This is a genomic window from Sphingobium sp. SJ10-10 (assembly GCF_036038995.2).
Classification (GTDB): domain Bacteria; phylum Pseudomonadota; class Alphaproteobacteria; order Sphingomonadales; family Sphingomonadaceae; genus Sphingobium.
The window spans coordinates 3,008,387-3,061,799 of the sequence record NZ_CP158132.1 but is presented as its reverse complement, the minus strand read 5'-3'; the positions used below and the strand labels follow the sequence as shown (position 1 = coordinate 3,061,799).

At 62.1% G+C, this 53,413-nt stretch carries 63 protein-coding genes and 3 pseudogenes (2 of these 66 cut by a window edge); 29 read left to right on the top strand and 37 right to left on the bottom strand.

Annotated elements, in window-relative coordinates; all coding sequences use genetic code 11:
• Positions 1-40 carry the 3' end of a DUF3297 family protein gene (locus VVT58_RS14955; RefSeq protein ID WP_066560244.1) on the top strand. 236 nt of this gene lie to the left of the window's left edge, so 40 of the gene's 276 nt are visible here — the last part of the coding sequence; its start codon lies off the left edge, out of view; it ends in the stop codon at positions 38-40.
• Between the two features lie 179 nt (positions 41-219).
• Here the strand turns inward: VVT58_RS14955 and VVT58_RS14950 are convergent, their stop codons facing one another.
• From VVT58_RS14950 to VVT58_RS14935, 4 genes are all read right to left on the bottom strand, one after another.
• Positions 220-891 (bottom strand): CHAP domain-containing protein, encoded by a 672-nt coding sequence (locus VVT58_RS14950; RefSeq protein ID WP_327752564.1) that lies wholly within the window; start codon positions 889-891, stop codon positions 220-222.
• Between the two features lie 83 nt (positions 892-974).
• Positions 975-1,505 (bottom strand): CHAP domain-containing protein, encoded by a 531-nt coding sequence (locus VVT58_RS14945; RefSeq protein WP_327752563.1) that lies wholly within the window; start codon positions 1,503-1,505, stop codon positions 975-977.
• 109 nt (positions 1,506-1,614) lie between these two features.
• Entirely contained in the window at positions 1,615-2,685 is a 1,071-nt protein-coding gene (gene recF / locus VVT58_RS14940; protein WP_327752562.1) for a DNA replication/repair protein RecF, read from the bottom strand.
• A 40-nt stretch (positions 2,686-2,725) separates the two neighbouring features.
• Positions 2,726-3,250 (bottom strand): hypothetical protein, encoded by a 525-nt coding sequence (locus VVT58_RS14935; RefSeq protein ID WP_327752561.1) that lies wholly within the window; start codon positions 3,248-3,250, stop codon positions 2,726-2,728.
• A gap of 54 nt (positions 3,251-3,304) precedes the next feature.
• Between VVT58_RS14935 and VVT58_RS14930 the strand changes: the two genes are divergently transcribed.
• Together VVT58_RS14930 and VVT58_RS14925 are read left to right on the top strand one after the other, a co-directional pair.
• Positions 3,305-3,685: a VOC family protein gene (locus VVT58_RS14930; RefSeq protein WP_327752560.1), complete on the top strand. Its 381-nt coding sequence runs from the start codon at positions 3,305-3,307 to the stop codon at positions 3,683-3,685.
• Between the two features lie 11 nt (positions 3,686-3,696).
• Complete coding sequence (locus tag VVT58_RS14925) at positions 3,697-4,233, top strand: peroxiredoxin (RefSeq protein WP_405053709.1); 537 nt, start codon at positions 3,697-3,699, stop codon at positions 4,231-4,233.
• Positions 4,234-4,266: 33 nt separating this feature from the next.
• Here VVT58_RS14925 and VVT58_RS14920 read toward each other — a convergent pair whose 3' ends face one another.
• Positions 4,267-5,157, bottom strand: coding sequence for a dienelactone hydrolase family protein (locus VVT58_RS14920; protein WP_327752578.1), 891 nt, complete (start codon positions 5,155-5,157; stop codon positions 4,267-4,269).
• A 73-nt stretch (positions 5,158-5,230) separates the two neighbouring features.
• The gene (locus VVT58_RS14915; RefSeq protein ID WP_327752577.1) at positions 5,231-5,617 is read right to left on the bottom strand and encodes a gamma-glutamylcyclotransferase family protein; all 387 of its coding nucleotides are present in this window, start codon (positions 5,615-5,617) and stop codon (positions 5,231-5,233) included.
• A gap of 325 nt (positions 5,618-5,942) precedes the next feature.
• On the opposite strand from VVT58_RS14915, the gene VVT58_RS14910 reads away from it, so the two are divergent.
• Positions 5,943-6,128, top strand: a complete 186-nt coding sequence (locus VVT58_RS14910; RefSeq protein WP_066560285.1) for a PspC domain-containing protein — start codon at positions 5,943-5,945, stop codon at positions 6,126-6,128.
• Between the two features lie 314 nt (positions 6,129-6,442).
• Here VVT58_RS14910 and VVT58_RS14905 read toward each other — a convergent pair whose 3' ends face one another.
• A complete protein-coding gene (locus tag VVT58_RS14905) occupies positions 6,443-7,183 on the bottom strand; it encodes a DUF72 domain-containing protein (protein ID WP_327752559.1) in 741 nt (246 codons plus the stop codon).
• Positions 7,184-7,317: 134 nt separating this feature from the next.
• Positions 7,318-7,983: a peptidylprolyl isomerase gene (locus VVT58_RS14900; RefSeq protein ID WP_066560289.1), complete on the bottom strand. Its 666-nt coding sequence runs from the start codon at positions 7,981-7,983 to the stop codon at positions 7,318-7,320.
• A gap of 301 nt (positions 7,984-8,284) precedes the next feature.
• Here VVT58_RS14900 and VVT58_RS14895 point away from each other — a divergent pair, with 301 nt between their 5' ends.
• Entirely contained in the window at positions 8,285-9,517 is a 1,233-nt protein-coding gene (locus VVT58_RS14895) for a site-specific integrase (RefSeq protein WP_066560291.1), read from the top strand.
• On the opposite strand, the gene VVT58_RS14890 is transcribed toward VVT58_RS14895, so the two are convergent.
• Complete coding sequence (locus tag VVT58_RS14890; RefSeq protein ID WP_066560295.1) at positions 9,495-9,686, bottom strand: helix-turn-helix domain-containing protein; 192 nt, start codon at positions 9,684-9,686, stop codon at positions 9,495-9,497. The genes VVT58_RS14895 and VVT58_RS14890 overlap by 23 nt on opposite strands.
• Positions 9,683-9,898: an AlpA family transcriptional regulator gene (locus VVT58_RS14885; RefSeq protein WP_066560297.1), complete on the bottom strand. Its 216-nt coding sequence runs from the start codon at positions 9,896-9,898 to the stop codon at positions 9,683-9,685. Before VVT58_RS14885 ends, VVT58_RS14890 begins: the two co-directional genes overlap by 4 nt.
• Positions 9,899-10,338: 440 nt before the next feature.
• Between VVT58_RS14885 and VVT58_RS14880 the strand changes: the two genes are divergently transcribed.
• Positions 10,339-10,773 carry a type II toxin-antitoxin system RelE/ParE family toxin gene (locus VVT58_RS14880; protein WP_405053744.1) on the top strand — a complete coding sequence of 145 codons (435 nt, stop codon included), beginning with the start codon at positions 10,339-10,341 and terminating at the stop codon, positions 10,771-10,773.
• Positions 10,751-11,083 (top strand): DNA-binding transcriptional regulator, encoded by a 333-nt coding sequence (locus tag VVT58_RS14875; RefSeq protein ID WP_197672728.1) that lies wholly within the window; start codon positions 10,751-10,753, stop codon positions 11,081-11,083. Before VVT58_RS14880 ends, VVT58_RS14875 begins: the two co-directional genes overlap by 23 nt.
• 305 nt (positions 11,084-11,388) lie before the next feature.
• Here VVT58_RS14875 and VVT58_RS14870 read toward each other — a convergent pair whose 3' ends face one another.
• Positions 11,389-13,482, bottom strand: a complete 2,094-nt coding sequence (locus tag VVT58_RS14870) for a TonB-dependent siderophore receptor (RefSeq protein WP_066560308.1) — start codon at positions 13,480-13,482, stop codon at positions 11,389-11,391.
• A gap of 180 nt (positions 13,483-13,662) precedes the next feature.
• Here VVT58_RS14870 and VVT58_RS14865 point away from each other — a divergent pair, with 180 nt between their 5' ends.
• Positions 13,663-14,073 carry a glycine zipper 2TM domain-containing protein gene (locus VVT58_RS14865; RefSeq protein WP_066560310.1) on the top strand — a complete coding sequence of 137 codons (411 nt, stop codon included), beginning with the start codon at positions 13,663-13,665 and terminating at the stop codon, positions 14,071-14,073.
• A gap of 201 nt (positions 14,074-14,274) precedes the next feature.
• On the top strand, positions 14,275-14,643 hold the full coding sequence (locus VVT58_RS14860) for a hypothetical protein (RefSeq protein ID WP_066560312.1): 369 nt from the start codon (positions 14,275-14,277) through the stop codon (positions 14,641-14,643).
• 38 nt (positions 14,644-14,681) lie between these two features.
• Here the strand turns inward: VVT58_RS14860 and VVT58_RS14855 are convergent, their stop codons facing one another.
• The gene (locus VVT58_RS14855; protein WP_237229841.1) at positions 14,682-16,094 is read right to left on the bottom strand and encodes a HAMP domain-containing sensor histidine kinase; all 1,413 of its coding nucleotides are present in this window, start codon (positions 16,092-16,094) and stop codon (positions 14,682-14,684) included.
• Positions 16,084-16,764, bottom strand: a complete 681-nt coding sequence (locus VVT58_RS14850) for a response regulator transcription factor (protein ID WP_066560321.1) — start codon at positions 16,762-16,764, stop codon at positions 16,084-16,086. Before VVT58_RS14850 ends, VVT58_RS14855 begins: the two co-directional genes overlap by 11 nt.
• Positions 16,765-16,932: 168 nt before the next feature.
• Here VVT58_RS14850 and VVT58_RS14845 point away from each other — a divergent pair, with 168 nt between their 5' ends.
• From VVT58_RS14845 to VVT58_RS14830, 4 genes are all read left to right on the top strand, one after another.
• Positions 16,933-17,820, top strand: a complete 888-nt coding sequence (locus tag VVT58_RS14845) for a DUF6662 family protein (protein WP_327752558.1) — start codon at positions 16,933-16,935, stop codon at positions 17,818-17,820.
• The gene (locus VVT58_RS14840) at positions 17,820-18,347 is read left to right on the top strand and encodes an FMN-binding protein (protein WP_169576596.1); all 528 of its coding nucleotides are present in this window, start codon (positions 17,820-17,822) and stop codon (positions 18,345-18,347) included. Before VVT58_RS14845 ends, VVT58_RS14840 begins: the two co-directional genes overlap by 1 nt.
• Positions 18,289-19,176: an FAD:protein FMN transferase gene (locus VVT58_RS14835; protein ID WP_327752557.1), complete on the top strand. Its 888-nt coding sequence runs from the start codon at positions 18,289-18,291 to the stop codon at positions 19,174-19,176. The genes VVT58_RS14840 and VVT58_RS14835 overlap by 59 nt, the downstream gene beginning before the upstream one ends.
• Positions 19,177-19,351: 175 nt before the next feature.
• Positions 19,352-19,894, top strand: a complete 543-nt coding sequence (locus VVT58_RS14830) for a hypothetical protein (protein WP_327752556.1) — start codon at positions 19,352-19,354, stop codon at positions 19,892-19,894.
• 284 nt (positions 19,895-20,178) lie between these two features.
• On the opposite strand, the gene VVT58_RS14825 is transcribed toward VVT58_RS14830, so the two are convergent.
• A complete protein-coding gene (locus tag VVT58_RS14825; protein ID WP_237229842.1) occupies positions 20,179-20,385 on the bottom strand; it encodes a hypothetical protein in 207 nt (68 codons plus the stop codon).
• Between the two features lie 174 nt (positions 20,386-20,559).
• On the opposite strand from VVT58_RS14825, the gene VVT58_RS14820 reads away from it, so the two are divergent.
• The 3 genes from VVT58_RS14820 to VVT58_RS14810 are packed head-to-tail and all read left to right on the top strand — an operon-like array spanning position 20,560 to position 22,659.
• Complete coding sequence (locus tag VVT58_RS14820; protein WP_237229843.1) at positions 20,560-21,159, top strand: hypothetical protein; 600 nt, start codon at positions 20,560-20,562, stop codon at positions 21,157-21,159.
• Entirely contained in the window at positions 21,156-22,088 is a 933-nt protein-coding gene (locus VVT58_RS14815) for a HEPN domain-containing protein (protein ID WP_066560333.1), read from the top strand. The genes VVT58_RS14820 and VVT58_RS14815 overlap by 4 nt, the downstream gene beginning before the upstream one ends.
• Positions 22,072-22,659, top strand: coding sequence for a sigma factor-like helix-turn-helix DNA-binding protein (locus VVT58_RS14810; RefSeq protein ID WP_066560334.1), 588 nt, complete (start codon positions 22,072-22,074; stop codon positions 22,657-22,659). The genes VVT58_RS14815 and VVT58_RS14810 overlap by 17 nt, the downstream gene beginning before the upstream one ends.
• Here VVT58_RS14810 and VVT58_RS14805 read toward each other — a convergent pair.
• The gene (locus VVT58_RS14805; RefSeq protein ID WP_066560338.1) at positions 22,652-22,885 is read right to left on the bottom strand and encodes a conjugal transfer protein TraD; all 234 of its coding nucleotides are present in this window, start codon (positions 22,883-22,885) and stop codon (positions 22,652-22,654) included. The two genes, VVT58_RS14810 and VVT58_RS14805, sit on opposite strands and share 8 nt — an antisense overlap.
• Before the next feature lie 22 nt (positions 22,886-22,907).
• Entirely contained in the window at positions 22,908-23,213 is a 306-nt protein-coding gene (locus VVT58_RS14800; protein WP_066560342.1) for a conjugal transfer protein TraD, read from the bottom strand.
• 173 nt (positions 23,214-23,386) lie between these two features.
• On the opposite strand from VVT58_RS14800, the gene traA reads away from it, so the two are divergent.
• Complete coding sequence (traA, locus tag VVT58_RS14795; protein ID WP_066560345.1) at positions 23,387-26,392, top strand: Ti-type conjugative transfer relaxase TraA; 3,006 nt, start codon at positions 23,387-23,389, stop codon at positions 26,390-26,392.
• 18 nt (positions 26,393-26,410) lie between these two features.
• Positions 26,411-27,163: a DUF6118 family protein gene (locus VVT58_RS14790; RefSeq protein WP_066560353.1), complete on the top strand. Its 753-nt coding sequence runs from the start codon at positions 26,411-26,413 to the stop codon at positions 27,161-27,163.
• Between the two features lie 386 nt (positions 27,164-27,549).
• Here VVT58_RS14790 and VVT58_RS14785 read toward each other — a convergent pair whose 3' ends face one another.
• The gene (locus VVT58_RS14785) at positions 27,550-28,650 is read right to left on the bottom strand and encodes a transcriptional regulator (RefSeq protein ID WP_082748701.1); all 1,101 of its coding nucleotides are present in this window, start codon (positions 28,648-28,650) and stop codon (positions 27,550-27,552) included.
• A gap of 76 nt (positions 28,651-28,726) precedes the next feature.
• Between VVT58_RS14785 and VVT58_RS14780 the strand changes: the two genes are divergently transcribed.
• The gene (locus VVT58_RS14780; RefSeq protein ID WP_066560359.1) at positions 28,727-29,278 is read left to right on the top strand and encodes a hypothetical protein; all 552 of its coding nucleotides are present in this window, start codon (positions 28,727-28,729) and stop codon (positions 29,276-29,278) included.
• Between the two features lie 151 nt (positions 29,279-29,429).
• Here the strand turns inward: VVT58_RS14780 and VVT58_RS14775 are convergent, their stop codons facing one another.
• The 3 genes from VVT58_RS14775 to VVT58_RS14765 are packed head-to-tail and all read right to left on the bottom strand — an operon-like array spanning position 29,430 to position 31,514.
• On the bottom strand, positions 29,430-30,329 hold the full coding sequence (locus VVT58_RS14775; protein ID WP_257721800.1) for a sigma-70 family RNA polymerase sigma factor: 900 nt from the start codon (positions 30,327-30,329) through the stop codon (positions 29,430-29,432).
• On the bottom strand, positions 30,316-30,756 hold the full coding sequence (locus VVT58_RS14770) for a hypothetical protein (RefSeq protein WP_066560366.1): 441 nt from the start codon (positions 30,754-30,756) through the stop codon (positions 30,316-30,318). The genes VVT58_RS14775 and VVT58_RS14770 overlap by 14 nt, the downstream gene beginning before the upstream one ends.
• Positions 30,753-31,514 (bottom strand): SDR family oxidoreductase, encoded by a 762-nt coding sequence (locus tag VVT58_RS14765; protein WP_066562008.1) that lies wholly within the window; start codon positions 31,512-31,514, stop codon positions 30,753-30,755. The genes VVT58_RS14770 and VVT58_RS14765 overlap by 4 nt, the downstream gene beginning before the upstream one ends.
• A 173-nt stretch (positions 31,515-31,687) precedes the next feature.
• Between VVT58_RS14765 and VVT58_RS14760 the strand changes: the two genes are divergently transcribed.
• Positions 31,688-32,143 carry a carboxymuconolactone decarboxylase family protein gene (locus VVT58_RS14760; protein WP_237229844.1) on the top strand — a complete coding sequence of 152 codons (456 nt, stop codon included), beginning with the start codon at positions 31,688-31,690 and terminating at the stop codon, positions 32,141-32,143.
• A gap of 173 nt (positions 32,144-32,316) precedes the next feature.
• On the opposite strand, the pseudogene VVT58_RS14755 reads toward VVT58_RS14760, so the two are convergent.
• Positions 32,317-32,547: pseudogene (locus VVT58_RS14755) on the bottom strand (transposase domain-containing protein); the annotation flags it as partial.
• 309 nt (positions 32,548-32,856) lie between these two features.
• Here VVT58_RS14755 and VVT58_RS14750 point away from each other — a divergent pair.
• Both VVT58_RS14750 and VVT58_RS14745 read left to right on the top strand, forming a co-directional pair.
• Positions 32,857-33,039, top strand: a complete 183-nt coding sequence (locus VVT58_RS14750) for a hypothetical protein (RefSeq protein ID WP_087576147.1) — start codon at positions 32,857-32,859, stop codon at positions 33,037-33,039.
• Complete coding sequence (locus tag VVT58_RS14745; RefSeq protein WP_327752201.1) at positions 33,026-35,095, top strand: recombinase family protein; 2,070 nt, start codon at positions 33,026-33,028, stop codon at positions 35,093-35,095. The genes VVT58_RS14750 and VVT58_RS14745 overlap by 14 nt, the downstream gene beginning before the upstream one ends.
• A gap of 24 nt (positions 35,096-35,119) precedes the next feature.
• Here VVT58_RS14745 and VVT58_RS14740 read toward each other — a convergent pair.
• Positions 35,120-35,464, bottom strand: a pseudogene (locus tag VVT58_RS14740) (transposase); the annotation flags it as partial.
• Between the two features lie 787 nt (positions 35,465-36,251).
• Here VVT58_RS14740 and VVT58_RS14735 point away from each other — a divergent pair.
• The 3 genes and pseudogenes from VVT58_RS14735 to VVT58_RS14725 all read left to right on the top strand — a co-directional run.
• Positions 36,252-37,490: a site-specific integrase gene (locus tag VVT58_RS14735; protein ID WP_327754311.1), complete on the top strand. Its 1,239-nt coding sequence runs from the start codon at positions 36,252-36,254 to the stop codon at positions 37,488-37,490.
• Positions 37,487-38,458 (top strand): tyrosine-type recombinase/integrase, encoded by a 972-nt coding sequence (locus tag VVT58_RS14730; protein ID WP_066563387.1) that lies wholly within the window; start codon positions 37,487-37,489, stop codon positions 38,456-38,458. Before VVT58_RS14735 ends, VVT58_RS14730 begins: the two co-directional genes overlap by 4 nt.
• Positions 38,455-39,294: pseudogene (locus VVT58_RS14725) on the top strand (tyrosine-type recombinase/integrase); the annotation flags it as partial. The gene VVT58_RS14730 and the pseudogene VVT58_RS14725, both read left to right, overlap by 4 nt.
• On the opposite strand, the gene tnpC reads toward VVT58_RS14725, so the two are convergent.
• From tnpC to groES, 6 genes are all read right to left on the bottom strand, one after another.
• The gene (gene tnpC, locus VVT58_RS14720) at positions 39,227-40,549 is read right to left on the bottom strand and encodes an IS66 family transposase (RefSeq protein ID WP_351999999.1); all 1,323 of its coding nucleotides are present in this window, start codon (positions 40,547-40,549) and stop codon (positions 39,227-39,229) included. The pseudogene VVT58_RS14725 and the gene tnpC overlap by 68 nt on opposite strands.
• Positions 40,550-40,609: 60 nt before the next feature.
• Positions 40,610-40,957 (bottom strand): IS66 family insertion sequence element accessory protein TnpB, encoded by a 348-nt coding sequence (tnpB, locus tag VVT58_RS14715; protein WP_009823147.1) that lies wholly within the window; start codon positions 40,955-40,957, stop codon positions 40,610-40,612.
• A complete protein-coding gene (gene tnpA / locus VVT58_RS14710; protein ID WP_327752215.1) occupies positions 40,954-41,337 on the bottom strand; it encodes an IS66-like element accessory protein TnpA in 384 nt (127 codons plus the stop codon). The genes tnpB and tnpA overlap by 4 nt, the downstream gene beginning before the upstream one ends.
• A gap of 414 nt (positions 41,338-41,751) precedes the next feature.
• The gene (locus VVT58_RS14705; protein WP_066560368.1) at positions 41,752-41,937 is read right to left on the bottom strand and encodes a YdcH family protein; all 186 of its coding nucleotides are present in this window, start codon (positions 41,935-41,937) and stop codon (positions 41,752-41,754) included.
• Between the two features lie 56 nt (positions 41,938-41,993).
• Positions 41,994-43,619, bottom strand: coding sequence for a chaperonin GroEL (gene groL / locus VVT58_RS14700; RefSeq protein ID WP_066560370.1), 1,626 nt, complete (start codon positions 43,617-43,619; stop codon positions 41,994-41,996).
• 55 nt (positions 43,620-43,674) lie between these two features.
• Complete coding sequence (gene groES / locus VVT58_RS14695) at positions 43,675-43,989, bottom strand: co-chaperone GroES (protein WP_066560374.1); 315 nt, start codon at positions 43,987-43,989, stop codon at positions 43,675-43,677.
• A gap of 272 nt (positions 43,990-44,261) precedes the next feature.
• Between groES and VVT58_RS14690 the strand changes: the two genes are divergently transcribed.
• The 3 genes from VVT58_RS14690 to VVT58_RS14680 are packed head-to-tail and all read left to right on the top strand — an operon-like array spanning position 44,262 to position 45,177.
• Positions 44,262-44,498, top strand: a complete 237-nt coding sequence (locus tag VVT58_RS14690) for a hypothetical protein (RefSeq protein ID WP_066560376.1) — start codon at positions 44,262-44,264, stop codon at positions 44,496-44,498.
• Entirely contained in the window at positions 44,495-44,764 is a 270-nt protein-coding gene (locus VVT58_RS14685; protein WP_066560378.1) for an usg protein, read from the top strand. The genes VVT58_RS14690 and VVT58_RS14685 overlap by 4 nt, the downstream gene beginning before the upstream one ends.
• Positions 44,761-45,177, top strand: a complete 417-nt coding sequence (locus tag VVT58_RS14680; RefSeq protein ID WP_066560380.1) for a hypothetical protein — start codon at positions 44,761-44,763, stop codon at positions 45,175-45,177. Before VVT58_RS14685 ends, VVT58_RS14680 begins: the two co-directional genes overlap by 4 nt.
• Before the next feature lie 13 nt (positions 45,178-45,190).
• On the opposite strand, the gene VVT58_RS14675 is transcribed toward VVT58_RS14680, so the two are convergent.
• From VVT58_RS14675 to VVT58_RS14665, 3 genes are all read right to left on the bottom strand, one after another.
• On the bottom strand, positions 45,191-45,673 hold the full coding sequence (locus VVT58_RS14675; RefSeq protein WP_066560382.1) for an NADH dehydrogenase ubiquinone Fe-S protein 4: 483 nt from the start codon (positions 45,671-45,673) through the stop codon (positions 45,191-45,193).
• Complete coding sequence (locus VVT58_RS14670; protein ID WP_066560384.1) at positions 45,657-46,172, bottom strand: Hsp20/alpha crystallin family protein; 516 nt, start codon at positions 46,170-46,172, stop codon at positions 45,657-45,659. Before VVT58_RS14670 ends, VVT58_RS14675 begins: the two co-directional genes overlap by 17 nt.
• 99 nt (positions 46,173-46,271) lie before the next feature.
• Entirely contained in the window at positions 46,272-46,745 is a 474-nt protein-coding gene (locus VVT58_RS14665; protein ID WP_066562012.1) for an Hsp20 family protein, read from the bottom strand.
• A 260-nt stretch (positions 46,746-47,005) separates the two neighbouring features.
• Between VVT58_RS14665 and VVT58_RS14660 the strand changes: the two genes are divergently transcribed.
• Positions 47,006-47,236 (top strand): hypothetical protein, encoded by a 231-nt coding sequence (locus tag VVT58_RS14660; RefSeq protein ID WP_066560386.1) that lies wholly within the window; start codon positions 47,006-47,008, stop codon positions 47,234-47,236.
• A gap of 643 nt (positions 47,237-47,879) precedes the next feature.
• Here the strand turns inward: VVT58_RS14660 and virB11 are convergent.
• The 6 genes from virB11 to VVT58_RS14630 all read right to left on the bottom strand — a co-directional run.
• Positions 47,880-48,860 (bottom strand): P-type DNA transfer ATPase VirB11, encoded by a 981-nt coding sequence (gene virB11 / locus VVT58_RS14655; protein ID WP_327752213.1) that lies wholly within the window; start codon positions 48,858-48,860, stop codon positions 47,880-47,882.
• Positions 48,857-49,936, bottom strand: coding sequence for a TrbI/VirB10 family protein (locus VVT58_RS14650; protein ID WP_327752212.1), 1,080 nt, complete (start codon positions 49,934-49,936; stop codon positions 48,857-48,859). The genes virB11 and VVT58_RS14650 overlap by 4 nt, the downstream gene beginning before the upstream one ends.
• Entirely contained in the window at positions 49,933-50,370 is a 438-nt protein-coding gene (locus tag VVT58_RS14645) for a TrbG/VirB9 family P-type conjugative transfer protein (protein WP_327752211.1), read from the bottom strand. The genes VVT58_RS14650 and VVT58_RS14645 overlap by 4 nt, the downstream gene beginning before the upstream one ends.
• On the bottom strand, positions 50,367-51,137 hold the full coding sequence (locus VVT58_RS14640; protein WP_327752210.1) for a VirB8/TrbF family protein: 771 nt from the start codon (positions 51,135-51,137) through the stop codon (positions 50,367-50,369). The genes VVT58_RS14645 and VVT58_RS14640 overlap by 4 nt, the downstream gene beginning before the upstream one ends.
• Positions 51,134-52,198 carry a type IV secretion system protein gene (locus VVT58_RS14635; RefSeq protein ID WP_351999997.1) on the bottom strand — a complete coding sequence of 355 codons (1,065 nt, stop codon included), beginning with the start codon at positions 52,196-52,198 and terminating at the stop codon, positions 51,134-51,136. Before VVT58_RS14635 ends, VVT58_RS14640 begins: the two co-directional genes overlap by 4 nt.
• A gap of 136 nt (positions 52,199-52,334) precedes the next feature.
• On the bottom strand, positions 52,335-53,413 hold the end of the coding sequence (locus VVT58_RS14630) for a VirB4 family type IV secretion/conjugal transfer ATPase (RefSeq protein WP_327752208.1). Its footprint extends 1,294 nt past the window's final position; 1,079 of the gene's 2,373 nt are visible here — the last part of the coding sequence; the start codon falls outside the window, past its right edge; it ends in the stop codon at positions 52,335-52,337.

Genomic DNA, 53,413 nt, shown 5'->3' with positions numbered 1-53,413 from the left:
TGCCGAGGGCGCTGAGGAAGCGGCGGACAAGGCGGAATAAGTTTTCGTCTGAGGTGAACAAAGAAGAGCGCTGCCTCCTGGGTGAGGCAGCGCCTTTTTTTTTAAGCCGTGTTCCTGCGAAGGCAGGAACCCAGTCCTACCCTTTCCTGGAATCGCAACATTTTGAACTGGATTCCTGCCTTCGCAGGAACAGGTTGATTTCAAGAGATTCGTCACACCTCACCGCAACGCCGCGTCGCGCTTCACGTCCGCGATGATATCGCGCAGCGAACGGGCCGAGGGCGTCGCATCGGCATAGCGGATAGCGCGCAGGTCCAGCGCCAGGCGCGGCTGGCTGGCAAGAGATTTACGCGACGGAGCGGCATCCTGCGCCGGATCGTCCTTGGCGATCGTCATGCTGGCGAAGCGCAGGCTGTCGCCCAGCGCCGGATCAGGCCGGAACTCGCGCAATTGCGGCTTGTCGGGATAGATGAAGCCGAAGGTCGGATTGCTGCGCGCACCCATCTGGTTGGTCGGACTGTGCCAGACGCGCACCTCGCTCCAGTCGCCTTCCTCCGATACGTCGATCGCCAGCACATCTTCCTCGATCGCGCCCGGCACGGACCAGTTGGCATGCCGGATCAGCACGCGCCGGTCGTCCAGCACCCTGCTGACCACGGCGACATGGCCCAGCACCATCGGCCCCATGGGACGAAAGGCCAGCACCGCGCCCTTGCGGGGCATATGGCCGCGCCTATAGTGATTTTCCGCCTGATCCCACCAGGTCAACGCGTCGCCATAAATCTGCACGCCGGACACGATGCGCGCATAGGACACGCATTGCAGCACCGTCGCGCCCAGCACAGGCGTCGTCGTCAGACTGGCCAGCAGCAAGGCCGCCCAGCGCATCATTCCCAATTTCATGCGACCCCAGTCCCAGAATCGCCCCACCGCGGATCAGACTAGGCGGCAGCCCTTAGGAACTGGTTAAAATGTCAGAAAGCACCGCGGGCAGAGTCGCTGCCGGTAGTCGCGCGATCGGCCATGGCGATCTGCACGGGGGCATCGCTCGCCTTGTCGGCATAGATGAAACCCTTGGCGGCATTGGGACGCAGGCCCAGACCGCCGGTCGGGCCGTACCAGACGCGCACGTCGGTCCAGTCATTGTTGGGCGACACGTCGACGGCGCGGACATTGCGTTCGATCCCGCCGCGATAGGACCAGTTGGCGTGGGTCAGCAGCACTTCGCGATCGCTGATCACCTTGCTGACCATGGCGACATGGCCGACCGGCATGGAACGGCTGGCGGCGAAGGCGAGGACGGCGCCGACGCGGGGTTCATGGCCACGATCATAGCGGCCCTCGGCCTGGCCCCACCAAGTGTTGGCGTTGCCATAGAGTTCGATGCCGGAAACCTGACGGGCGAAGGGCGCGCACTGGAGAGTGCCCGCAGCAGCCGGGGTCGTGATCAGGGCGCAGAGCGCGAGCGTTGCCGCTGCGACAAAAGCGCGAAAACCACCGATCATAGAAATGCGACCCCCGACTTGTTTTTAACGACTTAGCCCCGTGGAGGTTCTTAGGGCAGACGCCGGACGAGTTGAAAAGCAGCCAGCGACGAGTCGTTGTTGCGGTGCGTCAACCTGCGGAACGAAAGACCCGCCCCGCCGTTACGCAAAACCGGCTCGCGACAGGCAAATCGTTGAAAAGACTGTCTTCTGTTCCGGTCATCCAGACCTGACCGCCGGTTTCGCGCAGCCGGTCGAACAACGCAGCTCGTCGCGACGGGTCGAGATGCGCCGCCACTTCGTCGAGCAGCAGCACCGGCGGCTGGCCGCGATGGGCCGTGACCAGCGCGGCATGGCCGAGCAGGATCGAGAGCAGCAGCGCCTTTTGCTCGCCGGTCGAACACAGCGCGGCGGCCTGCCCCTTCGCGGCGTGGGTCACGGCCAGATCCTGCCGGTGCGGACCGGACAAGGTGCGCCCGGCGGCGGCATCGCGGCGGCGTTCGCGAGCAAGGCGAATTGCCAAGGGTTCATCGCCATCCTCCTCCCCTTCGATCGCCAGCAGCGGGCGGGCGAAGGGATGGTCGGGCTGATCCTCCAATACCGCGCCGAGGCGCGAAACCAGATCGGCGCGGGCGGCGGCAAGGGCCATGCCATGCTCGTCCATCTGCGCTTCGAGCGCGCTCAACCAGGAAGGGTCGGCAGCGGACAGATCGTTCAGCAGCCGGTTGCGGGCCCGCATCGCCGCTTCATAACGGGCGCTGTGAACGGCATGGGCGGGATGCAGCGCCAGCGTCAGCCGGTCGAGAAAGCGCCGCCGCCCGCCAGGACTGTCCATGAACAGCCGGTCCATGGCGGGCGTGAGCCAGACGATGGAGAGATGATCCGCCAGCGCATTGGCGGAGGAGGCAACGCCGCCGATCCGCACCTGCCGCCGGTCGGGGGCTGAGGCGAGCACGCCGGTTCCCAGCATCACGCCGTCCACTTCCGCCGCTATGCCGAAACCGCCTCCCCCGTCCTGCCGCACCATGTCGCGCAGGGCCGCGCCGCGCAAACCGCGGCCGGGGGCCAGCATCGATACGGCTTCCAATATATTGGTCTTGCCCGCGCCATTGTCGCCGGTCAACACGATGAAACTGTGATCGGGCATGATCAGCGCATCCGCATGGTTGCGGAAATCGCTCAAGGTAAGACGGCCGATCATCGGCTCGCTCTAGCGACACCGGCGGCAATGGGGAAGCGGTTCAGCTACACCGCTTGCGCGTCACCGCCCTGCCGTCATCGATCACCGTCAATTCGCGACCACCCGCCGAAGGACGCAGCTCCAGCTTCCTATTCCAGCTCTGCCCTTCTCCGGTAAAGGCCGCATCGATGCGGATTCGGCCATCCGGGCCGTGTGACACGCCGGTCGCCTTGCCTTCGCTTTCCAGAAAGACAAGGCTGGTGGGCGTGATCGTCAGTTCCATCTCGGTCGCGCGGTCGGCGCAACTTTCGTCAAGACCGGCCCAGCGCCCCTGAATGCTGGCGGGGATGGTCGCGCCAACCGGCCCCGACGGGGGCGAAATGTCCGGCGCCGGTTCGACGGTCTGGATGCCGTTCTCGCCCTGCGGCACTTCGCGGACGTTGTTCATCGCCTCGTCCACGATGTTGGTGGCGATGCCGGACTGGTCGCTTTGCTTGTCGCCACAGGCCGCAAGGACGATCAACGGCAGGAGAATCATCACGCGCATGGGAGAGAAACCGGCCTTTCGCCAATGGGTTCCGGCCATCGCGCACTCTCGATTCATTCCTGCTATACTCCTGCTCGACAAGGGAGATATGCCATGGCCGTGCTGGGAATGGGTGGATTTTTCTTTCGCGCCCGCGATCCGGAGGCGCTTGCCGGCTGGTATCGCGCGCATCTGGGCGTAGGCGCGGGCTGTTCGGCCGATCCGCAGGTCGCGCCCAACATCCACACGTGGACGGCGCAGGGCGGACCGATGGTCTTCGCCCCCTTCCCCGCCGACAGCGACTATTTCGCCGCCGACAAGACGTTCATGATTAATTTCCGCGTGTCCGATCTGGACGGGATGCTGGCGGACTTGCGCGCCGCGAACGTTGCAGTCATCACCAGGGCCGAATGGGATCATCCGGAGGTGGGCCGCTTCGCCCGCATCCATGATCCCGAAGGCAATGCCATCGAATTGTGGGAGCCGCCGCTATGAAGAAGAAGCCGATGATGAAAAGCGTGAAGATCGCCCTTGCTCTTGCCGCTGTGGCGGTGGGTGCTCAGGGAGCCGTGGCGGCGCTGGCCGTAGGGGCCAAGGCGCCCGACTTCACCACCCGCGGCGCGCTGGCGGGCAAGACCTTCACCCTGATGCTGTCGCACCAGTTGAAGCGCGGGCCTGTGGTGCTTTATTTCTTCCCCAAGGCGTTCACGCCGGGCTGCTCCGCCGAGGCGCGGGAGTTCGCGGAGCATATCGAGGATTTCAAGAAGGCGGGCGCGACGGTGATCGGCATGTCGGCCGATCCGGTGGACGATCTGGTCGCCTTCTCCACCAAGGAATGCGCGGGCAAGTTCGCGGTGGCGTCGGCCGGGCCGAACATCGTGTCGGGCTATGACGTGGCGTTGAAGATGCGACCGGGCATGACCGACCGCACCTCCTATGTCATCGCGCCCACCGGCCGCATCGCCTTCGTCCATAGCGAGATGAACTATGCCGGCCATGTGAAGAGCACGCTGGCCGCCGTAGAGGCGATGAAGCAGAAATAAGAATCATTCGGCTCAGCCTAAGCCGAATGATTCTTATTTTTTCACATATTTGCCGAACCAGCCAAGCGTCGCCTCCCAGGCGGCCTTGGCGGCGGCTTCATTGTAGCTGGGGCGATAGTCCGCCATGAAGCCATGGTCGGCGCCGGGATAGACGGTGATCGCGTCGGGCGGCGACTTGCCCGCGATTTTCAGCGCGGCCTGCATCTTTTCGACATCCGCGACCGGGATGCCCTTGTCCAACGCGCCATATTGGCCAAGCACCGGAGCCTTGAGCGCGCTCACCTGCTCGATGACGTTCAGGGGCTGCAATTCGGTCTTCTCGCTGATCAGGCGGCCATAGAAAGCGACGCCCGCATCCAGTTGCGCGCTGTGAGCGGCATAGAGCCACACGACCCGCCCGCCCCAGCAGAAGCCGGTGATGCCGCGCCGCCTGCCGTCGCCGCCATGGCTGCCCGCCCAGCCATAGGTCGCGTCGATATCCTTCAGCACCTGCGCGTCAGACGCCTTGGACACGATGGTGGCGATCAGTTGCTTGAAATCCGCCACCTTGGTCGCATCGCCATGGCGCGCGAACAGGTCGGGCGCGATGGCATAATAACCCGCCTTGGCGAAGCGGCGGCAGAGGTCGCGAATCCACTCATGCACGCCGAAAATCTCATGCACGACGACGATGATCGGCGCGGCCTTGGTAGCAGCGGGACGGGCGACAAAGGCGGGCAGGGCGAAGCCATCGCTCGCCTTGATCGACACCCGTTCCTCCTTCAGCCCGTCGCCTGGAGTCTGGACGGCGCTGCTCGAAATGGGGCGGCAGGCAGCGGCGAAACCAGCGGCGAACGCCCCGCCCGCCAACAGCTTGCGCCGATCGAACCCCGTCGAGCCGATCCAGTTGCGGTCTTCCGGCAAACGTTCGGGCTGATCCTGCATATCGGTCACGCGCATCTCTCCTCAAGCCATGGCCGGGGAGCCTAATCGCGCCCGCGCCTGGCGCAAGTCCTTCTCAGGCAAGGAAATCGCCGCTCTCGATCCGCTCCAGCGCGCTGACCTCCCAATTGTAGATATAGGTCCATGCCTCCACCGGGCCATTTTCGCCCCGGACGGTCAGCCGTTCGCGGCGATATTCATGCGGCTCGGGAAAATGACTGGCGCATTCCTCATAGTCGTCGAGGACGGCAAGGCTCGCCGCAGGATCGACCAGCGCGAACAGGTCGCCTGACACCTCATCCGATCCTCCCGGCACGAAGGCAGGATAGCTGGCCACGCGATAGAGTCTGCCTCGCGCCACAGCCCGGCCAGCATGGCGCGCCACTTTTCCAAGCCATTCCGCCATCGGATCGTCAAAGCCGGGGCGCAGCGTGCCGTAGACGAAGAGCAGCGGCTCGCTCAGAAACATCTCCTGAAAATATTCCCCATTTGCAGGAAATTTGCCCAATTTACAGAAATTTTTTCGCCATGAAATGGCGCAAGGCTCGCAAAAAGCCCCGAAATTGCGGGCTGAATGGAAATTGGCACGGCTCCTGCAATCTTCCCGGCATCATGGCCGGATGGTCCGGCCCGCCTATTTTCAGGGAGTATATCATGTTCGCCAAGCTTCAGAACGCCGCTTTCGCCCTTACCAGCGCGCTGCTGGTCGCCGGACTTTTCATCAGCGCCGCCATCCCGGTCACGCCGATCGCCTGATCCCATAGTATAGATACAAGAAGGCCAGATTCATGAACAACAGCTTCACCCTCGACCGCCGCAACGGAAAGATCATGGGCGTGTGCGCCGGCCTTTCCCACCGCACCGGCCTGGATGTCACACTGATCCGCATTGCGGTTGTGCTGCTGACGCTATGCGCCCTCGGTCCGGTCGGCGTTGTCGCCTATCTGCTGGCAGGCTGGCTGGCGGAGGGCTGACCAGGATCGGCCAGAATAACCATAATGAAAGAGCCGCCCATGGATTTATCCGGGGCGGCTCATTTGATGTCCGTCAATGACGGTATAGATCGGACCATGTCGCGCTCAGGCAAACAGCACCGAATAGAAGGTCAGCATCTGTGCGCCAACCGCAACCATGAGGGCAACGCCCTGAACCGTATGTCGCATATCGTTCGTCCTGCAAGTTTTTGTTTTATCATTGCCGCTAGGGCAAGCAGGCCTATGCTCCCGGCACGAAATTGTAACAATCGCAAAGGACGATTTCGCAGTTGCAGCAAATGCAACAGTCGCTGTTACTCCAAAGCCACAATCATCGCTTGCGCCGCCGCTGGCGCCCGCACCTTCGCACCGCTGATGAAAAAGGCATAGACGTCGCCCTTCGCGGCCTGCGCCCGCGCCCCATCGGCCCAGCGCTCGATTTCCTCGGGCGAATAGCCGGCCGGCTCTTCCTCCCGCGTGCGCATCAGCCGGGCATAGGAAAAGCCGGCATCCTGGCCGCGCAACGCCGGATATTCCGGATGATCGGCATGGACGACCGCTGCACCCGCCGCATGCGCCAGATCGAAAAAGGCCGGATCGTCAAAGCTTTCGTGCCGCACCTCCAGCGCATGACGCAGCGGCACGCCATCGACCTTCGCGGGCAACAGCTTGAGGAAAGCGCCGAAATCCTCCGCATCGAATGTCTTGGTCGGCATGAACTGCCACAGGATCGGCCCTAGCCGGTCGCCCAGTTCGACCAGCCCCTGATTGACGAATTTCGCAATGGAATCGCCCGCCTCGGCCAGCACCCGGCGATTGGTGCAGAAGCGCGACGCCTTGACCGCGAACTGGAAACCGTCGGGCACTGCCCTGGCCCAATTGGCGAAGGTCGCGGGCTTTTGCGTGCTGTAATAGGTGGCGTTGATCTCGGTAGCGGTCAGATGCTCGCCCACATAGGCGAGTTCATCCTTCTGCCGCAGCCCTTCGGGATAGAAGGTGCCACGCCATGGTTCGAAGACCCAACCGCCGATCCCGACCCTGATCTTTCCGCTCATCCTGCGCTCTCCTTTGCCGCGCATCCTGACCGGCAAAGATGATTCATGCCATCGCCTTCTTCTACAAGCAGGCATGTAAGAAGATCACCGCGCGGCGCCGAACGCGATAGAGTGCGCAATCAGCCGCGCTTTGCCTAAGATTTTCGTTTGAGGCCGAGCAGCCACGGCTTCACCCCGCGCGTCGGATGCGCTGTGCCGTCGAGCCGCTTCGCACGGATGATCCTGATCGGCTTGACGATCATCTGCCCACGCATCGGCCCGGATCCGCAACAGGTCGGCACGGCGAGAATCCGCTTCACCACATCCATGCCCGCGACGACATGGCCGAAGGCGGCATAGCCGATATAATCGCCGCGCGCGTCCATATTGGGCGTCGGTCCCACGGTGATGAAGAAATTGCCCATTGCCGAATTGGCGCGGTTGGGCCGCGCCATGGAAAGCGTCGCATCGAGATGCCTGATGCCCGTCCGCGTCGTCGGCTCGTGCCGAATCGGCGGCAGGGACCGGCGCGCATCCGTGTCGATCCCACCCTGGATCAGCCCCAGCCTCGCATCGCTCTTGCGCCGCGCCGCGCGATAGAAGGTGACGCCGTCGAAGCGGCCGTCATCGACATAGGTAAGGAAATTGACGGCGGTGATCGGCGCCCGGCGATCGTCGGTCGCAACCACGATGGTTCCGACCGAAGTTTCGATCGCCACTCGGGTATGACCGGGCGTCGGGCGGTTGGCGGATTGCGCATGGGAAGCGCCAGACAGAAGGGCAAGAAACGGGATCAGGCAACGCGGGACAGCAGAATGCATCGGCAAGAAGGCACGCTCATCAAAGAAGGATATGGCCCAAGGCTAGAGCGCTTGCACGCACGGCGCAACCGGGTGGAAAGCACCTGATTTTCACCGCTTTCCTACTGAGGAAGGTGGTGACCCCTACGAGTGTAGAACTTTTGTCTCGGGCGATGCCGGGACGTACCTAACTACACTGTAAAATCAACAATTTGTCTTGTATGGTGTTCGCGGTCGGTCGTCCTGATTTGCCTGAATTTGGCTCAAAATGTGGGAACGATTGTGGGACCAATTCCTGCCCGGAAGTGTGGGAACGCCTGCGATGCCCAAAGCGGGAACCGAACCGATGGCACTGACAGCATTGAAGGTAAAGAACGCGAAGCCCGGTCGGCATACTGATGGCCGGGGACTGTGCCTGCTGGTGAAGAACAGCGGCGCACGAACTTGGGTGCTACGGATGCAGAAGGATGGGCGACGGCGCGATTATGGGTTGGGATCGGCGCTGGACGTGTCGCTGGCCGAGGCGCGGGAAGCGGCGACAGCATTGCGGCGGAAGGTCCGCGAGGGAACCGATCCGGTCGCCGAGCGACGCAGGGCGCGCAAGGTGGTACCAAGCTTTGAGGCGGCGGCACGGGACTGCTACGAGGCGTTGAAGGAAGGCTGGAAGAACAAGCGTCACGCCAATTGGATTTCCAGTTTCGAGAACCATGTGTTTCCTGCGATCGGCACGAAGCCGGTCAACGAGGTGGACAGCGCGTGCGTGGTCGAGGTGTTGTCGCCGATCTGGCTGACCATCCCTGACAGCGCGCGGCGCATCTTACAGCGCATCGGCGCGGTGCTGGACTTCGCCCATATCAAGGGATGGCTCCCCGATGAGATATCCTTGCGCTCGGTGCGCAAGGGACTTCCCCGTCAGGTGGACAAGGGCGGGCATCTGGAGGCTATGCCCTATGTGTACGTGCCCGCGCTCATGCGGAAGCTGGCGGCGGCGTCGCCCACGACCGGTCGCGACGCGCTGCGCTTCACCATCTATAACGCCGTGCGGTCGAACGAGACGCGCTTTGCCATGTGGTCGGAGTTCGATCTGGACAAGGCCATCTGGACCATTCCGGGCGAGCGGATGAAGGCGGGCGAAACCCATGTCGTGCCGCTGTCCGCGCCTGCCGTGGCGCTGTTGCGCAAGCGGTGGAAGGAGCGCACCAGCGACACCGGCCTTGTGTTCAGCAATGACGGGGAAAAACCGATCAGCGACATGACCATGACCAAGCTCCTGCGCGATGACGGGATCAAGGGCGTGACAGTCCACGGCTTCCGCTCGGCCTTTACCGATTGGTCGTCGGAGCGGACCCGCTTCCCCAAGGAGGTTGCCGACAAAGCGCTGGCGCACAAGCTGCCTAACAAGGTGGAAGCGGCTTACCGGCGCACCGATTTCTTCGATAAGCGCCGCAGCCTGATGGCCCGCTGGGCGGAGTTTCTGGACAAGGAGCCTGCGAAGGGCGGATCGGACGCCAACCCCACAGCGTCCGAACCCGTCAGCCTTCGCGCTGCCGCCTGATGAGGTCGTGCAGGCTGGCGGTAGTGATGCGGGTGGCCTTGCCGAGCTTCACCGTCTCGACCTCGCCCGCCGCGATCAGCGCGTAGAGCTTGGTGCGGCCGACCCCGATCATATGCGCCGCGTCATTGACGCGGACGCAGATCGGATCGGGCCGTGGAGGCGCGGTCATTGTACCTGGCTCCCGGCGTGGTCGTCGCGATAGCCGACAGGATCGGCCACCCAGCGATTGACGGCGGATTCGTGCCAACCCGCGCCGTGGACGCTGATCTTTACCTGGCGGGGGAAGGTGCCTTCGCCCATCTTGCGATAGAGCGTGGTGCGGGAAAGCCCGGTGCGGGCGAGAACGGTCTTCAGGCGGATGATACGATCGGGGTTGTTCATGGGGCAATCTCTTCAAATCAAGGTGTTGCACGCGCCCCTGTGGGCCAGCATCGGGCAGCATGGCGCACTGGGCAAGAGCCCTTGCGGGGCCAAATGAGGCCATTCCGGCTTGGACGGGTGGGTGCTGGCGGTGAATGGCGTTCAGGGGCGTCCAGGGGCGGTCCACGACGTAGCTCTGCCGGAGGGCGTGACCATCGCAGAATTTTTCCCACTATGTCCCAAACAGCACGCCGGTCAGTGCTTTATGCCGATGGGTACGGCATTGCGCATTGGTCAGGTCGAATCATTCATGGCAATTCTCCAAATCATCGGAGGTCTGCCCGCCAGTGATGAGGCTGCGTCGCATCGTCCCGCGCTGCAAGGGGTGGGGCACTGTAGTGCCGATTGAAGCATTTCAGTGCCGGTTGCGCCAATATCGGCCCCGAAAGACGCATTGAACCATAACGCTATGTGTTATATATGCGGACGAGAACAGGAGAGCCGCCATCCAACGTATATTCAAGAATGGCTGGTTCGAGCGTTTCGCGCGCAAGGAGCGCATTGCCGATTCGGCGCTTCGGGACGCGGTGCAACGCGCCGAAAGCGGGTTGGTGGATGCCGACCTTGGCGGCGGCGTCATCAAGCAGCGCGTGGCGCGGGCCGGTCAGGGCAAGTCTGGCGGCTATCGCACGCTGATCCTGTTCCGGCAGGGCAGCCGGGCGATATTTGCTTTCGGCTTCGCCAAGAGCGCACAGGCGAACATATCGAAGGCGGACCTCGCCTTGCTGCGCAATGCGGCGACCGAGGCGCTGGAATGGAACGACGAGGAACTGGACCGGCTGGTGGCATCGGGAGCGCTGGTGGAGATAGACGATGAGAACGACGGTGAAGGATAAGGGCTATCGCAGCGAGATCGCGGGCGCGGTCCACGAGATGATGAGCGACGCGCACGACGCGGGCGTTATGTCGCGCGCAACACTTCGCACTTTTGATGAGGCGTGTCTTGCGCCGGCCCCATCGCTGGCAGGCGATGAAATCCGCGCCATCCGTGAGCGCGAGCATGTCTCGCAGCCGGTGTTCGCCGCCTATCTCAACGTCTCCCGCAATCTCGTGTCGGATTGGGAACGCGGCGTGAAGCGCCCCGGTGGCCCCGCCTTGCGGCTCTTGTCCATCATCCAACGCAAGGGGTTGCAGGCGGTGGCCTAATTACCCCTTCGTGTTTCACCTGTTTTTCGCACATTGCCGGGATGACCGCCTTTGGCCGTTTGCGGTCGGGCCGGTTCCGAGCGACAAAAGTGGGTTAGTTGCCCTTTGCGCTTCCTATCGATGACCCCCTCTGGAAGTTACTGCGCCAAATGAGAATCCCGTTAGCTGCGGTCCAGAGCGGTTCTCACGGTCTGGTGGAGAGGCTGTCCGAGCAGGCGGCGCACATTTCAGTGATCACTTGCTGTTGACGCATCTGGCCACCCGCCGCCTTCAAGCGGCGGATGGAATTCTTGCAGCCGGACGAGTTAGTTCTTCCTACCCATGAATTTGTAACGCAGCGTCAGCATGGCCGCGCGCGGCGCGCCGGGCAGGTTGAGGTTGGCGCTCGTACCATGTCCCGACACGATATAATGCTTGTCGAAGATGTTGGTCACGTTGACCTGCGCGGTGATCGAACCCAGTCTATACCAGGCCATCGCATCCATCGTGAAATAGCTGGGCAAGGTGACGGTGTTGGCCGGATCGGCGAAGCGGTCGCTCACATAGTTGCCGCCAGCGCCCAGGCCGAAGCTGTCACTGAAATCCTTGGCGATCCAGGCATTGACGGCATGGCGCGGTGTGATGGTCGCGCGCTTGCCGATCAGGGCCACATTGGCGGAGTCCACGATCTTGGCGTCCAGATAGGCATAGCCCAGGATCGCCCGCCAACCATTTTCCAAATTCACCGTGCCCGACAGTTCGATGCCGCGCGTGCGCTGCACACCGATGGGGATAAGCACCGTCGGGTTGGCGGGATTGGCCGCCTTGATCCCCGACCGGCGCAAGTTGAACGCGGAAATGGTGGTCGCGATCCGCCCGTCAAGGAAGCTGAACTTGGCGCCCGCTTCCTTATTCTCGGTCTTCTCCGGCGCGATGTCGGCATTGTTGGCCGCGATGGAGAAGGCTTCGCCCGAGGGCTGAAAGGAGCGGCTCCAGGAAACATAATAGGACTGGCTCTCCGTCGGCTGCCAGACCAGGCCCGCGCGCGGACTAGCCTTGGTGTCGGTGCGCGACAGGTCGGACCGGCCGGGCAGATGGTCGTCAGTGGCCTGCTTGAACCGGTCATAGCGCGCGCCGACCAGTGCTTTCAGATGCTCGCCGATCGACACCAGATCCTGCACATAATAGCCGAGCGTATCGAATGTGCCGCGATTGTCGGCGGTCAAAGCGCCGTTGGTCGTGATGACGGGCAGGACCGGATTGAACAGATTCACCGTCGCAATGCCGTTGCGCGAATGGGTCGCAACATCCTTGATCTGCCGCCCGACCTCGACACCGAACAGCAACTGATGCTCCATGCCGGCGAAGCGGACCTTGCGCGTCAGTTCAAGCTGGTCGAACCAGCCATGTTCGTTGCGGTCGAGCGCCGACCGGTTGAGCGAAACCGTCTGCGCCGCTTCATTGACCGTTCCCGGCAGCGTATTCTGCCGGTCGAGGCTGTAGTCATAATAGCGGAAAGCGTTGCGGATGCTGGTGTCTTCGTCAATCTTGTGGGTCAGCGTCACCGTGCCCGAATAGACCTTCGACTGGCTATAATCGTCCTTTCGCGCATTGGCGGAACCATAATAGGTGGAGCGCGGCACATCGACCGGGCGTCCCCGATAAGCCGGGATGCCGAAGTCGGTTACGCGCCGATCGCGCAGATAATCGCCCTGGACCAGCAGTTGGGTCCGCTCGTCCAGCTTGAGCGAGACTGACGGCGCGATCGTCTCGCGCCGAAGGAACTGCTGGCTGCGAAAGCTGTCGGCCCGTTCGATCGCCCCGGTGAGGCGATAGGCAGCCATGCTGTCCTCCGGCGCGATACCGATATCGGCTTCGGCGCGACGATCGTCCCAGCTGCCATAGCTGACGCCGATCTCGCCCAGATTGACGCCCGGTTTCTTGGTCACGCGGTTGATGAGGCCCCCCGAAGACCCCCGCCCGAACAGGACCGAGGCTGGCCCTTTGATGACTTCGACGCGTTCGATATTGGAAAGGTCCCGGAAATAGAGCGCATCGTCGCGCAAGCCGTCAACGAACTGGTCGGCAATCGCGGAGAAGCCCCGGATGGAAACCTGATCGCGCTGCCCGTCGCCATGGGAAAAGCCGACGCCCGGCACATTCTTCAGCACATCCTGCATGGACAGGGCGCGCTGGTCGCGGATGACAGCCTCGGTCACGACGTCAACGGTCTGAGGGATGTCCTTCAGCGGCACGTCGATCTTGAGCGCGCCGACCTGTTTCGGCGTATAATCAAGGCGATCCGCCGTAACGACGATATCGGACCGATCCGCCTCGTCAGCGCTTGCATGGACGGGCAAGGCGATGGCGGCAAACGCCACCGTGGCGCGCAGATGGCGCGATGCAAGCTTGGAAAACATGGACCCCCGATACAATTTGCGACAATGGTGATATTGCGAGGCGGTCGCATATATTGGAGGCAAGAACCTGTCAACGCGATCCTTTGATGAACGATTCCTGACTACCCTGTTCAGAGAGGCGCCAGAGATGTGCCGCAATAACGCTGCTCGTGGAGACGAAATCGTCTGTGGAGGAAGAAAATGATGATGCGCAAACCCCTGATGGCCCTATCGCTTGCCGCTTCGATGCTTGCCGGGCTTCCCTCTCTGGCCCACGCTCATGATGGCAGGGGGAGCTGGTATAAATACGAAGAATATCATGATGATGGCGATGACGATGATGACGATGACCGTCCGCGTTACCGCCGCAGCTATTATGAGGAACGGGACTATCGCCGCCCCCGTTACGCCGAACCGCGGCGCTACCATTATCGCGAGCGGCGCGATCGCTGTGGCGGTAGCGGCACCACAGGCCTGTTGCTCGGCGGCGCGGCAGGCGCCCTGCTCGGACGCTCGGTCGATCGCTATGGCGATCGTGCGCCGGGAACCATTATCGGCGCGGGCGCAGGCGCTCTTCTGGGCCGCGAAGTCGACCGCAATTCCGGCTGCTGACCGGCATATTACAGGCGCAATGAACTGAATTTCCTCCTGTGACGGGAGGTTCTGGTGCGCGGAACCGCTTGGTATCCGCGCCCTTTTTGGATGTCGCAGCAGAGATGGCAGGGTTCAGATCGAGTTCAGCCCATCTGTGCTTGAATGCCAGCCTATCCCTTCCGCTGGATGCGGACAGGGCGAAAGAACAGGAGGCAGGGGATGAAAATGCTCCGTAAGGCGGCCTTGGGTCTGGCACTGGCAGCATCCATGCCGATCAGCGCCACGCCTGCCGATGCACGCGATCATCATCGCTATTATTCCCGTCATTATGACGATGACGCAGCGCTCGCTGTGAGCGCGGGAATTATCGGCCTGGCGATCGGCGCGGCCATTGCTTCGGATAGACCGCGCTATTATTACGATGACGATTATTATTATCGTGAACGATATTATCGACCGCATTATCGGTCATATAATTACTACTATTATGACAGCTATCCGCGCTATTATGACAGGCGTTGGTATCGCTATAATGATCGCCATTGGCGTCACCACCGCCGTCATCACGACCATGATGATGACGATTGATGCGAATGACCGACGGCGATCGAATTTCGGTCAGCGATTTAGCCAGGTGCTTTGCTGGTCGAGTTTGATGCTGTCGGCAACAGGATTTCAACGGTGAGACCCACCGCTGCTGGAACGACGCGGACGTTACCGCCATGGGCAGCGGCTATGGCGGCGACCATGTTAAGCCCCAATCCGTAGCCCGATGTCGATCGGCTATGGTCGAGCCGGGCAAACCTCTGGAAGATCCGTTCGCAATCGCCGTCCGCTATGCCTGGACCGTTATCGGCAATGGTGAGCGCCACCTGCCCATCCCGCGCTTCTGTCGAGATGGTGACGTCCGTGCCCGGAGGCGTGTGTGCCAGCGCATTGTCCAGCAAATTGACAAGGCATCTTTGAATGAGTTGCCTGTCGCCGCAGATCGCCATTGGAACGATCGCCAGCATGAGTGACCTGCCCGCCTGCTCGAAAGCCGGCCGAAAAGCCTCGGCTATTTCCTCAATGACATCGTGCAATTCCACGGACTTGAAACGGCTGCGAACCGTCTGGCCCTCAATCTCGGAGATTGCCAGGATCGACGAAAACAGATCGAGCAGATCATCGGCTTCGCGGATAGCTGCTGTAAGGCGCTCCTGCTGAATGGACTCCGTTGAGGTTCGCTCCACCTCTTCCAACCGTCCGCGCAGTCGATTGAGGGGCGTTCGAAGGTCATGCGCTATATCGCCGGAAACCTGCTTGAGGTTGTTCATCAGCGTCTGGATGCGATCCAGCATGCCGTTGAGGATCATGGCTAGCCGGTCGAACTCTTCGGCCGAGCCATCAAGCGGCATCCGGCGGGACAAATCGCCCGCCATGATCGCTTCTGCTGAAGCCTCGATGGTGGAGAGCCGGCCCCTGACCAGTCGGCCCAGCCCGATCACCGCGGCGGTGCCCACCGCGAGAATGAGAGCGAAGGCACTCAGGAACAGCGCCAGCAATTTCAGGTCCATCTGATCGACCACAGCCCGGTCGGCCGCAACGACGAGACGCCCCCCTCCGGGAAGCGGCGTGTTGATAGCCTGGGCCATGGCAGGCCCCCCATCCGGCGAATGGAAGGGAACGAACTCGCTCCATCCGGGCGGTGGTACATTCGCCACAAGCGATCCAGCCCTGCGCCGCCCGGATGCGTCGGTCACAATATAACCCATGCCCCGGCCCTTGCTGTCGGCGCCTTCCAGATAGCTCACATCTTCGGGCGTGGCATGACGGTCGAGCGTGTTGACCAGATCGACCAGCGCTGCAAAGCCATGATGCCTGTGATGGGCGAGCAAGGCATCGGCCTCGATCCTGATCCGCTGGTTGATCTGGCACTCGATCTCCTCATGAACGAACCTGTAGGTGGCGAGTGCCAGCAAGGCGATGATGAGACCGGACATCATCGCGACGCCCAGCGACAATCCCCTGATCGAGCGAGGCATGATCCTATGGGGCATGGGAATCGATCATATAGCCCGAACCCCGCACGGTTCGGATCGCGTCATGGGAAAAACCCTCATTGAGCTTGGTCCTGAGCCGACTCATATGGGTTTCGACAATGTTGGTCTTCGGGTCGAAGCCGAAATTCCAGACGCGATCGAGCAACATTGTCCGCGTGACCACTCGGTCTGCGTTACGCAATAATTGTTCGAGCAGGCTGAATTCCCGGGGTTGAAGGTCGATGACCCGATGATCCCGGCGAACTTCCCGGCGCAGCAGGTTCATGCTGATGCCGCCTGCCTCCAGCAGGGTGACAGTTGCGCAGGATGGAGGTCGGCGCCCCAAGGCATTGAGGCGCGCGACCAGTTCCACAAAGGCAAAGGGTTTGATGAGATAATCGTCGGCCCCGGCTTCCAGTCCATCGACACGGTCCTCGATAGCTGATTTGGCGGTCAGCAGCATGGCTGGCGTCTGGCATCCCTGCGCGCGCACCATGCGCAAGAGCGAGAGACCATCCAGTCCCGGCAGCATCCGGTCCAGCACCAGCACGTCAAAGCCGCCTGCCAGAATGACTCCCAAAGCCTGCTGCCCGTCGGGGAAGCATTGGACCTGATGCCCCAATTCCTGGAGTCCCCGCGCGACATAGGCGGACGATTCCAGATCATCCTCCACCAGCAGAATCTTCATCGCTCACCCTCGCCATGGATGGGGTGGGGGTCGAGGGACCGAGATGACGCCCTGATTGCCATTGCTATACAATTTCCCAATGTTGCCATTCCGTGCTGGACCGACCCTACAGCAACTCTCTATCGCTGCAAATGATAACAGTTCGCATTTGCATACGAAGGGGCGCATATGACAGGTAACAGAATAGCAATTGGAATAGCGGCGGTGGCGACCGCGCTATCAACCCCAGCAATGGCCGGTGAACCGCTGTTCGGCTATGTCTACACGACGGACGTCATGCCCAAGGGCAAGACCGAGATCGAACAATGGGTCACGCTGCGCGAGGATCAGGCCAACGGCCATTTCCATGACGTCAAGCTGCGCACCGAGGTCGAGCATGGCATCACCGATAATTTCCAGATCGCCGGCTATCTGAACACGAGCTACATCTCGGCCAACCGCAACAGCGTCGCCGGCACGACCGAGGGCCTCGACATCCCGCCGGCGCATGATCCGGCGCGACCCTACAATAAGTTCCGCTTCGATACGGTGTCGGCCGAAATGATCTGGCGGGTGATGAGTCCTTACAAGAAGCCGTTCGGCCTGGCCTTCTATGTCGAACCCGAGATTGGCCCGCATGAGCGCGCAATCGAACTGAAAGTGATCGCGCAAAAGAATTTCCTCGACGATCGGCTGGTGCTGGCCGCCAACGCTTTCGTCGAGTTCGAGCATGAGGAGCAGGACGGAGAAGTCGAAAAGGCGACGCAGCTGGAATTCGATGCGGGCGCATCCTACCGTTTCCGCCCGAACTGGTCCTTCGGCCTTGAATATCGCAACCATAATGAATTTGTCGGCTATACGCTGGGGCACGGCAGCCAGGAGCATACCGCCCATTTCGTGGGGCCGAACATCCATTATGGCAGCCAGAAGTGGTTCTTCACCCTCTCCGTGCTCTATCAGATCCACGCCAAGGGCTATAATGACGAGCAGCGGGACAATATCGTCAATGGCCGCATCTATGGCGACGAGCATACCCGTTGGGACGGCATCCGCCTGAAGATCGGGAGGGTGTTCTGATGTCGGCTCCCCGCGCATCCCTGTTGGCCCTGGTCCCGGTGGTGCTGGTGGCACCGCCAGCCCATGCCGCCACCTACCTCACCGTCGAGCAAGCGCAGGCGCTGATGTTCCCCGGCGAAACACTGACACCCGCCTTCCGCCCGCTCAGCAATGCCGACGCAGCAGCGATCCGGAAGGCCAGCGGCGTGTCGCCTCTCAACCGGCAGCTCAAAGCCTGGCGCTCTGCACGCGGCGGCTGGCTGATCGTCGATCAGGTCGTCGGCAAACATGAGTTCATTACCTTCGCCGTCGCCCTCGATGCCTCCGGCGCCGTGCGCTCGGTGGAGATCATGGACTATCGCGAAAGCTATGGTGATCAGGTGCGCAACCCCAAGTGGCGCGCTCAGTTTGCGGGCAAGCGCAACGGTGCCGCCTTGCAGCTCGACAAGGACATCAAGAATATCTCGGGGGCGACCCTTTCCTGCCGGCATGTCGCCGACGGGGTCAAGCGGTTGCTGGCGACCTATGCTATCGTCCTCGCCGGATAAGCTCGTCACCCGTTGCCAGCCCTGGCTGGGAACTTTTGTCGAGATCAGTGTAGCTGAAGCCGACATGGGAGCGGTTGAGGCCGCGTTCCGGGCGATTGCTCATATCCATGCGTGCATGTCCTTCCATAGTGCCGACAGCGACCTGGCTCGTCTTCGCTCCGCCCGGCCCGGCGAGACCGTGGCGGTGGACGAAGAAACGGCGGCGGTGCTGCGGATGGCGGTTGCACTGCATGAGGCGACCGATGGCTTGTTCGATGTCGCGGTGGGACGTGCGCTGGTTCGCAGCCGCTTCCTACCGCGTGAGGGCATCGCCCATCTTAGCCGCTATACCGGCACGACCGCCGATATCGAGATCATCGATGATCGGCATGTCCGATGCAGGAAGCGGCTGCTGATCGACCTTGGCGGCATAGCCAAAGGTCATGCGGTCGATCGCGCCGTTGCGGCTTTGCAGGCCGCCGGTGTCCGGGCGGGGCTGGTGAACGCAGGCGGCGATCTGCGGGCCTTCGGCGAGCAGGACTGGCAAGTGCAACTGCGCGATGCCGACGACGTCGTGCGCTATGGGCTGACCGTCCGAAATTGCGCGATGGCGAGTTCTGCCAATCTCTTTGACCGGCACGCAATCCGGGGAACGCTGCACAGTCCGCATGTCGGGCGGAACGGCGCGCCTGCACTCATCGATCATCGCGTGACCGTGCTTGCCGACAAATGCGCCATTGCCGATGCCATGACGAAAGTGGCCATGGTCGACGCGGATCTTGCCGACAGGATATTGGCAACGCGCAACGGTTATGTGCTGCGTCCCTCGATGACCAGGGAGGCAGCCTGATGCCGCGACGTCGTCACGATTTAAGCCCCGATCGCAATGACGCCGATGCACTGATGAAAATCATCACTTCCGTCGGCGGAGAAACGGCGCACTGCCTCGCGCTCGTCAGCAGGTCGGCATTCCCGACATTGGCAAATGGACGGAGGTGGCCGGTCTCAATGAAGGATTTAGTGGCATGAGCAGACGCCCTCCCCAATTTTCGACACGCCTACCAAGCTGGCAGAAATGGCTGATCTACACGAGCTTTTCCTTGCTCGTATCGGCGGGCGTTTGCTGGCTCGTCCTGGAATATTTTGTCCGCGTTGATGGCGAGTTCGGCCCGGAGCGAAGTCCGTGGCAACCCACGCTATTGTCGATCCACGGCCTTGCGTGCTTTGCATTTCTCGTGGCGGTTGGCGCCATGTTGCCTGTTCATGTACGGCTGGGCTTACTGGGCAAACGCAACCGCAAAAGCGGCATTGCCACAGGCGGTATCATCCTGTTCATGGCACTGACCGGCTACGGACTCTATTATATTGCGGACGACAGTCTGCGCGCCTGGGCAAGTACGGTTCACTGGCTCGGCGGGTTCACCACGGTTCTGATCGTGAGCGGCCACGTCTGGCTCGCGTGGAAACGTCATCAGACCAAGCGCAAAACTGTCCCTATACAGTTGAAGCCGCATCTGCCTATCGGCGAGGTGCCGGCACCTGAACCACAACTGGAAGCGGCAGAATGAGGTGGAACTGTTGTGGGTGACGCGACGTTATGCACTGCCTCGACACCCGTCGTCTGATGTGAACATTGGCTGTGCCCTAACGGTGCGTCGAGTTCAAATCATCAGCTTCTGGGCAGCTGCACTCCAGGTTGCTGATGTAGCGTCGGGTGCGGAAAGCCTGCGGAGGAATGACCGGTTTCGGGGTATGGGTGCGGCAGTCTGAATGGCCTGGGTTGGCGCTTAGGAGCCTGTCAGCAATCACGTGAAACGCGAGCGCCCGGTGTCACCATCGGGCAACGCCTGTTTCATTTCGGCGGGTTGATACCCAATTTCACTTTTCGTTCGGCTTCGAGGCGTTCGACCTCGCGCTCCACAATCTCTCGGATGAAAATGGCTCGCCGATTAGGGCCAAGCAGGTCGTCGATCCGCTCCGCCAACCCTTCAGGCAGGCGAACGACGGTGGTTTTCACTCCGAGCGGCGGTCTTCCCATAATGGCGTCGTAACCGGCCACCAGATGCTTTCAATCCGAACCTAATTAACAGATATCGGTTATTGCTATATGCCCGTGACATGTCCTATAAGAGATATCGGATAATCCATTTGGCCGGAAAGTGAACGCCAAGGGATCGAACGATCGAAGGGCATGACGATGGTGTCGCGAAATTTTCCTTCTGATGATTCGGCGGTGGGTACATCGCGCCGTGCACTGCTCCGGGCGCTGACCGCCGCTCCAGTTGCGGTTCCTTTGATTGCTTCGCCATGGGGTGAAGCTCTGGCCAATCTTCACAACCATTACGGAGATTCACCGGCAGCCCTTATTCGAACCAAGGCGGGGCGAGGCCTGAGCCGCTTCCGCTATCACAATGCGGAGTCCTTTTATCAGGGACTGGAGCATGGCCTCTACGACAATGACTGCGGTGAGATGTTTTACCGATCCGGCATTGTCGCCCAGCTCGCGCTTTCCTCCCACTTGCTCGACGTAGGATTTTCCGACGAGTGGAATGCCCGTCATATCCGGCTGAATGTCGCCAAGTCGCTCGTCCATGCCAACGCGACCGGCTTCGGGCATGACTGCCCCGAGATGGCGCGGCTCGCTGCCATTCTTTCCCCTTACTGGAAGTGGGGTCATGCCCATCGGATCGATGCGCCGCTCCCCGACAATGGCGGGTTCACGGTGGACGAGGTTCGCCTGCTGCTGCGCGCCGTGCTCGACCGCGTCCATGACGTCACCGGCCATCACCGCCCGAAAGGTTGGCATCGCGAACAACGGGAAACCCGCTCATGATGCCGTCCATCGACAGGGAACGTCTGGCAGGGCCGGTGCGGCAGGAGTTGTGCCGCGTCACGGCGATGCTGTTCGAAACCTTCGCGGAAAGCCTTAAGGGCAGGTTGTCCGAGCAATATCGATCAGGCCGTATCCTTACCCTGATCCTGCACGGCTCCCATGCGCGGTCCGATTCGTGGAATGTCGCACCGGAGGATGCCTTTCACCTGCTGGCGATCGTCAATCATCCCCGGCTGGCGCGCAGGCTGCAGGATTGGCGGCTGGTGCGCGACCGTCTGCGCCGCGCATGGGAGTTTGGCGAGATCGCCCGCCCGGTGCGGCTGACCGTCCATAGCCTCGAACAGGTCAACGGCGCCCTGACCGAGGGCATTCCCCATTTCATCGCCCTCGCGGGCGAAGGCATCCCGCTCTACGAGATGGAGGGTTTTCGGCTCCCTTCGCCGCGTCTGCTGTCTACGACGGAACTGCATGCGCGTGGGCAGGCCGAGTTTGCCCGCTGGCATGAACGGGCGAGCGATTTCCTGCTGGGCGCTGCCTTCTACCGAAGCGAGGGCAATGCGCCCATGGCGGCACTGTTGCTGCATCAGGCGTGCGAGCATCTTTACCAGTGTGTCCTCTGGACGATCACCCTGCATGGTCCGCGCACCCATGCGCTGGATGAATTGCGCGAAAGGGCCGAGGCGCTCGAGCCGAGTCTTTCCATCGCATGGCCGCGCGCAACCCCGTTCGAGCGCCGCGCCTTCGGCTGCATCCGTCGCGCCTATGTCGAGGTGCGTTATGGCCGTTCCTATCGCATCGGTTCCGACGAACTGGCATGGGCGATGGAACGCGTGGCGCTGCTACACAGCCTGACCGAACGGTTCTGCCGCGAGCGGCTGAACGACATGGTCTCGGTGCATGGAGAGGCATGTCATGGCCGATGCGCCTGACCCCGAGGTCGAGCGGCTCGCCGCCTACAGGAAAGCCGTCGACCGCCTGCCGGTCCTGACGCGCGTCATATTCCTGCTCGTTCGTCTGGATGCCCTGTCCTATGATGAAATCGCCCGCCGATTGTCCATCGACCCGCAGACAGTGGAATCCTGCCTCGTCGAGGCGCTCGGCATGATCCGCATCATGCTTGATGGGGCAGAACCCCGACGCCGGAACGATCCGCGCATCGCCCTTGCCGAGGCTGACCTGCATCGGCGCCATCGCGCCTATTGCAAGGAACGGTTAGCGGCATTGGGCATCGCTGGTCCGATCCCATGGTTCGAGGATGGCGACGATGACCAGACACTCATGCAGATGATCGTCGCTGCCATGCCTCCCCGCGTCCATGACACCTTCATCCTCAATCGGGTCGAGCAACTAAGCTATGCGCAGATTGCCAAGCGCCTGGGGACGTTCCAAAGGATCGTGCGGCATCGCATGCTCCGTGCCATCCGCCATATCGTGCGAGGACCGGATCGGTTCGAACAGTGGTTGCGCGATGTGGCTTCCGCACCTGCGACGATCAATTAGCCGATGGCTTCTCTGCCTCGAACGCGCGTTTGCCTTTGCGTTGCCACAGCGCCAGCGCATTGCTCCGCTCTGGCCCCCGCAGCCTGTCGGCGACCGTCAGGAACGCGCCGTAGAGCGTCGCGCGATCACCATCGGTCAAATCGACCAGCCCGGCCTTGATGACAAGCCCGCCCAGCTCGATCAGGTGCCGCGTCCGTTCGCGGCGCTTGATGACCCATTCGCGCATGTCGGTTCGCGCCTTTCGTGCCTCAAGCCGATGCCGCGCCGCCGTCGAGCGGGGGAGTGCCGCTCGGGCTGCGTTCAACTCCGCTCGTAGGCTGGCGTTTTTCGCCGCGAAAGAAAGCCGCGCCCGTCTTGCGCCAAACTTCCTTCGTCGCCGAGTCCTTCGCTGCGACGGCCTGCAGCAAAGCCCCGGCTAGCAGATCGGCGTCGAGCGTGTCGGCTCCGCACGCCGCCACTAGTTCACCCAACTGGCGGACGCGGCGTTCCTTGAGCACCTTCGCCTTGTCGGCAAGGGCTTTGAGTTCCGAATCGAAGTCGCGCGGTTTACGCATCGCAAAGTCTCCATTGAGTGACGATGGAGCGATGATAAGATAAACCTCGCCACCGCGCAGTAGAGTCGCCGGGACAGCCTGACACTGCCCAGTCCCTTCCGAGAAAAATTCGAGAAGGGCGCGCTTATACGTCGTTCCGACGTGCGCTTCGCAGTAGTAGATGGACGATCGCTATGGCGATCTACCATTTCTCCGTGCAAGTCATCGGCCGCGCCTCCGGCCGCTCCGCCGTGTCGGCGGCGGCCTATCGCGCGGGCGAGAGGCTGCACGACGAGCGCCTTGACCGCGATCATGATTTCCGCGCCCGCTCCGGCGTCGAGCATAGCGAAATCATGCTGCCGGAGAACGCACCGGAAGAGTGGCGCGACCGCGAACGCCTGTGGAACGATGTCGAGGCGTTCGAGAAGCGCAAGGACGCGCAGCTTGCCCGCGAAGTTGAGTTCGCCATCCCACGCGAGGTGACCAAGGCCGATGGCATCAAGCTTGCCCGCGATTTCGTGCAATCCGAGTTTGTCGCGTCCGGCATGATCGCAGACCTCAATGTGCATTGGGACATTGGCAGCGACGGCCAGCCCAAACCCCATGCCCATGTCATGCTCACCATGCGCGAAGCGACGCCGGAAGGTTTCGGTCAGAAGGTGCGCGAATGGAACGACCATGAGAATGTCGAGCGCTGGCGCGAAAGCTGGGCCGATCACGTCAACTCCCGCCTTGCCGAACTCGACATAGACGCGCGCATCGACCATCGCAGCTTGGCGGAACAAGGCATCGACCTCGAACCGCAAAGCAAGATCGGCGGTCCCGCGCAGCGCATGGAGGAAGCGGGCCAGCTTGCCGACCGTGCCGAGCTTCATCGCGAGATCGCGCGCGAGAATGGCGAGCGCATCATCGCCAATCCCCGCATCGCGCTCAACGCGATCACCCACCAACAGGCCACCTTCACCAACTGCGACATTGCGATGTTCGTGCATCGCCATTCGGGCGGGAAGGAGCAATTCGACGCCGCGATGAGCGCGGTGCGCGGCTCGCCCGACCTGATCGCGCTGGGCAAGGATGGGTGCGGCGAGGATCGGTTCACGTCACGCGAGATGATCGAAGCCGAGCAGCGGTTGCAGCGCGCGGCCGACCTCATGGCGGAGCGCGAGCGGCATCGCGTGTCGGAGGGCGACCGGGAGGGCGCGCTCCGTGCGGCGGCGGCGCGCGGGCTGGACCTGTCGGGTGAGCAGCGCGCGGCGTTCGACCATGCGACCGATGGGCGCGACCTGAGCGTGGTCGTCGGCTATGCCGGCACCGGCAAGAGCGCGATGCTGGGGGTGGCGCGCGAGGCGTGGGAGGATGCCGGGTTCAACGTGCGCGGCGCTGCGCTGGCTGGCATCGCCGCCGAGGGCCTGGAGAACGGCTCCGGCATCGCCTCGCGCACGCTCGCCAGCATGGAACATGGTTGGAGTCAAGACCGCGACCTGTTGACCGAACGCGATGTGCTGGTGATCGACGAGGCAGGCATGGTCGGCACGCGCCAGATGGAGCGCGTCCTGTCCCACGCCGCTGACGCGGGCGCGAAGGTCGTGCTGGTTGGCGACCCCGAGCAATTGCAGTCGATCGAGGCAGGCGCGGCGTTCCGGTCGATCCATGAGCGTCATGGCGGCGTCGAGATCACCGAAGTTCGTCGCCAGCATGAGGAATGGCAGCGCGACGCCACCCGCCATCTTGCCACCGGCAGAACCGGCGAGGCCATCCGTGCCTATGCCGACAAGGGCATGGTGCATCAGGCCGAGACGCGCGAGGCTGCGCGCGGCGAGCTTGTCGAACGCTGGGACCGCGCGCGGCAGGCCGACCCTGACGCCAGCCGCATCATCCTCACCCATACCAATGTCGAGGTGCGCGATTTGAACGATGCGGCCCGCGAGGCGATGCGCAATGCGGGCGAGCTGGGCGATGATGTGCGGGTAAAGACCGAGCGCGGCGACCGCGCCTTTGCCATCGGCGACCGCATCATGTTCCTGCGCAACGAGCGGACCATGGAAGTCAAGAACGGCACGCTCGCGACCGTCGAACAGGTGGACAAGGGCCATATGGCGGTGCGCACCGATGACGGGCGCAGCGTCGCGTTCGACACTAAGGACTATCGCGACATCGACCACGGCTATGCCGCCACGATCCATAAAGCGCAGGGCATGACCGTGGACCGCGTCCATGTGCTGGCGACCCCGGGGATGGATCGCCACGGCTCCTATGTCTCGCTGTCGCGCCATCGCGACGACGTGGACCTTCATTATGGTCGCGACGACTTCAAGGACGAGCGCCGCCTTACCGCCGTGCTTGGCCGCGAGCGCGCCAAGGACATGGCGATCGACTACGCCAAGGCCGACCCGGCCCGCGCCTTCGCCGAACGGCGCGGCATCACGTTCCGCGAGCGTGTCGCGGAAATCGTCCGGCCGGTGGTCGAGAAGGCGCGCGGGATCTTTGACAATTTCCGGCCCAATGCCGCGCCCAACATTCCTACGCAGCAGCACGATATATTCGCAGGGTTCCGCCCAAACGCGGAGCGCCCGGAACAGGACCGGGGTCGCGAGAAGCTGCCCGACATGCAGCGTGATCCGCAGCCGTTGCGTGTGGGCGGCGTTCGCGGCGCCGTTGAGCGCTACGCCAAGGCGGTGGACGCTATCCAGCAGACCCGCGCGCAAGGGCTGGACGCCATGCCGCACCAACGCGAAGCGCTGGACCTGGCGCGCGGCGCCCTGAACGCCGTGCGGCCCGAAGGCGCATCCGATCTCGACAGCGCATTCAAAAGCAGCCCGGAGCTTGTCCGCGAGGCCGCCGACGGGCGCGGCCAGGCCGCGATGCGTGCGATGCAGTTGGAGACGGAAATCCGCATCGATCCCTACAGCCGAGCGGATCGGTTCGTGGAAGGCTGGCAGCAGTTGCAGCGCGCCCATGACGAGCTTGTCCGCGACGGCAATTTCCGGGGCGCGAAGAGTACCGCGCAGCAGATGGCCGGCATGGCGAAAAGCCTAGGGCGCGATCCTCAGCTTGAATCGGTGTTGTCAGGTCGCGACCGCCGCGACCTTGGGCTGGAAGTCAGCGAACGAATGGGCCGCAGCCTGTCCAGCGCCCTTGCCGACAGCATCCCCCACGACCTTGGCCGCGAGATCAGTCGCGGTCTGGGCATGAGCCGCTAACCCTAAGGAGACGACGACATGGACGCCGAAGAACAATCGCTGCTCAATGACCCGGAACCCGCCACCGGGCCCGACGCGGCGGCCGAGGCGTTCGCGGCATTGTCGCAGCGCGTGGCCGGGATGGAGGAACGGCTGGACGGACGCATGGCGATGATGACACGCGCGCTCGAGCATATCGCTATCGAGAAGCAGAGCATCGAGATACCCGATTATACCCCGACCCTTGCCAAGATCGGCGGGCATCTGGCGATACTTGCGCCGCAGATGAAGAGGCTTGCGGACGCGCCCGCCATGCAGTTGACTCCCGAGAACATGGCGGGGCGGATCGCCGACGCCGCGAAAGTCGCGCGGGAGGCTGACAAGGCTACCATCGGCCAGTCACTCGACCTTCATCGCCGCGCTCATGCCGGGCTTGGCGAGGCCATCGGCAAGGTCCGCACGCGGACGGAGCAGCGCTGGCACATGCTCTATGCCGGCATCGGCACGGCGCTGGCCGTATCGCTCCTGTGGCTGGTCTATCCGGGCTGGACAGCCAGCATCGGCCCGCAAGGCTGGCACTGGCCCGAACGGGTCGCGCGCCGCGTGCTGGGCGAGCCAACGCTATGGGATGCCGGTATCCGGCTCTTGCAAGCCGGAAACCCCGATAGCTGGCGGGCGATCGTGGATGCGGCAGACATGGCGCGTGAGAACCGCGACACCATCGCCGCGTGCGAGACGGCAGCTTCCAGGGCTAAGGAACCGGTGCGATGCACGATTAGAATAGGCCACTAGCCTTCGCGCCGACCGCTCGACGATGGACGGCGAAGCCCACCAGCCACTACTGCGCCTTTAGGGAGGCGCGCGGCCGGTCACCTTTGCTACGCGACAAGGTAATGGCAGAAGAATCCAACCGGACTATCCTGCATCAAGGCGATGGTGCAGGCTTTTCGTACAGCCATAACGCAGCGGCGGTCTAGTTGGGGATAGGCAGACTAGCCACGCACGAGAATGGATATGATTGTCGACAGCCTGTGCAGCAGGTTCCGACCAGAATCGGTCACTCCCAGCCGCCCGGGTGAACGTCTGGTCGCGCCAGGAGCCGTCATTTCGTTTTCGAGAATGCGTAACGACCGTGGTCATGGCTGGTGATGGGTGGGAAGCGAATGGCGGCTGTCACATCAGTACGTGTCGGCCTGCGTTTCTTTACCGGGCTTCATTGTTCGATCGCGCGCAACCAAGAGGCTTACGCCGATTGACAGAATGAAGATTTGGCTTTCCCCGCCGACCGTGAGCCCAATCGCTGTCCTCGTAAGTCCGGCCTCGCCGATCACCATGCCGATATTTGTAAGGTTCAGCTGCGTTCCGGAAAGGCCCTGCGCAAGGGCTTGAAGAGAGCCGACCAGCAATGTCCCGCCGGAGAAGAAAATGAGGGTAGCTGCGCCAGCACCTGCGATCAGGCAAACGGCGGTTACGATCCGCCAGTGAGATCCTACTAATGCCGCCCAGGCGACAACGCCTGCGGCCGTGCCCAGCACCACCCCTTCGATGGGCCCGGTGACATTCGCTATGGACACTCCCGATAGCAAACCTACGCTTTCCCTTCCGAGCAGGTTGCCCAGCGCGCCAACGGCTAGGCCGCCGATCGCGGTTCCTGCCACCATCCATCCATCAGCACGGCCGCGCCACGTCAGAGCCGTAGCCATTCCGGCGCCGAGACCCGCACCGGCCAGCAGGCCGAGCGCGCCGATCATCGCCGCCAGGATAAGCACCTGCGCGCCGCCGCCCGTCGCTGCAATCAGGCCGTAGATCAGGCCGGCCACCGCACCTGACGTAAGACCCGCCAGCGTGCAGGCGCCGGCGACATGCGATCCTTGTAGACGCGGCGACTTCGGCAGCTGGTGGGATTGTTCGGCGACGAAGCGATAGCCGTGTTTGGGCACGGTCTCGATGAAGCGCGGATTGGCGGCATCATCGCCCAGCGCGCGGCGCAACGTTCGGATGCATTGCGTCAGCGCCTCGTCCGTAACCGGAATGCCGTGCCAGACCTGTTCCATGAACACGTCCTTGGTTACAAGCTCCCCGCCCCGCGAGACGAGCAGGGCTAGTGCGTCAAAATACCGGCTGCCAAGCGCGATCGGTAGGCCATCCTTGCGCAACTGCCGGTTGTCGCAATCGAGCTGGAACGCGTCAAAGCGCAGGATGCGGGCCGGTTTCTCCATGGCCGACTGGTCTGGTGTCATCTCCCGGTTGAGGCAAGAGTTGAGCGTGATTTCAGCCATTGCTCATGAATCGCTCATGCCTTTCACACGCGGCCCGACCATGGCCGCAGCGGGAAAAACACCGGGAGGCCCGACTATGAACGACCTATCTTCGCCCCGATCGCCGCTTCTGAATGGATGGCGGATCGCCGGCTGGGGCAGCCTTCTGGCCCTGCTGATGCTGCCTGCACTGGCGATGCAGATGACCGGCGAGGTGAACTGGACCGCCGTCGATTTCGCGTTCGCCGCGATCTCGTTGGGCTTTGTCGGAATTGTGGTTGAGCTGGCAGCGCGGTTTGCCCGGCCCGGTGCGCCGCGCATTGGCTACCTGATCGCCGGCTTCACCGCCTTTTTCACCCTCTGGTCGAACGCTGCGGTCGGCATCATCGGCGATGAGGACTCTGTCAATATCTTCTTCTTCCTCATGGTTGCAGCGGCGATTCTTTCCGCGATGGTCGTCCGGTTCCGGCCGGGAGCGATGCGATGGATCGCGGTGTTGCTGGCGATTGGTCAATATGCCGTGGGTATCGCCGCGCTCAGGATGATGCCCGGTCACGCGGTCGAATGGGGCTTTCTCACTATCTTTGCACTGTCGTGGCTGACGGCAGCATGGTGTTTTAACCGTGCTGTTCCCAATCAGACCAGTTAGGCCAAAGCGTGCCGCAGTGGCCGCTTCCTCTGACCAAGGTCGACCAGTAAGGGGTCGTTCCCCGAATGGGGGCTACTTGGAAATGAACCCGAGATATTCGCCATTCGCGGCCCTGAGTGGGCAACGGCGGCCGCCGACCAATTCACGACCTTCAGCGGCCGTGCTGTGGATGACCGTCCGTGCCGAATGCTGCCACCAGATGACGGAGCTTGTCGGGATTACGAACTATATAGATCGCCGCGATGCGCCCATCGCGCACGTCGAGCGCGGTGGTCTGGAGCACGTCGCCACGATCGATACTGATATAGCCGGGCAGACCGTTGATCGTCGCGGTGCGCAGTAGCGTCGGTACTGACGTGTACTTCCGACGCAGCCCGGCGAACAGGCGAAGCGCTCGCTCGATCCCGCGCACCACATTGCGGAAGGCGATCACCTTACCGCCGCCATCGGAATGTATCTCGACATCGCGCGCCAGCATCGCAGACAGTGCGGCAGCATCACCGTCGCGGGCGGCGTCGAAGAAGGCGCGCGCGATCCGATCGGCCTCGGTTGCCTCCACGGTGAAACGCGGTCGCGCATGCTGTACGTGCCTGCGTGCGCGTGAGGCAAGCTGCCGGACAGCGGCGGGCTCGCGTCCCAATGTCGTCGCGACATCAGGGAGCGTCATGTCGAACACGTCGTGAAGCAGGAAGGCGGCACGCTCCAGAGGGGACAGGCGCTCCATTGCAAGCATCAGTGTGAGCGTCACGTCGTCGGCGATCGTATCCTCTTCCTCAGTAGTACCCATCAAGGGTTCAGGCAGCCAGGCACCGACATAGGTCTCCCGGCGCACCCGGGCGGACTTGAGCTGATCGAGGCATAAGCGGGTGACAATACGGGTCAGATAGGCTGCCGGCGTGTCAACGCTCTGCGCCGTTGCCGCCCAACGCAGCCACGCTTCCTGCAGGATATCTTCCGCCTCGCTGAGAGAGCCAAGCATCCGATAGCCGAGACGCAACAGCCTCGGCCGCTCAGCTTCGAAATCGGCGAGACGTTCATCACCGTGCCGCACGAGTGTCCCCCATCGACAATGCTTGGCTACTGCGCGCGTCATCGCGCCAGGCCCAGAGGGCAAGAGCGGTCGTCAGTATAGCCGGTAAGGTCACAGCAGGAAAATCCTGGGACAGCGCACCTGTCCCACATATGCCGACCGCTACCTCCCAGAGATGGAACAACGCGTGGCCGGCAAGCCAGAGGGCGGCCGCGGACCAAAGGGGAACGCGAGACGCCGGTCGCGCGACGCCAATGAGAATCGCGATCGCTACGAGCAGGAAAATCAAACCGATGTCACGGATGAAATGCTGGTTGAACGGGCCGGTGGTGGTGACGCCGGGCACCGCAAAGTACCAGTTTGCTGGTGAGATCACCATAAAGAGCCCGTTCGCAGCGGACGCGAGACCGAGCACTGTGGCCAGTGCGAGCGGAAGTTTCCGGCTCATGCTGCACTCTCCTGCGACTGAGCGGCGAGCCACTCATCGAAGCGCGTGGGAGCAATCCGTGGATTTTCGCCCGGGACCAGCGTCCGGTCGTCGGCAGGCGCGCCGAAATAGTCGCGTTCGGCGGTAGCGCTGATCCGGCGCGGATCGTCGCGAGTGCCGAGCCAGCTAGCCGTAAACTCGGCCAGCGGTGCGCGCTCCGGTCCTGCCACTTCGATGATGCCACCGGCCGGGGCAGCTGTAGCTATCTGGGCAAGCAGCGCCGAGACATCGGATGCGGCGACCGGCTGGAGCGCGATCGCTGGCAGGTACACGGTGTCGCCCCGCGTATAGCCGTCTGCGATGGTGGACAGGAACTCAAAGAACTGCGTGGCGCGCACGATTGTGTAGGGTACGCCACCGCCGGCGATCAGTTGCTCTTGCGCCAGCTTGGCGCGAAAATAACCCGATGCCTGAAGGCGATCGGTCCCCACCACCGAAAGTGCGACGACGTGGCGCACGCCTGCGTCGCGCGCTGCTTCCAACAAGTTGGTCGTTGTGCCGCGGAAGAAAGCGAGAGCGGCCTCGTCCTCGAACGAGGGGGCATTGCTGACATCGACCACGACGGCGGCATCCGTCAGCGCTTGTGCCAGGCCGAAGCCAGTCAGCGCATCGATGCCGGTGCTCGGTGAAGCGGTGACGACCTCATGGCCCTCGGCCCGCAGCAGTCCGACGAGGGGCCTACCAATCAGACCGGTGCCGCCGATGATAACGATCTTCATGTCCATGTCTCCGATGCAAGTGTCTGCCTGCATGACGAGATGGCCACCACCGGTGTGACATGGGACGACAGCGGGAACGAAAAAATATCGGCGCCATGATGTCACAATGCGCCGGCCTACCTCGTCACGTCAGCGAGCGCCGATGCCCGGCGCGGGTGACGAGGAAAGCAAGCATGACCGATATGAAGCGTTTGAACTGGTCGGAAATCGCCCCCGAAGGCGCCAAGGCCCTGTTCGGAGTCCATCATTATGTGACCAAGACTACGGATCTTCCCGAAGAGCTGATCCATCTGGTGTTCCTACGGGTGTCGCAAATCAACGGGTGCGCCCATTGCATCGATATGCACACTCGTGACCTGCTCAAGACCATGGCGATCGACAAGGTCGCGCTGGTCCCTGTCTGGGCTGAGGTGCCGCACCTGTTTTCCGACCAGTATCGAGCGGCGCTGGCCTGGGCCGAGGAAGTGACCAACATCAGCACGACCCATGCCTCGGACAAAGCATATGCGGCTGCTGCCGCCGCCTTTGCTGAAAAGGATTTGGTCGATCTCACACTAGTTATTGCGGCGATGAACGCGTTCAATCGTCTTGGCGCGCCATTTCGCCTTCCCGTCGCCGCGAAGCCATAGGCTCACGAAAGGGGGAGCAACCTTTGCTTTCCCCTTCGGCGGCACGCGACAAAAATGCGTCGTTCGCCGATCGGGCTATGCACGGCAGCTTCCGTCAGAACCAGCCAATCGCTCAGCGCGGAGCCGTTTGGCAAAAACGCGCCTTCTCGTAAGCGTGGGCTGGAGGCCGCAGATCAGGCGGCTGCGGCGATCGGTTGCTGATCTGACCGCCAGTTCCAGGGCATGAGTTCATCCCAGCGGGCAGCAGGCCATTCGCCAGCGATCTTGGCGATGACGTCGGCGATATAGGACTGCGGTTCGAGGCCATTAAGTTTGGCGCTCTCGATGACGGAATAGACGGCAGCGGCGCGATCACCGCCGGCCTTTGACCCGGCAAACAGCCAGTTTTTACGGCCCAAGGCCATCTCGCAGACATTCTGCCCATGTCGGGCACGACGTTGTCGTCTGGTATCGGTGGCATCCCTATTTCGAGCGCACGGTTCGGTGCGAGTATACCGAGGAGCGGGCAAACGGCAGAGTCGCCCACATTGTGGTGAGCCCCGGCGAAGTCATCGTAGTTCCGGCTTGGATGTTGGATCGCGAGGTGTGCGATGCGTTCAGCTTGGGTAGCCCTCAGGTTGCCGTAGATGCGTTGACCGATCTCCATAGCCTCTTGATCGACGCGGACCTTCGTAATGCCCTGCTGAGCGGTTTGAACGCTCAGGAGGTAAACGATGAAGACCTTGCCCCCACCAACGCGGCTGCCGGCGCTGCGCCAGTTGATCATGCCGCTCGACACCAGAAGCCTGGACGGTCTGACGAGAGCCCAGCGCGTCGTCGTGGTGGCAAGCCTAGCCAAGTTGTTGATGGCGGCCGCAGGCGTCTCGGACGAGGAGACGACCAATGACGGGCGGTAACCTCCTTCCGATGGCCTTGCTGAGGCGCAAGGCAGTTGTTTACGTCAGGCAGTCGACGCCCCAGCAGGTCAACGGGAACCTGGAGAGTCAACGTCGCCAGTATGAACTCGTCGATGTTGCGCGCCGCTGGGGATTTCGTGATGTCGAGGTGATCGACGAGGATCTTGGACGCAGCGCGAGCGGTGCAGTGGATCGCCCCGGCTTCGAGCGTCTGGTGGAGGATCTGTGCACGGGTCGCGTCGGCGCCGTATTGTGCCTTGAGGCCTCTCGCCTTTCCCGCAACGGACCCGACTGGCACCGGCTTCTCGAGCTTTGCGGCCAGGTCGATGCTCGTGTCATCGACATCGATGGGGTCTACGATCCGGCCAAGCCGAACGACCGGCTGCTGCTCGGCATGAAGGGCAGTATCAGCGAGTTCGAGCTTTCTGTCATCCGTGCCCGTATGTACGAAGCTGCACGGCAAAAGGCTCAGCGCGGCGAACTGCGCATCAGCGTTCCGATCGGCTACATCTGGCATCGCGACTATGGCCTGAGTTTTGACCCCGACATTCGAGTTCAGGAGGCCATCAGGCACATATTCGCGCGGTTCCGCGAGATAGGCAGCGCTCGCCAAGTGCTCATCGCGCTGACCGCCGAAGGTATGCATTTCCCGCGCCCGTCGGACGGCAAGATGATGGTCTCCTTCGATTGGGTTCCGATCCGTTATCGCAATGTAATTAGCGTGCTCAAGAACCCGTTCTACGCCGGTGCCTATGCCTATGGCAAAACCGAGAAGCGCACCCAGATCGTCGATGGCCGAGTGCGCAAGAGCTATGGGCATCGCAAGTCGTACGACGATTGGGGCATCATGCTCAGGGAGCATCATGACAGCTATGTCAGCTGGGATGAGTTTGAGCGGAACCAAAGGGTCCTGGCGACCAACGCCTACGGCAAGGCCGGCGGCATAAAGTCCGGCCGCGGTGGCAAGGCTTTCCTCGCAGGCATGCTCACTTGTGGTCATTGTGGCCGCCGCCTGTGCGTCGTTTATGTCGGCCGCCGCATCGGCTATCATATCTACCGCTGCGACCGCTCGAACCTCATGCTGGCCCGGCCCCGATGCATGACCACCAATGGCGCTCGAACGGATGTGGCAGTTATGGAGGAACTGCTGCGCGCCGTGGAGCCCTTGGCGATCGACGCGGCATTGGAGGCAGAGCGTATGCATCTTGAAGGCGAAGCGCAGAGGCGACAGCTGGTCGAGCTGGATTTGCAGCAAGCCCGCTATGAAGCCTCGCTTGCTGAGCGACGCTATGCCGCCTGCGATCCCGATAACCGGTTGATCGCCGCTCAGCTGGAGAAGAGCTGGGAAGCGACCCTGCGCCGTGTCGAGGCCTGCGAGGTGCGGCTTAACGAACGACAAGTGCGCGATGACGCCGCCCTGCCGAATTTCGCCGGCTTGGCTCACGATCTCAAAGCGGCGTGGAATGCCCCCGATGTCGATATGCGGTTCCGGCAAAGGCTGTTGCGCGCGCTGGTGAAGGATATCGTCGCCACCGTCGAAAACGATGGGCAGGAAATCGAGCTTACCATTCACTGGCAAGGCGGGCAGCATTCCCAAGTTCGCATCCGCAAACCCAAGACCGGGGAACATACCAAGAGCACGCCCGAAGAAGCGATGGCAATCATTCGATCGATGGCGACGCGCTGGTCCGATGCCGATGTCGCCGCCACCCTCAACCGTATGGGCATGCGAACGGGTCAGGGCAAGACATGGACTGGGCATCGCGTCAGCTCGCTGCGCCGTGTCCATAAGATTGAAGGCTATCGTTCCGCCGGAACCACGGGTGGTGAATGGCTCACCATGTCGGAGGCGGCAGCCAAGTTCGGCGTCACAAACCACAAAATCCGCCGTATCGTCGAAGCTGGCTTGCTCCCGACCGAACAGGTTATGCCCGGTGCGCCGCATCAAATCCGCGCCGCGGACCTCGAAAAGCCCGAAATCCAAGCCGCGATCTCGCGAAAAGGCCCGTGTCGCACTCAAGACGAAAACCAAAAATCCCTGTTTTCCGCCATTTGAAGAGGAGCAGCACAATGAATCAGGCATCGCCACGCAGCGCATGGCGCGCTCCGCGATGTTGTTGTCGATTTCCAGGCGCCCATCGTCGAGGAAGCGCGTGAGCGCGACCCAGCGCTTGCGGCCATAGGCGATCGCCTTGGCCATCTCGGACTTGGGCGAGAGACGGCGCAGGGCATCGTCGAGTGCCTGGCGCAGCTCGTCGATCAATGGCTGGGTGCGGTCCTGCCGGCTTCGTCGTCGGATCCCGGGTTGCTGGCCGCGAACCTCTGCCTCGATCTCATAGAGCTGGCCGATGCGTTCCAGCAGACCGGTGGTGAGCGGCGTCGGCTTGGTGGCGTGGATGTCGAATATCTTTCGCCGGAAATGGCTCTTATGTCGATCTCGACATAAGGCGCATTATCCAGAGCATGGTTTTATCTGGGGCGTTTTGGGATATAATCCGGGCTTGCCGGAGATTTCGGCGCACTGGGCTCCAGATAAAAGCAGCGACCTCGCAGTCGGGGGCCGCCGCGCGGGGGGCGACGTTGCAGATACCATTGCGTACCAGGTCGACGATCGAGGACTATGTCGCCACGCAGGAGTGGCGGCGCGCGCGACTGTTGCGCTGCCCGCTCCATCCGAGCGGCGGCTGTGCATTTCGGCGGCACGGTAGCTATGCGCGCCTGACCAGTCCGGGTGTACGGATCGCTCGCTGCTACTGCCCACAGGGGCACATAACATTCAGCCTGCTCCCGGATTTTCTCGCCGCTCGCCTGCCCGGTTCGCTTGCCGCGATCGATCGCATCGTTGGGATAGCCGCGTCGGAACGAAGCATGGAAGCCGCCGCAGACGCAGCGCGCGGCCCGGATATTTCCCTTCCAGGCGCGGTGCGCTGGCTTCGCCGCCGCGTTGTCGCGGTGCGCAGATCCGTTGCCGCCGTCAAATTGATGGCGCCCCGGCTGGCGAGGCCGGGCTTGCCGGTGAGCGACGTTCCGGCCCTTGCGACGCTCCGCCTAGCCCTTTCCCCGGAGCTGTTGCACTGTATTCCGGCCCCCTTGGGACTCCGACCCATCCAGAGGATAGGCAGTGTCGGCGATGCCGATGGCTCTTGCCAACACGATGCGGGGCGTGATCACGTTTTCAGCGTCAGCTACGCTTTGCCGATCGAGGTAAAGCCATGCCCGTACATGTCGATCATATCGCCGCAGCCGACCCTGCCGCGCCCACCCCCGACGATATCCGCCGCATCTGGAGCGCCGAGCGGCGCCTTGGGGCAGGAACAACGATTGTTTATCTGATCCGCATCCAGCAGTTTCGTACCTATTGCGCCTTGCACGGCCTGGTCGAGCGAGAAGAGTTGACCCTTGAACGCGTTGGCCGCTTCAAAGACTGGTATGCGGAGCGACGGGGGCTAGACCCGCTTTCTCTCAGACTTTCCAGCAGCGCCCTGCTGTCGCTCAGCCGTGTCTATCATTGCTTGGGGCTTGCCCCACCTGACTGGCGACCGCCTCGTCCAGGGAAGGCTTTGCTGCCGCCGTTGCTCGCGCAGTATGCCGCCTATCTGACCCAGCATCGCGGTAATCCAGAGGTGACGGTTCACAAAAAGCTGGGCCACATCGGTAAGCTTCAGGATTACTTGATTCAGGCCGGCAAGGACTGGCACTCGATGCAGATAACCGATGTCGATGCATTTCTGGTTGGCCGCGCCGCGCGATATTCCCGATCGCATGTGAGCGATCTTGCTTGCACGGTACGCTGCTTTTCCCGTTTCCTGCACTGGAGTGGACAGAGTCCGGTCGATATCAGCGAGGCCGTGATCGCGCCCGTGCAACGACGGCACGAGCGACCGAGACGCGCCCTTTCCTGGGACAATGTGAAGCGGCTCCTGATGGCCGTGGACAGATCAAGTCCGCAGGGCCTTCGCGACTACGCGATCCTGCTGATGATGAGCACCTATGGCTTTGGCGCCGGCGAGATCATCCGCTTGCAGTTTCGGGATATCGACTGGGATAATAGCACACTGTCAGTCCTTCGCCCAAAGACGGGCGTTGCATTCACGCTGCCGCTGTTGCCACCCGTCGCCAAGGCGCTGGCAGAGTATCTACGCCACGGCCGGCCCGCTGATACACCCACCCGCCATCTTTTCGTGCAGATGAAGATGCCGCTGGAGCCATTCGCGGCTTCGAGCGCGATACGCCACATCGTGATGAAGCATGCGAAGATCGCGGGGATCGATGCACCATTTCTGGGCAGCCATGTATTGCGACATTCTCACGCGGCGCGCCAGATAGACCTGGGTGCGCGGCCCCAAGTGATATCGGATCTCCTTGGTCACCGGGATCCAGAGTCGGTCTCGGCCTATGTGCGGATCGCCACCGCGTCCCTGCGCGAGATCGCATTGCCGGTGCCGACATGACCACCGTCATCGTCCTGGAAGAGTTAAGGAACGACGCCGCGAGCTTCCTGGCGTTCAAGCGCGCCATGGGCCATCCCTATCGACGCGGCGAGTTTGAGATCGAACGCTTCCTTCGCTTCGTCGAAGACCAGTGGGGCGACGATGTCGATATTTCGCTGGCCGAAGCGATTAGCCGCTGGTGTGGGCGTTTGCCCGACCGCAAGGCCGTCACGCTCGGCAACGAGTTCGGGGTCATTCGTCAACTTTGCCTGCATCGCCGTCGTCGCGATCCCACCAGCTATGTGCCCGAGCACGCCTTTGCGCCGGTGAAGGAGTCGACGTTCTTTCCTTACATTTTCAGCCGCGACGAGATCCGCTGCATTCTCGCCGCCGCGTCAGCGCACCAAGGCCGCTTCATATGGGCATCTATGCTGCGAAGGCTGATTCTCGTGCTTTACTGCACCGGCCTCAGGCTCGGCGAGGCGGTGCGTCTGACCATGGATGATGTCGATCTCGACCGTGGGACCTTGCTCATACGCAACAGCAAGCGGCGTACGCGTATCGTCCCCATGCGCGACGATCTTGTCGCAGAGCTTGGCCTCTATGTCGATGATCGATGCCGGGTGCTTCACGATCGTGGTCAAGGGGATTGCGAAGCTCTGTTCGTTCGCCTCAACGGCGCGCCACTCCATACCCACGCGGCGTCCGACGCTATTCGCAAGCTCCTGCGCCGCCTCGATATTAAGCCTGCGCAGGGGCGCGTCGGAGCGCGCCCATATGAGTTTCGGCATGCGTTCGCGGTTCACCGCCTGACAGCATGGGCGGAGGAAGGTGCTGACATTCACGCCAAGCTCCCCTGGCTTTCGGCCTATCTCGGGCACCAGAACGTCATTGGCACCGAGGTCTATCTGAAGGCGACGCCGCAACTCCTGGAACTCGCGAGCACGCGCTTCGAACAACATATGCGACACGCCAGGCAGCCACGATGAGTAAGGCAGGACCTCAGATGCTGTTCGCTTTGGTGGAGTCGTTCTTCTCCAACTATCTGCCGCGTCAGCGCGGCGCGAGCCCACATACGACGCGCGCCTATCGCGACACGCTCAAGCTGCTGTTTCAGTTCGTTGCCCAGCGGCGCGGCCGCGAGGTCGCCGCGCTTGTGCTGGAGGATCTCGACGCCGACACCGTCGCTGGGTTCCTCGATCATCTCGAGGGCGGAAGATCCAACTCCACCGCGACGCGCAACTGCCGCCGTGCCGCGCTTCGCAGCTTCTTCAAGCACCTCTTGCGCAACGATCTCGACAATGCGCTCCGTTACACGCAGGTGTTGGCGCTGCCGTCGAAGCGGGCGAGGCAGAAGCCCGCAACCTACCTCGAAGCAACCGACGTGCGGGCCATCATCGCCCATCCCGATCGGCGGACCCGCAGTGGCTGGCGCGATTACACGCTGCTGCTTTTCCTCTATAATTGCGGCGCCAGAGTGAGCGAAGCAACCGGCCTGCTGTGGCAGGACCTTCAACTGACGCCACCGCACCAGGCCCGATTGCGTGGGAAGGGCCGCAAGGAGCGGCTCGTTCCGTTATGGCGCGAGACGGCCGACGCGTTGCGGCGCCTGCAAAACCTGTCGGGCGCTGCGGGCCAGCAGCATGTTTTCATGAACCGCCACGGCCAACCGCTGACCCGCGATGGAGTCGCGTACATCCTTACCAAGCATGCCTCGCCAGTCGTCCAGGATCGACCCAGGCTGGCGCGTGACCGCATCACTCCTCACGTTTTCCGCCACAGCTGCGCCGTCGCGCTCCTGCAGTCGGGCACCGACGTGACCGTGATCCGCGATTATCTCGGTCATTCCAGCATCGCGACCACGAACCGGTATATCTCGACGAACCTGAAGATGAAGCGCGATGCGCTACAGAACTTTTGGAAGCACGCCGGTATCGAACCCGCAAAGGCCACGCCTTGGAAGCCAAAGCCGGATCTGCTTTCGTACCTGCGGTCCCTATGATTTTATCACGAGATCCACACTGACCTTTCCCGCCGATCCCGGACGTCAGAATCGCGTCGCCCCAGATAAAACCATGCTCTGGATAATGCGCCCAGCAAGCAACCTCGGTGACGCGGTTCGTGTCGTAGAGCTTGTCGTAGCCGGCATAGCCGTCGGCCTGGAGATAGCCCGTGAAGTTGGCCAACTGCCGCTGGGGATGCGCGCCGGTGCGATCGGTGGTGAACTCATACCAGACCAGCGACGGGGTCGTGGCACCGGAGCCGCGATCGTCGACGGCGTAAGCCCAGAGCCTGCCGGTCGCCGTCTTGCCGCGTCCCGGATCAAGCATGGGAACCGGCGTATCGTCGGTATGGATCTTCGAGGCGGTCAGGCCGACCTCGCGAATGCGACTGACGATCGGGTCGAGCAGCACGGATGCTTGCCCGACCCAGCCCGCCAGCGTCGAGCGGTCGATCTCGACCCCCTGCGCAGCCATGATCTCGGCCTGGCGGTAAAGCGGCAGATGATGGTCGAACTTGGAGACGACGACGTGGGCCAGCGTGCCGAAGGTCGCCTTGCCGCGCGCTATCGCCTTTACCGGTGCGGGCGCCTGCACGATCTTCTCGCAGGACCGGCAGCTATACTTGGGCCGGATGGTCCGAATGACACGCCACTGCACCGGCACGGCATCGAGCATCTCGTCGCTATCCTGTCCCAGCGGCCGTAATGCCCCACCGCAGCCGGGACAGGTGCAGTTGCCCTGCTCGGGTTCGATCCGCTGCTCTTCGCGTGGCAGATGGGCGGGCAGCGCCCGAACAGGCGACGGTCGATCGGCCTGTGTCGGATCGGCTCGACGCGCGGCAGCGACGATGGCCTCGCCTTCGAGTTCTTCGAGCGCCAGTTCAAGCTGGGCGATCTGGGTGTCGAGCTTCTCGGACGACTTGCCGAACTGCATCCGCTTGAGGCGCGCGATCTGCACGCGCAACGTGTCGATCAGGATGTCGCGAGCCGAAATATCGGCGTGGGCGGCCGCCAAAGCAGCTTCGAGCTCGGCGATCCGAGCGTCTTTGTCAGCTGTGGAAAGGCCTGCGTCCGACACCGCGATCCTATAGCGGAACAGCGGCCGTAATGCCAGAAAAAGCGCCGAAAAATGGGCGTTTTACCCCGCGAGTGATGGGGTGAAAGTGCGCTCCGGCCGTCGCCAGTCGATGCCTTCCAACAGCATGGAAAGCTGGGCCGCGGTCATCACCACCGACCCGGCCTTGGTCGATGGCCACACGAACCGGCCCCGGTCCATCCGCTTGGAAAACAGGCACATGCCCTGGCCATCATACCAGAGCAGCTTGACCAGATCGCCCCGCTTGCCCCGAAAGGCGAACAGCGCGCCGGAATGCGGGCTTTGCTCCAGAACCTGCTGCGTCATCACGGCAAGGCCGTCAAAACCCTTGCGCATGTCTGTCGCGCCGCAGGCCAGGAATATCCGCGTCGATGGCGGCAGCGGGATCATCGCGTCAGGATGCCGATCACCCGCGAAAGAGCATCGGCATCGACCGTGGCATCCACGCTTACCCTGATGCCCGACGGCAGCTCGATGCCAATCACGCCGCCGCTGCGCGCCGCGACCGCTGGGGCGGGTAAGGCTGGCTGCTCGCTGATCTGCACTTCCGCAAAAACAGGCTCGATCGGCTTGCGCACCCCGGTCAGTTCGCCGGACATCGCCTGGCGCCGCCATGTGTAGATCGAGCCGCTGCCGACATCATGGCGTTCACAGGCCGCGCGCACGCAGCCCTCCGGGCCGAATGCATCCCGCAGCACGGCCAGCTTCTGCTCCACTGTCCAGCGCCGCCGGCCCGACACCCGGCTAACGACCTCTATCCGACTACTCATACGACCACTCGTATGAGTAGTCGCTGCACTGCTCGCTGAATCCTCAATCTCGTCCGACACCGGCCACCCCCGCTCAAAGAGCGGCAATCATCCCGGCGAATGGCCCGCGCGCAAGGCGGCCGTCAGACCCCGCTTACCCTTCTCCACCTGGACGATGATGTGTTCCGGCCATGCTCGCTAGCCGCAGGCAGCCGTTTCGTCACGCGCCAGTGCATTGCCAAGTTCCTTGGCTGCCCTATTACTAACAGAGAAAGGAGCCCCGGCTGGCTCGGGGCTCCCCTGTCCATCCTCGCGAGCTTCCCCGAACGGGGCGGACGACAATGCAACGCAGATGGGCGCCATCGGGTTTCCGGCAACAGCTCGTAGCCGTAAAGTTGCGGGCACCTGCGCGGATCGTCCGCACCGAACATTCGCTCAAGCCGCTTCGCGCTCTTCCTCGTGACCCGAGCAGGCCGCCATCTGGTCCTTGACTGCCAGCTTCAGCTTCTTGAGCTGGCCGATCAGGAAATGGCGCGGAGGGAGACGCTTCTCCTCTTCGCGAATTTCGGCATCGAGACGCGCATGTTCGCGCTCGAGGTAGCGCAGATAGTGGTCGTTCATCGTCGAGTTCCTCATGTTCGATGATGGGGCCCGGCCCCAGCCGGGCCCTACGTGTATCAGTACTCCATCTCGGGCATCGCGGCCTTGGCGCCCTTGTCGTCCTTGGGCGCTTCGGCGACGAGCGCCTCGGTCGTGATCAGGAGCGAGGCCACCGAAGCGGCATCCTGGAGCGCAGTGCGGACCACCTTGGCGGGATCGATCACGCCGGAGCCGACCAGGTCCTCATACTGGCCGGTGGCGGCGTTGAAGCCCCAGTTGTAGTCCTCGCTCTCCAGGAGCTTGCCGACAATGAAGGCGCCGTCCTCGCCGGCGTTGTCGGCAATCTGCCGTGCCGGCGCGCGCAGTGCCCGGCGCACGATATCGATGCCCGACTGCTGGTCGTCGTTCGCGGCCTTGAGGCCGTCGAGCGCCTTGAGAGCGCGCAGCAGCGGAATGCCGCCGCCGGGCAGGATACCTTCCTCGACCGCGGCGCGGGTGGCGTGGAGCGCGTCGTCGACGCGGTCCTTCTTCTCCTTGACCTCGACCTCGGTCGCGCCGCCGACGCGGATCACCGCTACACCGCCCGCGAGCTTGGCCACGCGCTCCTGCAGCTTCTCGCGGTCGTAATCGCTCGTCGTGGTCTCGATCTGCGCCCTGATCTGCGCAACGCGGGCATCGATGTCCGAACGCGCGCCAGCGCCATCGACGACGGTGGTGTTGTCTTTGTCGATGATGACCTTCTTGGCGCGGCCGAGCATGCCGATTGTGACGCTCTCGAGCTTGGTGCCGAGTTCCTCGCTCACGACATTGCCGGCGGTGAGGATCGCGATGTCCTCGAGCATCGCCTTGCGGCGATCGCCGAAGCCCGGCGCCTTGACCGCCGCAACCTTGAGGCCGCCGCGCAGCTTGTTGACGACGAGCGTCGCCAGCGCCTCGCCTTCGACGTCCTCGGCGATGATAAGCAGCGGTCGGCCCGACTGGACGACCTGCTCGAGCAGCGGGATCATCGCCTGCAGGTTCGAGAGCTTCTTCTCGTGGATGAGGATGTAGGGATCGTCGAGTTCGACCTTGAGCTTCTCCGTGTTCGTGACGAAGTAAGGCGAGAGATAGCCGCGGTCGAACTGCATGCCCTCGACCGTCTCGAGCTCGGTTGCGAGGCTCTTGGCCTCTTCGACCGTGATCACGCCCTCGTTGCCGACCTTCTCCATCGCGTCGGCAAGGATCCGGCCGACCTCCTCGTCGCCGTTCGCCGAGATGGTCGCGACCTGCGCGATCTCGCTGTTGGCGCTGACCTTGCGCGCATGGGCTTCAAGGTCCTTGACCACGGCGCCGACGGCGAGGTCGATGCCGCGCTTCAGGTCCATCGGGTTCATGCCGGCAGAGACCGCCTTCGAGCCCTCGCGCACGATCGCCTGGGCGAGCACGGTCGCGGTCGTGGTGCCGTCGCCGGCCTTGTCGTTCTGCTTCGAGGCCACTTCGCGCAGCATCTGCGCGCCCATGTTTTCGAACTTGTCCTTGAGCTCGATTTCCTTGGCGACGGTGACGCCATCCTTGGTGATGCGCGGCGCGCCGAACGATTTCTCGATGACCACATTGCGGCCTTTGGGGCCCAGGGTCACCTTCACTGCGTTGGCCAGCGTATCCACGCCGCGCAGCATGCGATCACGCGCGTCGGACGCAAACTTCACTTCCTTGGCAGCCATTGCCTCGTCTCCTTTCTTCGATATCCTTCCAAGTGTCAGAGGATGCAGGTCGCTGTCAGGCGGCCTGCTTGAGTTGGGCCGCAGCCTCGATCACGCCGAGGATGTCGCTCTCCTTCATGATGAGCAGATCCTCGCCCTCGATCTTGACCTCGGTCCCCGACCATTTGCCGAAAAGCACGCGGTCGCCCGCTTTGACGGCGAGTTCAACGAGCTTGCCGCTGTCGTCGCGCAGTCCCGCGCCGACGGCGACCACTTCGCCTTCCTGCGGCTTTTCCTTGGCGGTGTCGGGGATGATGATGCCGCCCGAGGTCTTCTCCTCGGCTTCGATGCGGCGGACGACCACACGGTCGTGCAAGGGGCGGAAATGCATGCATAACCTCCAGATGCAAAACTGAGATGTGATAGGCCTGCCGATCCTTCGAACGACAGGTGACGCGGAATTAGGAAAGGTCATTTTTCGCGTCAAGATGGCGAGCTAAAATTTTTGGCACTCGGAGGCGCTGAGTGCCAAACGCCAGCTTATCAAGTTGTTCCAGTGCGACTTTCCCTCTTGACGCGACTCGCCTGCGTTCCAAAATTTGCGGCGCGGGCCGCTGCGCCCGCAGATGAGAAAGGAGCGACACAAAGGAAGGAGGCACAGCCATGTCGCAGCCATTTTCCCGTTATCTTCATCCCTTCGACGTTGCGCACAACCCGAGCCTGGAGCCGGAAGTGAAGCGCGCAATTCTGGCATCCTGGGCGTCCGACCGTTCCGCCGTGCGCGACCATCCCGACCTGCGCAAGCCCCCCGGCGCCAGGCGGGCAGTGCCGATTGATGACATCCTTGCCGCCATGCATGCGATCGACAGGTCCGCGGAAGGTCCCCGCGCTTCGCCATGAGCCGACGGGATTTCATCAGGCAGTTCGAGGGTCATCGGCTTACGACGGCAGAAATTCATTACTACCGCCCGGATGCGCCCTCGCTGCTGCAGCTATTCGTTTGGCAGGAGTACGATCTCGCGCCCGACTTTCCGGTGCTGTTCGCGTTTCTCGAGCATTGGCGGCGCGAGATCGAGGCCGCACTCCACTCGGTGCGCATTTCGCATGACGGGATGATCCGCCCTACCGAGTGGCGCGCGGTCGATGGCGTGATCGATATCCAGTGAAGCGCTTGTCTCTCAAGCGGTGGCGCAAGCCGAAGCCGGACGACGTGCCGGTGCGCCTGCCCTTCAGCGACATCATGGAGTTCGCGATCGCGCTCGTGTCGATCTCGCCGTGCGAACTGCGAGCGCTGGGCTGGACCTTTGCTCAACGAAAGCGACTGCTGGATCACATGCTGGCTTGTGGCCGTGCCGCCGAGGGCATCGAGCCGAACATGCTGGCCACCAAACAGATCGAGCTGCGCTTGCCGAAGAAGGACCTTGTCCGCTTGCAGCAATTCGCGGTGCGCGAACTGCCCAAGGCGGCGAGCAACGCGGCGGTGATCGACCGCGTGCTCACCGCCCTCGACCAGGCATGGCATCGACACGAGCGTCCATCACACACTGCAAGCTCTGGCGTGCAATCCTCGCCTACCTGAAGCGCGCCCCAGGTTATGCAGACCTGCGATCATCCTCCTCATTGGCGGCCGTGCTAGCGCATGGGAACTTGCCGCAGCACAGAGCATGCGGACCCGTGGGCCAGCAGCAAAGCGCAGGGCCCAAGGCATCGATTATAGCCGGTCGGATTTGCCCTAGCGATGGCGCCGTCCGGCATTCGAAGATGAGACCCTGCCTCTGACAATATCGCTCGGCCGCCGCGCGGTCGGGAAAGCGCAGCTCGATCGTCGAGAGCGGATCGCCCCCGCCGGTCCAACCCATCAGCGGATCGGCAACTTGGCCCCAGCGCTGGGCGAACCTGACCCGCCATGCACTTTGGCGGCGTCGGCCGCCGTTTGTCGCAGGGGCCAGCGGCTCGATGATGGCCTTCGCGCCGCGCGGAAACGGGGTCGCACCCGCGACGGCGACCGCTACATTGTCGTTAGCCGAAGGCCCGGACTCGAAAGTCCGGGCCCGGCCGTCAACGGGCGCCGCCATTGACGGGAATTCGGCGGGCGCTTTGTTCCGCCGCCTCCGACCGCGGCAGAGTCACCGTCAGCACGCCGTTCTTGAAAGTGGCAGCGACCCTGTCGTGTTCGATGCCCTTGGGCAGGCCGATGCGGCGCTCGAAGCGGCCATAGCTGCGCTCCGAGTAGCCGCGATCCTTGTCCTCGACTTCGGACTTTTTTTCGCCGCGCAGGGTCAAGGCGCCGTCCTCGACGAAGATCTCCACGTCCTTCTCGTCGAGGCCCGGCAGTTCCGCCGTCACGCGAATTTCCTTGTCGGTCTCGCCGAGCTCGAGGTGCGGCCATCCCGACATGCGGTCAAAACCGGCAAAGGCGGGCATGCCAAAGTTGCGAAAGACATCGTCGAAGAGACGGTTCACGTCGCGGTGGAGCGACTGCAGTGGATGGGGGTCCCTTTCCCGTTCGGCGCTCACCGGAACGGGCAACCGGTTTTCCTGCCGGCTCCAGGGAATGAGATCACGAATAGCCATGATGACATCTCCTTTTCTGGCTGGACTAAGGGCTGAACCTGCCGGACGCCGCGTGCGGGGGGGGTCGGGAGGCGGCGCCGGCAGGCCGGTGGACGCGGTTCAGGCAGGCTCGCTCGCCTTTTCCTTCACCTCGTCCAGTCGCTTGCTGTCGGATGCATTGCCGCCGATCTCGATCCGACGCGGCTTCATCGCCTCCGGCACGACGCGCGTCAGTTCGATCGACAGGAGGCCGTGCTCGAAGTTCGCGTTGCCGACCTCGATGAAATCGGCGAGCTGGAAGCGCCGCTCGAAGGCCCGGGCCGCGATGCCGCGATGCAGGTATTCGCCCTTGTCGGCGTCATCGGCACGCTTGCCGGCCACCGAGAGCAGGTTCTGATGCGCGACGATCTCGATATCCTCGGGCTTGAAGCCGGCGACCGCGACGGTGACACGAAAATTGTCGTCGTCGATCTTCTGGATGTCGAACGGCGGATAGCCATCGTCCTCGCGCGCACCCGCTTCGAGCAGGTTGAACAGGCGATCGAAACCGACCGTAGATCGGCGATAGGGCGTAAAATCAAAGTTCGGTCTCATCTCCAAATCCTCCATTTGAGCAATTTGGGCATGAGATGCGCCGGTATCGATGAGCCGGCGCTCTCGATGTCCAACCGGACCCGGTTTGGCGTCCGGTATCATTGAGCTAATTTTAGTCGCGCGGCTTTCAAGATGTCTCGGCCAAAAAAATGAGCAGGGAGCGGACACTGCGCTACCGAGGCGTCAGTAAGTGGGTAGGAACCTGATCTCACTTCGCAAATTTACCCGGCGATTCAGCCCGAGAAAGGAGGTTCAAGGCTATGGAATGGAAGTTAGTGCGCGAGGACAACGGCAGTATCGCGGTAGAGAACGGCGACCTCGATAGCGAATTTGCAGCGCTGACCTGGGCGCGGCATTGGCTCGAGAATAATGCAGATCACGACCGCTATCGGCTTCAGCCCGAGGCAGACGATAGGCCGATGTTAATGATCCGCACCGTTACCGGACAATGGTATGGGATGCTTATTGCCGCCGAAGCAGGCGCCACTTAGCTGGCTGCGCCTTGCGGCCACGTCATATCGGGTGGTCTGGGAACGATGCTGGAACTTCAGAGACAGATGCAAGGACGATCCGCCAATCACCCGCGATGAGGGTGCTGCTGACTGTAGGAGCGGCGCGAACGTCTGCGCCATCGGAAACCCGCCATTCAAAGCCAGGATGGCGAATGGCGGCTTCGTCCCAGATTTCGTCACCCCAACGATGAGGCAACAACCGGCCCCGTCATGCAGTTTGGAAGTAAAGCTGACCGGAGTAGGGACGGAGTTCGTCTCGTTATATTCCAAGTCATACCATCAGAACCCAGGGAAAATGTGGGAACGCCCGTGGTAACTGATTTGTATATTTCCAGATTATCAGCCAAAATCAATGCGATAAATCGCTTGACTGGTGACCCCTACGGGAATCGTGAATTATTCATAAGTATTTGATAAATATACAAATAAATCCACTTCACACTTGCCGTGCCATCACAAGACCCATCACGATCAGGGTGCTGCCCGAAGGTATCGCTTCATCGCAATCGACAATCCGCTATGTAATTGATCCCGGAGGCTCTGGCCCCATAGACATTCAAAGGGGTGGGAAAAGCGTACACCATGGACCCGCAGAGACACAAATGCGTTCTGTGGAGGCCGGTTAATCCTCGACATAGTAGATTGACTCGATTCGCCGCCGATCTCCACCTCGCCTCAACTGAACGATGATGTCGATCGAGCGACGGACATAGGTGACCACGTCGCTCCAGCTCATTCTCATACCGGTCTGCAAGACAAGCAAGGCGAGTTGGTCAATCGCTCGGGCCGGAGAATCCGCATGAATGGTGCTCAACGACCCCGGATGGCCGGTGTTGATAGCACGGAGGAAGGTCGAGGCTTCGCTCCCCCTGATCTCACCGAGGATTATTCGGTCCGGTCTCATGCGCAATGCGGCAATAAGAAGGTCCTCCGCAGTGATCGCAGCCTCGCCCATCACCCCTCGCGGAGCGAGCAACCCGACCGAATTCTCATTGCGGGGGTTCAATTCCGGCGCATCCTCGATCAGTATCAGGCGCTCATGGGCGGGAATTTCGCTTAGCAGGACATTGAGGAACGTCGTTTTCCCCGACGAGGTGCCTCCGGAAATAAGAATGTTGCGACGTTCCCGCACGGCATCGCCAAGAAAACTGGCATCGCCTTCTTCCGGAATCACGAACATGGCATCGGTGGCGCAGCCATTGTCTACGGCCAATAACTCCGCCTCCACCGGGCTGCCAATTTGGTAGTCTTTCAGCGAAAGATCTGACGCAACATGCTTACGAATGGCGAAGGCGATGTCGCCCCTTGTCGCTGGAGGAAGGACAATCTGGATACGCTCACCGGTAGGCAGACTTGCCGCCAACAAGGGATGTTCACGATTGATGCCCTGGCCCGTGATAGCGGCGATCTGCCTGGCTAGCCGACCTAGGACTTCGGCCTGAAGTTCGGGTATCGTTATTCGATCGATACTCCCGCCCAACGTCTCCAGCCAGATTTCACCAGGCTGATTGATGTAGATATCGGTAACATCTCTCCGCCCCAAATACGCCCCGAGCGGTGCAAGGCAACTTTCAAGATAGATATTGGTGGCCGAATTGCTCATCGCTCGACCGTCGAAAAATCGAGATCCTTCGCGACGAACACGGAGATGCTTTTCCCTTGTCGCACCTTGAGGGTTGGCTGGACCTTATCGGGCGATGCAATGGGCACAGCCTGACCAGGGACGGGAATGGCATAGATGACCGCCCCATCGCTGATCTTGTTCGCCGCGACCTGAGACCCGACGCTGAGCACCGATTGTAGGATTGCTCCACCGAAACGTTCGAAGAAGTGGGAATTGACCTTGCCTTCCACACCCGCCCGGCCCAGCGGATCGGCAGCGGGGGAATCGAGACTGATTACGGCTCCATCGGGTCGCATCAGCCGCTGCCATTGAATCAATGCCCGCTTCTGACCAGGTGCCAAGTCGGCCTTATATTCCCCGATCAATCGACTGCCTTTGGGAATCAATACCCGGCTGCCATCAAAACCAAAGACATCGCGCGAGATGATCGCGCGCGCATAACCGGAGCGCGTTGAATCCAACGCCGTTTCGAGGACAGCGGTGATGAGCGTCCCCTTGGGCACTGTCATCGAGGGATTGACGAATGACGACGCCCTGACCCGATCGGCCTGATTCCCCGTCTCCGGGCCGCGATCAGCTATGATAGGTCGCGGGGCACCGGCGGCATAATTGGTCTGCGGTGATAGTGGGGGAACATAGGGTGTTGGCGGATAGGACACGACCTGCGGACCCACATTCTGCTGGTAACGCGGCGTTGCCGCTGGTCTGGAGCGTGGTTGATGCGAGGGTGCCTCCGTCGCATTTGTCGGCTCAGCTTCCGCTTGCGACACGGTGGTCGAGCCGAGTTGTTCCATTCCTGGCCGTTCAGACGACGCTCTTATGGTGGCTGGCGGAATGAACAGATCGGGCGATGATGCGATAGCTGCTGCGGACTGGTCGTTCATTGGACCAATAGTTGGCGCCGTAATGGTCTGGCGGTGGTTCTCGAGCGTCGCGAACAAAATAACGGCTGCGACCGTAATGGCTGACGCGAAAATCCACACGCCGCGATTTCCACTCGCGCCAGCGACCAGCGGCCGGATATCATGCCGGTCGGGTGATGGCCCTTCCGTCATTTCGATTTGGCTCCGATCCGCCTCGCGGTCGCAACCGCATCGTCGATCCGGAAAACCAACCTTTCATAAATGCGGTCCAGGGTGAATGTCTCGCCACGCATATATCCATTCACAATCTCTTCATGTCCCTGATGATCCACGGCAAAGACGGCAGGCATTGCCTGCGACGACTCCCATTGAATATAGGTGCGCGCGCCGTCGTCATGAATGGCGGCGGGCCGTACATCGCGATTGCCCGTGACTTTGTACGCTACCCGGTCAGCAGCACGCGGCGTCTGCCCATCCGCCAGGTTATTGTGCTGTCTTGAATCGGCCATTTCACCCGGATCATCGGCATTGCCCCAAGCTCCGGGGTTGTTGGCTGGGAGAACAGGCTCCGATTGCGGCCAGGCCGCATTTGCGACCAGAAAGGGAACGAGAATAGCCAATTTCATTGGGCAGCTCGGATGGGCGCGGGCGCGACGCGCGGGGGCAATGGGCTAGCCACTGACCCGGCTTCTGATCCCTCCGAAGGAAGCGTGGGTGGGATTTCGGCATCGCGCCGGTAGCGCACAACCTGGAATCCCAGCGGATTGAGCAGGCGATCCGCCGCGCTCATGGCCGCCCCGGAAAATTGATACGTCACGACCGCCGACCATGGCTGCGCCTCCTGCCTGCGGCCTCCAGGGTTGGTGCGATAGGTTGCAAAACGGACGAGGGATGTATTGGGACTCAGCGATGAAATGCTGCGAATTTCCACTTCCACAAGCGCGCGTCGCGGCAAGGTTGCCAGCGGACTGGCGGGATTGGATGCCTGCATTTCATCAACATAGCGCTTGCGGGCATCCCCTGCTGACCACAATGTTGCCTTGCGATAGTCCTCCTTGAGGCTCTCGATCTGGAAGCCTTCCCGGGCGATGACATATTGGGCGAGGAAGGAACGGGTCAGAGCTTTGTCCGGCGCGATCGTGTCACGTGCCAGCGGCTCAAGCGCTTGGACATAGCCCGTCTGCCGATCGACCAGAAGAGTATAAGGCACGACCGTTTTGAGCGGAGCCAGTGCCACGATGGCAAGGGCTTCCGCGATCGCCACGACGACCGCGATCGTGGAGATTGTCCAGGCGGTCCGAAGGGAGGACCGTTGCCGACGTTCACGATCGAGCGCCCAGCCTTCAGACTGTCGATAATAGTTCGCCAACTCGTCATTTACCTGCTTGTTCATGCCCTGCGGTCTCGTTGTTCGTGCGAAGCGGTCGAACGGCTGAACGTCCTCCGATAGCTGCTTCCGAGTGTTGCTCCACCTGGCCGAATGGGCACCGGCATTGGGGTAGGAGCGGAGCCACCCGATGCCAACGCGCCGGTCAGTGCGTGCCCGCCCTCTGCCAGAACCTTCTGCTCTTCCCTGCGCACTGATTTCGCTACGGATGCAGCGATATCATGGGCGCGATCCGGCCGATCGATTTGAACTAGGTCTGTTCGTGAAGACGCGTCGAAAGGGCGAAGCAAGGTTTCTCGGGTAAAGATATCCGGAACGGCCAACCGCAGGCCTATATGGGGGAAGAATGCTACGCGGGCGATAAGTGTAACCACGCCGATCATGACGCCTGCATATACCAACGACAGCGCCGCCATTTCGGTGGCAGCGGCCGGGGTGAATTCTCCAGTGCCACGCCGGACGATCGCATCAGCGAGCCATGGCTCGAAAATAGTCAGGCTGACGCCTTGGACGAGCGAAATGCCAAGGGAGCCAAGTGCTGTAAATCCCAATCCCCTGATCCACCCCTGGAATAAGCCCGACGAACCGCTGAACAGGAGAAAGGCGCCGAATAGAGGGGCCAAGGCCAGAAGAATGCCAGCCCCCAAGCGAACGACCGCATAGGGCGCGATCGTTCCGACGAGGAAAAGCAGCCGTCCCCATCCAAAGCCTGCCTCGTCCTGCAGAGCGATTCCGCGAAACGCGTCGCGCATATCGCTGCCGGGAAGCCGACCCGTGCCGTTCGCGGTCATCGTCACCAGACCATCATCGGCGCGCTGAAGGCGATAACGCAGGTCATTGTCACTCGTTGGAATGCCCGCACCGGTGGCCACGGCGTGAGCGATTTCGACAGGGCCATTCATGATAAGATCATAACCGATTACGCGCCAGGCTGGCCAACTTGTGGCCAGGGTGAGGACAATGCCTATCCGCAGGACGGCTCCCATGGCGTCGCCTGTTTTGAATGAATAACCCAGAGCCAGTCTTATCCCCAGAACCGCCACGAAAATCGTCAGCAGTCCGCCCATCGCAACTGAAATCGGCGATCCTGGGTCAGCCAGAGCACCATAACCATAGCTACCGAGGTTTTCTGCCTGGCAGTCAATTTGCGCAAGCGTTGCCGAGAGGAATCCCGAACCTGAGATGACGGCAGCACAAGGCACGCTATGCGCGCTCCAGCAATTGCGCCATCCAGCCGTCAGGGGCCGCCCCTGACGTTTCAAGCAAGCTGTCCAATATGCGCACCGTTGCCTCGCGGCCCGAGAGAATGGTGAGAAGATCCTTCTCGTTCGACAGATTGAGGCGGGCGATCACGCTTTCATTGCCATGCTTGATCAAAAAGCAGTGGGAATTATCCGGCAAGGTCCGGACAAGTTCGAATTCGTGGGAGGTGAGGCCGAACCCGTCGATATAATCCTCGGCCCGCGCCTTGGGGTTGATCATGAAGATCTGCGTGGCCGCCTGCTCGATGATCGCGCTGGCGATCCGGCTTTCAAGGGCGTCCTGAGCGCTCTGCGTAGCGAAGCCGACGATACCGTTGCGCTTGCGGATGGTCTTTTCCCAGTCCTTGATCCGGCGCACGAACACGTCGTCATCCAATGCCTTCCAGCCTTCATCGACCACGATGATAGCGGGGCTGCCGTCGAGACGTTCCTCCACCCGATGGAAGAAATAGGCGAGGGTCGGCGTCCTTGCGACCGGATCGTCGAGGATTGCGGTCATGTCAAAACCGACCGATGCTGCCGACAGGTCGGTCAGATCCTCTTCATTGTCGAACAGCCAGGCGCGCGCGCCATCGCCCCACCATGGGCGCATCCGTGCATACAGATCTCCGGCCGCAGGTCTCGAATGCCCCCGAAACAGTGCGACGATATCGCGCAAGCGCCGGTGTGACCGGACTTGCGCGAAGTTCGCTTCGATCGCGTCCTTCACGACTTCGGTTTCCACGCCGTCAAGGCCGCCGGCCAGCATCGAAAGCCAGTCGAGGAGGAATTGCCGATTGGCCGGCGTATCATCGATCTGGAGGGGATTGAGCCCTGATGGAGCGCCGGGCCGCAAGCGGTCATATTGACCGCCAATGGCGCGGATGAACAGTTCCGCCCCCCGGTCCTTGTCGAAAAAGACAATGCGCGGGGCAAATTTGCGTGCCTGCGCAAGCAGGAAATTCAGGACCACTGTTTTGCCGGAGCCGGAAGGCCCTATGATCGTGAAATTGCCCAGATCGTTGTTGTGAAAATTGAAGA

Coding starts and splice junctions, on each gene's coding strand:
- VVT58_RS14830 (WP_327752556.1), top strand. CDS start 19,352: ATGAGCAGACGCCCTCCCCAATTTTCGACACGCCTACCAAGCTGGCAG.
- virB11 (WP_327752213.1), bottom strand. CDS start 48,860: ATGAGCAATTCGGCCACCAATATCTATCTTGAAAGTTGCCTTGCACCG.
- VVT58_RS14845 (WP_327752558.1), top strand. CDS start 16,933: ATGACAGGTAACAGAATAGCAATTGGAATAGCGGCGGTGGCGACCGCG.
- VVT58_RS14805 (WP_066560338.1), bottom strand. CDS start 22,885: ATGCGCGAATGGGTCATCAAGCGCCGCGAACGGACGCGGCACCTGATC.
- VVT58_RS14945 (WP_327752563.1), bottom strand. CDS start 1,505: ATGATCGGTGGTTTTCGCGCTTTTGTCGCAGCGGCAACGCTCGCGCTC.
- VVT58_RS14900 (WP_066560289.1), bottom strand. CDS start 7,983: ATGCATTCTGCTGTCCCGCGTTGCCTGATCCCGTTTCTTGCCCTTCTG.
- VVT58_RS14670 (WP_066560384.1), bottom strand. CDS start 46,172: ATGGCTATTCGTGATCTCATTCCCTGGAGCCGGCAGGAAAACCGGTTG.
- VVT58_RS14635 (WP_351999997.1), bottom strand. CDS start 52,198: ATGGGCGGACTGCTGACGATTTTCGTGGCGGTTCTGGGGATAAGACTG.
- VVT58_RS14920 (WP_327752578.1), bottom strand. CDS start 5,157: ATGCAGGATCAGCCCGAACGTTTGCCGGAAGACCGCAACTGGATCGGC.
- VVT58_RS14645 (WP_327752211.1), bottom strand. CDS start 50,370: ATGAAATTGGCTATTCTCGTTCCCTTTCTGGTCGCAAATGCGGCCTGG.
- VVT58_RS14850 (WP_066560321.1), bottom strand. CDS start 16,764: ATGAAGATTCTGCTGGTGGAGGATGATCTGGAATCGTCCGCCTATGTC.
- VVT58_RS14650 (WP_327752212.1), bottom strand. CDS start 49,936: ATGACGGAAGGGCCATCACCCGACCGGCATGATATCCGGCCGCTGGTC.
- VVT58_RS14875 (WP_197672728.1), top strand. CDS start 10,751: ATGAGAACGACGGTGAAGGATAAGGGCTATCGCAGCGAGATCGCGGGC.
- VVT58_RS14765 (WP_066562008.1), bottom strand. CDS start 31,514: ATGAAGATCGTTATCATCGGCGGCACCGGTCTGATTGGTAGGCCCCTC.
- VVT58_RS14855 (WP_237229841.1), bottom strand. CDS start 16,094: ATGCCCCATAGGATCATGCCTCGCTCGATCAGGGGATTGTCGCTGGGC.
- VVT58_RS14770 (WP_066560366.1), bottom strand. CDS start 30,756: ATGAGCCGGAAACTTCCGCTCGCACTGGCCACAGTGCTCGGTCTCGCG.
- VVT58_RS14870 (WP_066560308.1), bottom strand. CDS start 13,482: ATGTTTTCCAAGCTTGCATCGCGCCATCTGCGCGCCACGGTGGCGTTT.
- VVT58_RS14840 (WP_169576596.1), top strand. CDS start 17,820: ATGTCGGCTCCCCGCGCATCCCTGTTGGCCCTGGTCCCGGTGGTGCTG.
- VVT58_RS14705 (WP_066560368.1), bottom strand. CDS start 41,937: ATGAACGACCACTATCTGCGCTACCTCGAGCGCGAACATGCGCGTCTC.
- VVT58_RS14810 (WP_066560334.1), top strand. CDS start 22,072: ATGGCCGATGCGCCTGACCCCGAGGTCGAGCGGCTCGCCGCCTACAGG.
- VVT58_RS14865 (WP_066560310.1), top strand. CDS start 13,663: ATGATGATGCGCAAACCCCTGATGGCCCTATCGCTTGCCGCTTCGATG.
- VVT58_RS14665 (WP_066562012.1), bottom strand. CDS start 46,745: ATGAGACCGAACTTTGATTTTACGCCCTATCGCCGATCTACGGTCGGT.
- VVT58_RS14675 (WP_066560382.1), bottom strand. CDS start 45,673: ATGGCGGCGCCCGTTGACGGCCGGGCCCGGACTTTCGAGTCCGGGCCT.
- VVT58_RS14690 (WP_066560376.1), top strand. CDS start 44,262: ATGTCGCAGCCATTTTCCCGTTATCTTCATCCCTTCGACGTTGCGCAC.
- tnpA (WP_327752215.1), bottom strand. CDS start 41,337: ATGAGTAGTCGGATAGAGGTCGTTAGCCGGGTGTCGGGCCGGCGGCGC.
- recF (WP_327752562.1), bottom strand. CDS start 2,685: ATGATCGGCCGTCTTACCTTGAGCGATTTCCGCAACCATGCGGATGCG.
- VVT58_RS14935 (WP_327752561.1), bottom strand. CDS start 3,250: ATGGCCGGAACCCATTGGCGAAAGGCCGGTTTCTCTCCCATGCGCGTG.
- groL (WP_066560370.1), bottom strand. CDS start 43,619: ATGGCTGCCAAGGAAGTGAAGTTTGCGTCCGACGCGCGTGATCGCATG.
- VVT58_RS14860 (WP_066560312.1), top strand. CDS start 14,275: ATGAAAATGCTCCGTAAGGCGGCCTTGGGTCTGGCACTGGCAGCATCC.
- VVT58_RS14760 (WP_237229844.1), top strand. CDS start 31,688: ATGACCGATATGAAGCGTTTGAACTGGTCGGAAATCGCCCCCGAAGGC.
- groES (WP_066560374.1), bottom strand. CDS start 43,989: ATGCATTTCCGCCCCTTGCACGACCGTGTGGTCGTCCGCCGCATCGAA.
- VVT58_RS14660 (WP_066560386.1), top strand. CDS start 47,006: ATGGAATGGAAGTTAGTGCGCGAGGACAACGGCAGTATCGCGGTAGAG.
- VVT58_RS14685 (WP_066560378.1), top strand. CDS start 44,495: ATGAGCCGACGGGATTTCATCAGGCAGTTCGAGGGTCATCGGCTTACG.
- VVT58_RS14930 (WP_327752560.1), top strand. CDS start 3,305: ATGGCCGTGCTGGGAATGGGTGGATTTTTCTTTCGCGCCCGCGATCCG.
- VVT58_RS14800 (WP_066560342.1), bottom strand. CDS start 23,213: ATGCGTAAACCGCGCGACTTCGATTCGGAACTCAAAGCCCTTGCCGAC.
- VVT58_RS14885 (WP_066560297.1), bottom strand. CDS start 9,898: ATGAACAACCCCGATCGTATCATCCGCCTGAAGACCGTTCTCGCCCGC.
- VVT58_RS14905 (WP_327752559.1), bottom strand. CDS start 7,183: ATGAGCGGAAAGATCAGGGTCGGGATCGGCGGTTGGGTCTTCGAACCA.
- VVT58_RS14735 (WP_327754311.1), top strand. CDS start 36,252: ATGCCCGTACATGTCGATCATATCGCCGCAGCCGACCCTGCCGCGCCC.
- tnpB (WP_009823147.1), bottom strand. CDS start 40,957: ATGATCCCGCTGCCGCCATCGACGCGGATATTCCTGGCCTGCGGCGCG.
- VVT58_RS14745 (WP_327752201.1), top strand. CDS start 33,026: ATGACGGGCGGTAACCTCCTTCCGATGGCCTTGCTGAGGCGCAAGGCA.
- VVT58_RS14790 (WP_066560353.1), top strand. CDS start 26,411: ATGGACGCCGAAGAACAATCGCTGCTCAATGACCCGGAACCCGCCACC.
- VVT58_RS14750 (WP_087576147.1), top strand. CDS start 32,857: ATGAAGACCTTGCCCCCACCAACGCGGCTGCCGGCGCTGCGCCAGTTG.
- VVT58_RS14640 (WP_327752210.1), bottom strand. CDS start 51,137: ATGAACAAGCAGGTAAATGACGAGTTGGCGAACTATTATCGACAGTCT.
- VVT58_RS14785 (WP_082748701.1), bottom strand. CDS start 28,650: ATGGCTGAAATCACGCTCAACTCTTGCCTCAACCGGGAGATGACACCA.
- VVT58_RS14780 (WP_066560359.1), top strand. CDS start 28,727: ATGAACGACCTATCTTCGCCCCGATCGCCGCTTCTGAATGGATGGCGG.
- VVT58_RS14925 (WP_405053709.1), top strand. CDS start 3,697: ATGATGAAAAGCGTGAAGATCGCCCTTGCTCTTGCCGCTGTGGCGGTG.
- VVT58_RS14835 (WP_327752557.1), top strand. CDS start 18,289: ATGTCGCCGACGGGGTCAAGCGGTTGCTGGCGACCTATGCTATCGTCC.
- VVT58_RS14815 (WP_066560333.1), top strand. CDS start 21,156: ATGATGCCGTCCATCGACAGGGAACGTCTGGCAGGGCCGGTGCGGCAG.
- VVT58_RS14910 (WP_066560285.1), top strand. CDS start 5,943: ATGAACAACAGCTTCACCCTCGACCGCCGCAACGGAAAGATCATGGGC.
- traA (WP_066560345.1), top strand. CDS start 23,387: ATGGCGATCTACCATTTCTCCGTGCAAGTCATCGGCCGCGCCTCCGGC.
- VVT58_RS14890 (WP_066560295.1), bottom strand. CDS start 9,686: ATGACCGCGCCTCCACGGCCCGATCCGATCTGCGTCCGCGTCAATGAC.
- VVT58_RS14950 (WP_327752564.1), bottom strand. CDS start 891: ATGATGCGCTGGGCGGCCTTGCTGCTGGCCAGTCTGACGACGACGCCT.
- VVT58_RS14895 (WP_066560291.1), top strand. CDS start 8,285: ATGCCCAAAGCGGGAACCGAACCGATGGCACTGACAGCATTGAAGGTA.
- VVT58_RS14730 (WP_066563387.1), top strand. CDS start 37,487: ATGACCACCGTCATCGTCCTGGAAGAGTTAAGGAACGACGCCGCGAGC.